At 72.4% G+C, this 53,204-nt stretch carries 49 protein-coding genes and 1 tRNA gene; 35 read left to right on the top strand and 15 right to left on the bottom strand.

All coding sequences use genetic code 11. The annotated features are described in order from the left end of the window. Positions 1-122: 122 nt before the first annotated feature. The gene (locus tag ACERUN_RS17755; protein WP_370291409.1) at positions 123-887 is read right to left on the bottom strand and encodes a hypothetical protein; all 765 of its coding nucleotides are present in this window, start codon (positions 885-887) and stop codon (positions 123-125) included. Positions 888-1,182: 295 nt separating this feature from the next. Next, positions 1,183-1,584 carry a superoxide dismutase, Ni gene (sodN, locus tag ACERUN_RS17750; protein WP_370291415.1) on the bottom strand — a complete coding sequence of 134 codons (402 nt, stop codon included), beginning with the start codon at positions 1,582-1,584 and terminating at the stop codon, positions 1,183-1,185. An 84-nt stretch (positions 1,585-1,668) separates the two neighbouring features. Here sodN and ACERUN_RS17745 point away from each other — a divergent pair, with 84 nt between their 5' ends. The 4 genes from ACERUN_RS17745 to ACERUN_RS17730 all read left to right on the top strand — a co-directional run bounded on the left by ACERUN_RS17745 (position 1,669) and on the right by ACERUN_RS17730 (position 6,118). Then, positions 1,669-2,061, top strand: a complete 393-nt coding sequence (locus tag ACERUN_RS17745) for a S24/S26 family peptidase (protein WP_370291408.1) — start codon at positions 1,669-1,671, stop codon at positions 2,059-2,061. 64 nt (positions 2,062-2,125) lie between these two features. Next, positions 2,126-3,316 carry an NADP-dependent malic enzyme gene (locus ACERUN_RS17740; protein ID WP_370291414.1) on the top strand — a complete coding sequence of 397 codons (1,191 nt, stop codon included), beginning with the start codon at positions 2,126-2,128 and terminating at the stop codon, positions 3,314-3,316. 90 nt (positions 3,317-3,406) lie between these two features. After that, positions 3,407-4,381 (top strand): zinc-binding dehydrogenase, encoded by a 975-nt coding sequence (locus tag ACERUN_RS17735; RefSeq protein ID WP_370291407.1) that lies wholly within the window; start codon positions 3,407-3,409, stop codon positions 4,379-4,381. Positions 4,382-4,582: 201 nt separating this feature from the next. Beyond that, positions 4,583-6,118, top strand: a complete 1,536-nt coding sequence (locus ACERUN_RS17730) for an MDR family MFS transporter (protein WP_370291405.1) — start codon at positions 4,583-4,585, stop codon at positions 6,116-6,118. A gap of 84 nt (positions 6,119-6,202) precedes the next feature. On the opposite strand, the gene ACERUN_RS17725 is transcribed toward ACERUN_RS17730, so the two are convergent. From ACERUN_RS17725 to ACERUN_RS17715, 3 genes are all read right to left on the bottom strand, one after another. After that, positions 6,203-6,772 (bottom strand): hypothetical protein, encoded by a 570-nt coding sequence (locus ACERUN_RS17725; protein WP_370291404.1) that lies wholly within the window; start codon positions 6,770-6,772, stop codon positions 6,203-6,205. A 50-nt stretch (positions 6,773-6,822) separates the two neighbouring features. Continuing rightward, entirely contained in the window at positions 6,823-7,977 is a 1,155-nt protein-coding gene (locus ACERUN_RS17720; protein ID WP_370291403.1) for an alpha/beta hydrolase, read from the bottom strand. A gap of 89 nt (positions 7,978-8,066) precedes the next feature. Then, entirely contained in the window at positions 8,067-8,690 is a 624-nt protein-coding gene (locus ACERUN_RS17715; protein ID WP_370291402.1) for a TetR family transcriptional regulator, read from the bottom strand. Between the two features lie 148 nt (positions 8,691-8,838). Between ACERUN_RS17715 and ACERUN_RS17710 the strand changes: the two genes are divergently transcribed. From ACERUN_RS17710 to ACERUN_RS17700, 3 genes are all read left to right on the top strand, one after another. Continuing rightward, positions 8,839-9,999 (top strand): ferredoxin reductase, encoded by a 1,161-nt coding sequence (locus ACERUN_RS17710; protein WP_370291401.1) that lies wholly within the window; start codon positions 8,839-8,841, stop codon positions 9,997-9,999. Between the two features lie 61 nt (positions 10,000-10,060). Beyond that, the gene (locus ACERUN_RS17705; protein ID WP_370291400.1) at positions 10,061-11,209 is read left to right on the top strand and encodes a fatty acid desaturase; all 1,149 of its coding nucleotides are present in this window, start codon (positions 10,061-10,063) and stop codon (positions 11,207-11,209) included. A 24-nt stretch (positions 11,210-11,233) separates the two neighbouring features. Further along, positions 11,234-11,479, top strand: a complete 246-nt coding sequence (locus ACERUN_RS17700; RefSeq protein ID WP_370291399.1) for a hypothetical protein — start codon at positions 11,234-11,236, stop codon at positions 11,477-11,479. A 21-nt stretch (positions 11,480-11,500) separates the two neighbouring features. On the opposite strand, the gene ACERUN_RS17695 is transcribed toward ACERUN_RS17700, so the two are convergent. Next, a complete protein-coding gene (locus ACERUN_RS17695; RefSeq protein WP_370291398.1) occupies positions 11,501-13,207 on the bottom strand; it encodes a putative PEP-binding protein in 1,707 nt (568 codons plus the stop codon). A gap of 90 nt (positions 13,208-13,297) precedes the next feature. Between ACERUN_RS17695 and ACERUN_RS17690 the strand changes: the two genes are divergently transcribed. Genes ACERUN_RS17690 through ACERUN_RS17675 form a run of 4 tightly spaced genes read left to right on the top strand, consistent with a single transcriptional unit; the run spans position 13,298 to position 17,352 of the window. Further along, the gene (locus tag ACERUN_RS17690) at positions 13,298-14,065 is read left to right on the top strand and encodes a DeoR/GlpR family DNA-binding transcription regulator (RefSeq protein WP_370291397.1); all 768 of its coding nucleotides are present in this window, start codon (positions 13,298-13,300) and stop codon (positions 14,063-14,065) included. Further along, a complete protein-coding gene (locus tag ACERUN_RS17685; protein ID WP_370291396.1) occupies positions 14,062-15,054 on the top strand; it encodes a 1-phosphofructokinase family hexose kinase in 993 nt (330 codons plus the stop codon). Before ACERUN_RS17690 ends, ACERUN_RS17685 begins: the two co-directional genes overlap by 4 nt. Next, positions 15,042-17,138, top strand: a complete 2,097-nt coding sequence (locus tag ACERUN_RS17680; protein WP_370291395.1) for a fructose-specific PTS transporter subunit EIIC — start codon at positions 15,042-15,044, stop codon at positions 17,136-17,138. Before ACERUN_RS17685 ends, ACERUN_RS17680 begins: the two co-directional genes overlap by 13 nt. A 31-nt stretch (positions 17,139-17,169) precedes the next feature. Continuing rightward, positions 17,170-17,352 (top strand): HPr family phosphocarrier protein, encoded by a 183-nt coding sequence (locus ACERUN_RS17675; RefSeq protein WP_370291394.1) that lies wholly within the window; start codon positions 17,170-17,172, stop codon positions 17,350-17,352. 197 nt (positions 17,353-17,549) lie between these two features. Here ACERUN_RS17675 and ACERUN_RS17670 read toward each other — a convergent pair whose 3' ends face one another. From ACERUN_RS17670 to ACERUN_RS17640, 7 genes are all read right to left on the bottom strand, one after another. Continuing rightward, the gene (locus tag ACERUN_RS17670) at positions 17,550-18,239 is read right to left on the bottom strand and encodes a hypothetical protein (protein ID WP_370291393.1); all 690 of its coding nucleotides are present in this window, start codon (positions 18,237-18,239) and stop codon (positions 17,550-17,552) included. 12 nt (positions 18,240-18,251) lie between these two features. Continuing rightward, positions 18,252-18,428 (bottom strand): DUF6104 family protein, encoded by a 177-nt coding sequence (locus tag ACERUN_RS17665; RefSeq protein WP_370291392.1) that lies wholly within the window; start codon positions 18,426-18,428, stop codon positions 18,252-18,254. Further along, a complete protein-coding gene (locus ACERUN_RS17660) occupies positions 18,428-22,111 on the bottom strand; it encodes a multifunctional oxoglutarate decarboxylase/oxoglutarate dehydrogenase thiamine pyrophosphate-binding subunit/dihydrolipoyllysine-residue succinyltransferase subunit (RefSeq protein WP_370291412.1) in 3,684 nt (1,227 codons plus the stop codon). Before ACERUN_RS17660 ends, ACERUN_RS17665 begins: the two co-directional genes overlap by 1 nt. A gap of 458 nt (positions 22,112-22,569) precedes the next feature. Continuing rightward, complete coding sequence (rnhA, locus tag ACERUN_RS17655; RefSeq protein ID WP_370291391.1) at positions 22,570-23,028, bottom strand: ribonuclease HI; 459 nt, start codon at positions 23,026-23,028, stop codon at positions 22,570-22,572. After that, a complete protein-coding gene (gene purT / locus ACERUN_RS17650) occupies positions 23,025-24,233 on the bottom strand; it encodes a formate-dependent phosphoribosylglycinamide formyltransferase (protein ID WP_370291390.1) in 1,209 nt (402 codons plus the stop codon). The genes rnhA and purT overlap by 4 nt, the downstream gene beginning before the upstream one ends. 43 nt (positions 24,234-24,276) lie before the next feature. Then, positions 24,277-24,930, bottom strand: a complete 654-nt coding sequence (locus tag ACERUN_RS17645; protein ID WP_370291389.1) for a hypothetical protein — start codon at positions 24,928-24,930, stop codon at positions 24,277-24,279. A gap of 53 nt (positions 24,931-24,983) precedes the next feature. Continuing rightward, positions 24,984-25,056, bottom strand: a tRNA-Arg gene (locus ACERUN_RS17640). 92 nt (positions 25,057-25,148) lie between these two features. Here ACERUN_RS17640 and argS point away from each other — a divergent pair. The 22 genes from argS to ACERUN_RS17530 all read left to right on the top strand — a co-directional run bounded on the left by argS (position 25,149) and on the right by ACERUN_RS17530 (position 46,565). Continuing rightward, positions 25,149-26,819, top strand: coding sequence for an arginine--tRNA ligase (gene argS / locus ACERUN_RS17635; RefSeq protein WP_370291388.1), 1,671 nt, complete (start codon positions 25,149-25,151; stop codon positions 26,817-26,819). A 13-nt stretch (positions 26,820-26,832) separates the two neighbouring features. Beyond that, positions 26,833-28,227 carry a diaminopimelate decarboxylase gene (gene lysA / locus ACERUN_RS17630; RefSeq protein ID WP_370291387.1) on the top strand — a complete coding sequence of 465 codons (1,395 nt, stop codon included), beginning with the start codon at positions 26,833-26,835 and terminating at the stop codon, positions 28,225-28,227. A 68-nt stretch (positions 28,228-28,295) separates the two neighbouring features. Continuing rightward, positions 28,296-29,612 carry a homoserine dehydrogenase gene (locus ACERUN_RS17625; protein ID WP_370291385.1) on the top strand — a complete coding sequence of 439 codons (1,317 nt, stop codon included), beginning with the start codon at positions 28,296-28,298 and terminating at the stop codon, positions 29,610-29,612. A 2-nt stretch (positions 29,613-29,614) separates the two neighbouring features. Then, positions 29,615-30,694 carry a threonine synthase gene (gene thrC / locus ACERUN_RS17620; protein WP_370291384.1) on the top strand — a complete coding sequence of 360 codons (1,080 nt, stop codon included), beginning with the start codon at positions 29,615-29,617 and terminating at the stop codon, positions 30,692-30,694. A gap of 11 nt (positions 30,695-30,705) precedes the next feature. Further along, complete coding sequence (thrB, locus tag ACERUN_RS17615) at positions 30,706-31,629, top strand: homoserine kinase (RefSeq protein WP_370291382.1); 924 nt, start codon at positions 30,706-30,708, stop codon at positions 31,627-31,629. A 145-nt stretch (positions 31,630-31,774) separates the two neighbouring features. Further along, on the top strand, positions 31,775-33,733 hold the full coding sequence (rho, locus tag ACERUN_RS17610) for a transcription termination factor Rho (protein ID WP_370291380.1): 1,959 nt from the start codon (positions 31,775-31,777) through the stop codon (positions 33,731-33,733). Between the two features lie 70 nt (positions 33,734-33,803). Beyond that, positions 33,804-34,019 (top strand): 50S ribosomal protein L31, encoded by a 216-nt coding sequence (gene rpmE / locus ACERUN_RS17605; protein WP_370291379.1) that lies wholly within the window; start codon positions 33,804-33,806, stop codon positions 34,017-34,019. Positions 34,020-34,157: 138 nt separating this feature from the next. Beyond that, positions 34,158-35,231: a peptide chain release factor 1 gene (prfA, locus tag ACERUN_RS17600; RefSeq protein WP_370291378.1), complete on the top strand. Its 1,074-nt coding sequence runs from the start codon at positions 34,158-34,160 to the stop codon at positions 35,229-35,231. Between the two features lie 4 nt (positions 35,232-35,235). Further along, entirely contained in the window at positions 35,236-36,159 is a 924-nt protein-coding gene (prmC, locus tag ACERUN_RS17595; RefSeq protein WP_370291377.1) for a peptide chain release factor N(5)-glutamine methyltransferase, read from the top strand. A 7-nt stretch (positions 36,160-36,166) separates the two neighbouring features. Further along, the gene (locus ACERUN_RS17590) at positions 36,167-36,940 is read left to right on the top strand and encodes an L-threonylcarbamoyladenylate synthase (RefSeq protein WP_370291376.1); all 774 of its coding nucleotides are present in this window, start codon (positions 36,167-36,169) and stop codon (positions 36,938-36,940) included. Continuing rightward, positions 36,933-38,159, top strand: a complete 1,227-nt coding sequence (locus ACERUN_RS17585) for a glycosyltransferase family 4 protein (protein ID WP_370291375.1) — start codon at positions 36,933-36,935, stop codon at positions 38,157-38,159. Before ACERUN_RS17590 ends, ACERUN_RS17585 begins: the two co-directional genes overlap by 8 nt. Before the next feature lie 68 nt (positions 38,160-38,227). Beyond that, positions 38,228-38,698: a hypothetical protein gene (locus tag ACERUN_RS17580; protein WP_370291373.1), complete on the top strand. Its 471-nt coding sequence runs from the start codon at positions 38,228-38,230 to the stop codon at positions 38,696-38,698. Positions 38,699-38,728: 30 nt separating this feature from the next. After that, entirely contained in the window at positions 38,729-38,995 is a 267-nt protein-coding gene (locus tag ACERUN_RS17575) for a hypothetical protein (protein ID WP_370291370.1), read from the top strand. A gap of 16 nt (positions 38,996-39,011) precedes the next feature. Further along, positions 39,012-39,809 (top strand): F0F1 ATP synthase subunit A, encoded by a 798-nt coding sequence (gene atpB / locus ACERUN_RS17570; RefSeq protein WP_370291369.1) that lies wholly within the window; start codon positions 39,012-39,014, stop codon positions 39,807-39,809. A gap of 150 nt (positions 39,810-39,959) precedes the next feature. After that, positions 39,960-40,172 (top strand): ATP synthase F0 subunit C, encoded by a 213-nt coding sequence (atpE, locus tag ACERUN_RS17565; RefSeq protein ID WP_370291410.1) that lies wholly within the window; start codon positions 39,960-39,962, stop codon positions 40,170-40,172. A 57-nt stretch (positions 40,173-40,229) separates the two neighbouring features. After that, positions 40,230-40,787 carry a F0F1 ATP synthase subunit B gene (locus ACERUN_RS17560; protein WP_370291367.1) on the top strand — a complete coding sequence of 186 codons (558 nt, stop codon included), beginning with the start codon at positions 40,230-40,232 and terminating at the stop codon, positions 40,785-40,787. Further along, positions 40,787-41,593, top strand: a complete 807-nt coding sequence (locus tag ACERUN_RS17555) for a F0F1 ATP synthase subunit delta (protein ID WP_370291365.1) — start codon at positions 40,787-40,789, stop codon at positions 41,591-41,593. The genes ACERUN_RS17560 and ACERUN_RS17555 overlap by 1 nt, the downstream gene beginning before the upstream one ends. Positions 41,594-41,672: 79 nt before the next feature. Continuing rightward, positions 41,673-43,310 (top strand): F0F1 ATP synthase subunit alpha, encoded by a 1,638-nt coding sequence (gene atpA / locus ACERUN_RS17550; RefSeq protein WP_370291364.1) that lies wholly within the window; start codon positions 41,673-41,675, stop codon positions 43,308-43,310. 6 nt (positions 43,311-43,316) lie between these two features. Further along, positions 43,317-44,231, top strand: coding sequence for a F0F1 ATP synthase subunit gamma (locus ACERUN_RS17545; protein ID WP_370291362.1), 915 nt, complete (start codon positions 43,317-43,319; stop codon positions 44,229-44,231). Positions 44,232-44,261: 30 nt separating this feature from the next. Beyond that, positions 44,262-45,710, top strand: a complete 1,449-nt coding sequence (gene atpD, locus ACERUN_RS17540) for a F0F1 ATP synthase subunit beta (protein WP_370291361.1) — start codon at positions 44,262-44,264, stop codon at positions 45,708-45,710. A 2-nt stretch (positions 45,711-45,712) separates the two neighbouring features. Continuing rightward, complete coding sequence (locus ACERUN_RS17535) at positions 45,713-46,117, top strand: F0F1 ATP synthase subunit epsilon (protein ID WP_370291360.1); 405 nt, start codon at positions 45,713-45,715, stop codon at positions 46,115-46,117. A 7-nt stretch (positions 46,118-46,124) separates the two neighbouring features. Further along, positions 46,125-46,565 carry a DUF2550 domain-containing protein gene (locus tag ACERUN_RS17530; RefSeq protein WP_370291359.1) on the top strand — a complete coding sequence of 147 codons (441 nt, stop codon included), beginning with the start codon at positions 46,125-46,127 and terminating at the stop codon, positions 46,563-46,565. Between the two features lie 25 nt (positions 46,566-46,590). Here the strand turns inward: ACERUN_RS17530 and ACERUN_RS17525 are convergent, their stop codons facing one another. Continuing rightward, entirely contained in the window at positions 46,591-49,830 is a 3,240-nt protein-coding gene (locus tag ACERUN_RS17525) for an SNF2-related protein (RefSeq protein WP_370291358.1), read from the bottom strand. An 88-nt stretch (positions 49,831-49,918) separates the two neighbouring features. Beyond that, positions 49,919-50,494 carry a cob(I)yrinic acid a,c-diamide adenosyltransferase gene (locus ACERUN_RS17520; RefSeq protein WP_370291356.1) on the bottom strand — a complete coding sequence of 192 codons (576 nt, stop codon included), beginning with the start codon at positions 50,492-50,494 and terminating at the stop codon, positions 49,919-49,921. A gap of 140 nt (positions 50,495-50,634) precedes the next feature. On the opposite strand from ACERUN_RS17520, the gene ACERUN_RS17515 reads away from it, so the two are divergent. Next, positions 50,635-51,027 (top strand): STAS domain-containing protein, encoded by a 393-nt coding sequence (locus ACERUN_RS17515; RefSeq protein ID WP_370291354.1) that lies wholly within the window; start codon positions 50,635-50,637, stop codon positions 51,025-51,027. Between the two features lie 90 nt (positions 51,028-51,117). Continuing rightward, positions 51,118-53,076, top strand: coding sequence for a protein meaA (locus tag ACERUN_RS17510; RefSeq protein ID WP_370291353.1), 1,959 nt, complete (start codon positions 51,118-51,120; stop codon positions 53,074-53,076). The last annotated feature ends 128 nt before the right edge of the window (positions 53,077-53,204 follow it).

The following is a 53,204-nucleotide window of genomic DNA, read 5'->3' as shown; positions in this document are numbered from 1 at the left end:
GGGGGGTCGCCCCCCGGGGACGACGCAGGCCGGCGGTGCCCGGGTGGGCAGGGCCGTCGCGTCAGGTGGTGCAGGTGTTGGCTCGAGCTCGAGCCGGACACCGGTGGTGTGTCCGGTGGTGATCAGCCGATCGCCGGGGTGATGCCGAGCTGGTTGAGCAGCGCGTTGAGCTGGTTGGTGCTGACCGAGCCACCGAGGCCGTTGAGCTGCAGCAGGTCGAACACCGGCTGCAGGAGGCCGCTGCTGGGGTCGGGCAGCACGTCGATGATCTGGTCGAGCAGCGTCACCAGCAGAGCCGGGTCGAGGGTGGAGTTGTTGTCGAGCAGGGTGCACAGCTGGGCGCCCTGCGGGAACGCGGTGCAGAACTGGGCGATGGTGCTCGTGACGTTGCCGCTGGGGATGACGACGACGAGCTGGTCGCACACGATCTGCGGGATGCCGGCGTCGCACAGCACCTGGATGGGGCTGGCCGACGGGGCCGGGGCGGGCTGCGGCTGGTTGGCGGCCACGCACTTGTCGTAGGCGCGGCGGGCGGCCACGGCGCGCTTCTTGGCGACGTCGGAGCGCTTGGCGTTCGACACGTACTTCTTGCGGGCCTTGACGGTCTTGGCGTGGGCGCGCTTCTTGGCCTTCTTGCCGACGGTCTTCTTCTCGACGCGCTGGGCCTTCTTGTAGGCGGCGCGCGACTTCTTGGTGACCTTCACCCAGTTGGCGTAGACGGCGCGGGCGTTGCTGAGCTTCTTCTGCTCGGCCGAGCAGCTCGCGGCGCGCGGGGCGACGCTGCTCTCGGCGGCGGCCGGGGCGGCGCTCGAGGTGCCGCCGGTCGCGTAGGTGAGGCCGGTGGCCAGGGCCAAGGCGACGACGATCTTGATCAGGGCGCGATACATCGCGTGGTGTCTCCCTCCGGTTACCGGTCGCGGCGGAGCGTTCCGCCCTGTCCGGGGATCGAGCCGAACCCCGAGAGTGGGGGCGGCGTGAGCATCACGGGCGAGGCGGTCCAGTGCTCCGCCCGATCTGGGGGGACCTTCGGCCCCCTCGGGGCGGACCTCAGCAACCGGTGGGGATTCGTGACCTAGGTCCCGGACCGGGTCGGGCGCGGGCCGGAACGACGACGCCGCCGTCGTCCTCCTTCGAGGACGGCGGCGGCGTCGCGGTGTCGAGAGCTCCCTGGGGAGCGGGGCCTCAGGCCTTCTTGGTCTCCCAGAAGATCTCGGCGATCTCGTCGATCTTGGCCAGCAGCTGGTCGGCCACGTCGGCGTCGAGGGTGCCCTTGGTGCCGGCGGCACCGGCGAGCTTGGTGGCCTCGTTGACGAGGGTGTGCAGCTGCGGGTACTTCTCGAAGTGCGGGGGCTTGAAGTAGTCGGTCCACAGCACCCAGAGGTGGTGCTTGACCAGCTCGGAGCGCTGCTCCTTGATGAGCACCGCGCGGGTGCGGAAGTCGGGGTCGTCGTTGTCGTTGACCTTGGCGATGACGGCCTTGATCGACTCGGCCTCGATGCGGGCCTGGGCGGGGTCGTAGACGCCGCAGGGCAGGTCGCAGTGGGCGGAGACCTCGACGGTGGGGGCGAGAAGCGCGGAGCGCAGACGCGAGAACATGGGGGTCCTCTCCTTGATCGTGTGATCGAACGGTTCGACGGGAACGAACGTGCTCCTGCGACACTACTCGGCGTGGGGGAGAGCACAACGGGAGGCCGCGGCGGCCCCCTCCGCGATCCGTCGCGACGGCCCCGGACCCCTCGCTGGGGCGTCGCCGTCGTGCGGGGCGACTCGATGCTGCCGACCCTCACGTCCGGCGATCGGCTGCTCGTGCGCTATCGCGCCGCTCCCCGTCGCGGTGCCGTCGTCGTGGCGCGATTCCCCGACGGCGCGCTCGTGGTGAAGCGGGCGGTCGAGCGTCGGGACGGCGGGTGGTGGCTGCTGGGCGACAACCCGGCCGGCGTCGACTCCCGGCACCGCGGCGTGATCGCGGACGACGACGTGCTCGCCGTCGCCGTGCTGCGCTGGCGTCCGCGCCCGCGGCTGCTCGGCCGCCTCGGCGGGCCGGGTCGCCGGCCGCGCTGAGCCCCGCGGGTGCTGGCATCCGGACACCGCCCGCCGGCGCTGGGGGCATGTGGGAGGATCGACCATCGTGGCCAACGACGTCCCTTCCTCCCACCCGCGCGCGGGTGAGCCGGTCTTCGACCTGCACCACGGCGGCAAGCTCGCCACCGTCTCGACCGCGGAGGTCGCCTCCAAGGAGCAGCTCTCGCTGGCCTACACGCCCGGCGTGGCTGAGGTCTGCGAGGCGATCGCTGCCGACCCCGCGCTCACGCGGCACTACACGTGGGTGCCGAACACGGTGGCCATCGTCACCGACGGCACCGCGGTGCTCGGCCTGGGCGACATCGGCCCGGCCGCCGCGATGCCCGTGATGGAGGGCAAGGCGGTGCTCTTCAAGCAGTTCGGCGGCGTCGACGGCGTGCCGATCTGCCTGGCCACCACCGACGTCGAGGAGATCATCGAGACCGTCGTGCGGCTCGCGCCGAGCTTCGGCGGTGTCAACCTCGAGGACATCTCGGCCCCGCGCTGCTTCGAGATCGAGGACCGGCTCAAGGCCGAGCTCGACATCCCCGTCTTCCACGACGACCAGCACGGCACCGCGGTGGTCACCCTGGCCGCCCTGCGCAACGCGCTGAAGCTCACCGGGCGCAGCGTCGAGTCCACCCGGGTGGTCATCTCCGGGGCCGGCGCCGCGGGCGTGGCGATCGCCAAGATCCTGCTCCAGGCGGGCATCACCGACATCGCCGTCACCGACCGTCGCGGCGTGGTGAGCTCCGACCGCCACGACCTGACCCCGCAGAAGATCGCGCTGGCCGAGCTCACCGCCGACAAGTCCGGGCGCCGCGGCACGCTCGCGGAGGCCTTCGACGGCGCCGACGTCTACATCGGCGTCTCCGGCGGCACCGTGCCCGAGGAGGTCGTCGCGACGATGGCCGACGACGCGATCATCTTCGCCATGGCCAACCCCGTTCCGGAGGTCCACCCGGACGTCGCCCACCGCCACGCCCGCATCGTGGCCACCGGTCGCTCCGACTTCCCCAACCAGATCAACAACGTGCTGGCGTTCCCGGGCATCTTCCGCGGCGCCTTCGACGTGCACGCCAGCGCGATCACCGAGGGCATGAAGGTCGCCGCGGCCGACGCCCTGGCCGACCTCGTCGGCGACGACCTCGCCGAGGACCTCATCATCCCCTCGCCGTTCGACCCCCGCGTGGGCCCGGCCGTGGCGGCAGCGGTGGCCGAGGCCGCCCGTCGCGACGGCGTCGCGCGCCTCTGAGCGCGGGCGGGCCGCGCACCACGGGGCGACGCCGAGCCGCCACCCGGACGCGGCGTCGTCCTCGACGGGCACGCGGCTAGGCTCGCCGACGTGTTCGCCGTCTACGCCGATTCGTTCGCCAGTTCCGCCGACGACCCGCTGAGCGGCCTCGTGCTCGGGGAGCGCCCCGACCCGGTGGCTCCCGAGGGGTGGACGACGGTCACGGTCAAGGCCGCCTCGCTCAACCACCACGACCTGTGGTCGCTGCGCGGGGTGGGGCTGAAGGCGGAGGCGCTGCCGATGATCCTGGGCTGCGACGCCGCCGGCTACGACGAGGACGGCAACGAGGTCGTCGTCCACTCGGTGATCTCCGACCCCGACTGGAGCGGCGACGAGACCTTCGACCCGAAGCGCTCGCTGCTCTCCGAGCGGCACCAGGGCACGCTGGCCGACCAGGTGATCGTGCCGCGACGCAACGTGGTGCCCAAGCCCGCCTCGATGTCGTTCGAGGAGGCCGCGTGCCTGCCCACCGCCTGGCTCACCGCCTACCGGATGCTCTTCACCCAGGGCGGCCTCAAGGCCGGCGACACCGTGCTCGTGCAGGGCGCCGGCGGCGGCGTCGCCACCGCCCTGATCGCCCTGGCGCGGGCGGGCGGCCTGCGGGTGCTGGCCACCAGCCGCGACGAGGCCAAGCGGACCAAGGCGCTCGAGCTCGGCGCCCACGAGGTCTTCGAGTCCGGCGCCCGCCTGCCCGTGAAGGTCGACGCCGTCATGGAGACCGTCGGCCGCGCCACCTGGTCGCACTCGATCCGCTCGCTGCGCCCCGGCGGCAAGATCGTCATCTCCGGCACGACCTCGGGCCCGAACCTCGACGACGCTGAGCTCACCCGGATCTTCTTCCTCCAGCTGAGCGTCATCGGCTCCACCATGGGCACCCGCGACGAGCTCGCGAGCCTGGTGACGATGCTCGACGCCACGGGCGTGCGGCCCGTGCTCGACCGCGTGATCGCGATGACCGAGGCGCGCGACGGCTTCGCGGCGCTCGCTGCCGGCGAGGTGTTCGGCAAGATCGTCCTCACCCGCTGAGGCAGCCCCGCTGAGGCAGCCCCGCCGTCCCCGTCGTGGAAGGCTGGCGGGGAATCACCAAAACAGTTGGCGTGTTGCGGTGTGCGTGGTCCACGATGGACCACGCCCGATCCCGGACGCCTCCCGGCTCGACCGCGGATCGTCTCGCAGCCGTCGGCGACACGACCGGCGCCTGAGCACCCCCATGACGTGAGGACCTCCATGACCGCGCCCACCGGCTCCGCTCCCGAGCCCACCCTGGCGAAGGCCGCACCTGCGGCCGACCCGCTCATCCCCGCGGCGACGCCGCCCGCTGGGGCCGGTGCCGCCTCGGACGCGCTGATCCCGGCGTCGGGGCGCACGCCGCTCGTGATCAAGCTGCTCGTCGCGGCGACGTTCGTGGTGATCCTCAACGAGACGATCATGGTCAACGCCGTGCCGCGCCTCATGGTCGACTTCTCGATCGGGTCCACGACCGCCCAGTGGGCGCTCACCGTCTTCATGCTCACCATGGCGGCGGTCATCCCCGTCACCGGCTGGTTCCTGCAGCGGGTCAGCACCCGGCGCGCCTACGCGGTGGCGATGACCACCTTCGCCCTCGGCACGCTGATCGCAGCGATCGCCCCCTCGTTCGCGGTGCTGCTCGGCGGCCGCGTCGTCCAGGCGGCCGGCACGGCGGTCATGATGCCGCTGCTCATGACCACGCTGATGACGGTGGTCGCCGCGGAGGACCGGGGTCGCGTGATGGGGCAGGTCACCCTGGCCATGTCGTGCGCGCCCGCCCTCGGCCCCGCCGTCTCCGGGGTGCTGCTCGAGCTGGGCTCGTGGCGCCTGATCTTCGTGGCCGTGCTGCCGGTCGCGGTGCTGGTGGGGTTCTTCGGCCACCGCGCGATGGTGGACGTCGGGGAGACCAACCAGGCGCCGGTGCACTGGCCGAGCGTCGTGCTGGCCGGCAGCGGCTTCGCCATCTTCGTCTTCGGGCTCAGCCGGGTCGGGGAGGCGGCCGCGGCGGAGGCGATCGGCCTGATCGTCACCGGTCTCGCCCTGGTCGCGGCGTTCGTCGCGCTGCAGCTGCGCCTGCAACGCGAGGACCGTCCGCTGCTCGACCTGCGCACCCTGACCCACCGCAGTTACGCCATCTCGCTGGCGCTGATGTCGGCGGGCTTCATGGCCTTCCTCGGCTCCATGATCCTGCTGCCGCTCTACCTGCAGCAGCTGCGCGGCCTCACGGAGCTGCAGACGGGGCTGCTCGTGATGCCCGGCGGACTCGCGATGGGCCTGCTCGGTCCCCAGGTCGGCAAGGCCTACGACCGCATCGGCTCGCGACCGCTGGTCATCCCGGGCGCGGTCGGCATGGTGGCGCTGCTGTTCGCACTGAGCCGCCTCGGCGCCGACACCCCGTACCTGCTGATCCTCCTGGTGCACGTGGCGCTGATGGCCAGCCTCGCGCTGATCTTCACGCCCGTCTTCACGATCGGCCTCGGCGCGCTGCCGCCCCATCTCTACTCGCACGGCAGCTCGCTGCTGGGCACCCTGCAGCAGGTCGCCGGCGCCATCGGCACGGCCGTGCTCGTCGTGATCCTGAGCAACCGTTCCGAGAGCCTGGCGAGCGACGGTGCCGCACCGGCGGCCGCGATGCTCGGCGGACTGCAGTGGGCCTTCGCCGCCGGTGCGGTGATCGGCCTCGTCGTGGTCGCGACGGCCCTCATGCTCCCCGCGCGGGTCGAGGCGCCCGAGAGCGCTCCGCACGGGCACTGACCGGCGCACCCGGCACCGCGCGCGAGAGGCCGGCGCGGACGACGTCCTCGCCGGCCTCTCGTCGTCGGGTGAGGAGGACTCGGCTCAGCGCTGCATGAGCGCGTCGAGTCCGACGGCCACCGCCGCGGCGACCCGGAAGTCGACGGCCTGCTCGGGCACCCGCACCGTGTAGCGGTCGCGCACGCTGCCCTGACGCTCCACCTGCAGCAGGGGAGCGCCCTGCGGCGAGACGAAGTCGAAGTGGATCGGCAGGAAGGGGATGTCGGTGAAGCGCCGGATCAGCGCGACGGCCGTCGAGCGCTCCTGGCCGACGCCCTGGTAGCCGGGGCCCTCCAGGTGGAAGGTCGAGCGCAGGAGCGACTTGCCGAAGTCCTTGCGGAAGAAGCCCAGCGGCTGGCCGGACTCGTCGCGCACGTCGTAGCCGGCGTTGAGGTCGACGCGCTGGCGGGCCTTGAAGCTGAAGACCGCGCGCGAGCGCGACTCGTCGGTGTAGAAGGTCACCTCCTCCTTGAACGCCAGCCGCTTCTGCTGGGCCACGGCCAGCACGGCGCCGGGGGAGCCGTCGGGCGCCGCCGCCACGATCTCGTAGCGGTTGGTGGTCATGGCGAACTTCTGCCGCACGAAGAAGGCGGGGTAGTACATCGCTGCCGTCATGGCCCGACGGTACCGAGTCGGGCGTGGTGAGCGGAGGCCCGGGCGGCGGCTCAGTCCTCGGCGAGGAAGGCGTCCATGGCCGGCCAGCTGACCTGGGCGGCCCGGGGGCCGGCGACCAGGCCGAGGTGGCTCAGCCCGTCGGCGGCGGCGTAGCGAGCGCCGGGGACGACGCGGGTGCCGGCCTCGACGGCCGGCCCGTCGGCGATGTTGTCGCTCGAGCTGCCGACGAAGAGCACGCGGGCGCGGATCTCGCCCAGGTCGACCGAGCGCCCGCGACCGAGGTGCACGGTGCCGGCGGCCAGCTCGTTGCGCACCATGAGCCGGGTGTGGATCTGGTGGTAGGCGCGACCGGGGTAGCCCGGCATCTCGGCGATGAAGGAGTCGATCGCCGTGGTGCGGGCCAGGGCCTCGGTGTCGAGCAGGTTCTTGGCCAGGTGGACCGCCTTGGTGAGCTCGCGCTTGGGAGCCATGGCCCGGTAGCTGGCGCGCACGAGGTGGCGCGGCACGCCGCCGAGCGCGGCCGTCGGCGCCGTCACCGCGCGGGAACCGAGGAGGCGGTCGGCGGCGATCAGGGGGCGCACGGAGCCGATGCGGTGGTAGTCGATCGGGGTGCCGAAGGCGGTGAGCGAGTGCACCGGCAGGTCGGGGTGGGCGGCCAGGGTGAGCAGGCTGATCGTGCCGCCCAGGGACCAGCCGACGAGATCGACGCCGGCGCTCGTCGCGCCGTCGTGGCGGTGGTCGTCCAGCACGGCGGCGATCGCCGACGGCACGATGTCGTCCATCCAGGCCTCGAAGCCCATCCGGCGGTCGGCGAAGGTGATGTCGCCGTAGTCGAGCAGGTAGGTGGCGCGGCCGCTGTCGCGCAGGTGGGCGGCCAGGCTCTGCCCCGGCCGCAGGTCGAAGCACCGGGTGGAGACCGCCAGGGGCGGCACCAGCAGCACGGGTCGGGCGGTCGTGGCGGGGCTGGTGCGGTCGAAGCGCACGAGGCGCCGGTGGGGGCCGTCGGCGACGACGGTGGCCGGGAGACCCTCGTAGCGCTCGACGCCCGTCCCGGCGGGGGAGAGGGCCCACGCGTTGCGGGCCGCGGTGCCGAGCAGTCCCAGCACGCTCAGACCGGCGGATGCGGGCGCGCCAGCGGACTGCTCCGCGGGGGCGCCCGACGAGGGACGCGTCGGTGACGTGGGGGCAGCCAGGGTGTTCGACACCGCGCCATCGTGGGACATCGCGCGGGCGTCGTCCACCGAACGTGACGAAGGCCGCGCAGCGGCGGCGGGCGCCGGAAGGACGCGGCGGATCAGGGCTCGGAGCGCCAGTGGAGGGCGCCGATCACGAGCATGCGCAGCTGGGTGCGGGCGGTGACCGCGATGCGCTGCTCGTCGGCGGAGCCCGGCGATGCGGCGACCAGCTGCTCGGCGGTGCTGACCATGGCGCCGACGATGAGGCTCGAGAGCACCTGCAGGTCGCCGGGCGACCAGGTGTCGGTGCCCGGCAGGTGGGCGAGGTCGACGGCCAGCTCGCGCTCGGCGAGGCCGATGCCGTCGGCGATCGCCTGGCGCACGGGCGTGGGGCCGGCGAAGCGCTCGCGGGCGATGAACCCGTAGTGGTCGTGGTTGCGCCTCACCTGGTCGACGAGCACGTCCACCGAGCCGTCGATGATCGTGCGGAAGTCGGTTCCGGCCGTGCGGCGCAGCTCGCGCAGGAGCCCGCGCAGCGTGTCGAGGCTCTCCTCGACGAGGGCGAGCCCGAGCTCCTCGATGGAGTCGAAGTGGCGGTAGAAGGCGGTGGGGACGACGCCCACCTCCTTGGCCACCTGGCGCAGCGACAGGGCGACCAGGGTGCTCTCGGCCGAGAGGGAGAGGGCGGCGTCAAGGATGGCGCGGCGGGTGCGCTCCTTGCGCTCGACTCTGGTCTCGGTCACGCCTCGATCCTACTCAGGGTGAACGTGTGTCCACTGTCACCAGCCGTCGATGTTGACCTCTCCAGGGGAACGGGGGAGAGTTTGGGTGTACAGACGTACACCGAATGTCGCGGGACGCCGCAGCGCGACCCGCAGTCAGGAGCACGACATGACCACCCTCGCACCCGCCCCGGCCGTGAGCCCGGCCGGCCGCGTGGTCGGCCGTCTGCTGCGGTCCCGCCTCGTCGACGCGCTCGCCGCGCCGCACGGCATCGACCGCTACCTCGAGCGCTTCAACCCGATGTGGGCCGCCCACGACGTCCGCGCCCGGATCGTCTCGATCCACCGCGAGACCGAGGGCGCCGACACGGCACCGGTCGCCACCATCACCCTCCAGCCCACCGAGAGCTGGCGCGGTCACCGGGCCGGCCAGCACGTGCTGGTGGGTGTCGAACTGCCCAGCTCCTCGCGCCGCCTCACCCGGGCCTTCTCGATCAGCTCCGCGGCCTCGGGGCGCGGGGAGCAGATCACGCTGACCATCCGCGCCAACGACGAGGGCCAGGTGTCGTCCTACCTCGTCCGGGAGGCCAAGCCGGGCGAGATCCTCCACCTCAGCCAGGCGCGCGGCGAGTTCGTCCTCAACGAGAGCCCCGCCACGCCCACCATCAGCCACCTCGTCTTCATCACCGGCGGCTCAGGCATCACGCCCGCGATGTCGATGGTGCGCACGCTGCTCCGCGACGGCTACGACGGCCACGCCGGGCGCAAGGTGACCTTCCTGCACTACGCCCGCGGACCGCAGGACCAGATCTTCGCCGACGAGCTCGCCGAGATCGCTGCAGCCGACAACGGCGTGGACGTCCACCTGCGCTACGGCGACCAGCTCTTCACCGAGTTCGAGCTGCGCCGCCTCGTGCCCGACCACCGCCGGACCGACACGTGGCTCTGCGGCCCCGCCGGACTGGTCGAGCTGGTCAAGGACGCCTACACCGACGCCGACGGCGAGTTGTCGCCGCGTCTGCGCATGGAATTCTTCAAGCCCGTCGTCGCCCGCGCCGCCCAGCCCGGCGAGGAGGTGGACGGCGAGATCACGTTCTCCCGCTCCGGCACCACGGTCGCCGCCTCCGGAGACACGATCCTCGAGCAGGCCGAGGCCGCCGGCCTCAGCCCGGAGTTCGGGTGCCGCATGGGCATCTGCTTCTCCTGCACGCGCACCAAGACCGCCGGCACCGTGCGCAACGTGCTCACCGGCGAGACCTCCGCGCTGCCGGACGAGGAGATCCGCATCTGCGTGAGCGCCGCCGCTGGCGACTGCCACATCGATCTCTGATCCCCACCGGGATCCCCATCCGTTCCAGCCACCGCACACCCACCCACACGAGGAGTGTCCGATGACCACCACGCAGGACCCGGTCGAGACCACCGCGACCGATGACAAGTACCACGGCCTGACCGCCGCCGAGATCGAGCGCCTCGGTGCCGAGCTCGACGCCATCCGCCAGCGGGTGCTCGACGACCTCGGCGAGGCCGACGCCGAGTACCTCCGCAAGGTCGTGAAGGCCCAGCGGAGCTTCGAGGTCGCCGGTCGCGCCCTCTTCTACCTCCCCCCGGCCTGGCCGCTGGCCGTCGCCGCGCTGAGCGTGTCGAAGATCCTCGACAACATGGAGATCGGGCACAACGTGATGCACGGCCAGTACGACTGGCTCGGCGACCCCGCCTTCAACTCGCGCATGTTCGACTGGGACAACGTGTGCCCGAGCGACCAGTGGAAGTACTCGCACAACTACATCCACCACACGTTCACGAACATCGTCGGCAAGGACCGCGACGTGGGCTACGGGATCCTGCGCATGGACCCCGACCAGAAGTGGCACCCGTACTACCTGGGCAACCCGGTGTACGCCTTCCTGCTCATGATCTTCTTCGAGTGGGGCGTGGCGATGCACGACCTCGAGGTCGAGAACATCGTCTCGGGCAAGCGCAGCATCGAGGAGAACAAGGCGCTCTATCCGGGGCTGTTCCGCAAGATGCGGCGCCAGGCGCTCAAGGACTACCTGCTGTTCCCGGCGCTGACGGGTCCGCTGTTCCCGCTTACCTTCGCCGGCAACGCCACGGCGAACCTGGTGCGCAACATCTGGGCCTTCAACATCATCTTCTGCGGGCACTTCCCGGCCGGCGTCGCGTCGTTCTCCGAGGAGGAGACCGCGAACGAGACGCGTGGCCACTGGTACCTGCGCCAGATGCTGGGCTCGGCCAACATCACCGGCGGCAAGCTCATGCACGTCATGAGCGGCAACCTGTCGCACCAGATCGAGCACCACCTGTTCCCCGACCTCCCGGCGCGTCGCTACCCGGAGATCGCCGAGGAGGTGCGCGACATCTGCGAGCGCTACGGGCTGCCCTACAACACCGGCTCGCTGCACAAGCAGCTGTTCAGCGTGTTCAAGAAGATCGTGCGACTCTCGCTGCCCGGCGGCAAGAGCACCGCCGCGCCGGTGAAGGGCACCTCGCCCGTGACCGACGACTCGTTGGCCGCGTGAGGTCCTGACGGCGAGAATGTCGTCATGACCGGACGCGACAACCTGAGCAAGGCCGAGATCACCAAGGACGCGTTGCAGGCGGGGGCTGAGGCGGCCGCCCAGACCGTCGGCGAGGTCGCCTCCATCGTCACCCGCGCGGTCGGCGACGTGGCGGCTGCCGTCGGCGGCTTCGCCACCGAGGTGTTCGAGATCCGCGACGCCTCGCGGCGAGCGCTGGCCGAGCACGGCGATCGCGGCGGCCACGCCGAGATCGAGGCGGACGACGACTGAGGCCCGACCCTCACGGGGCGATCACGCCATGAGCGGCCCGGATCCTGCATCGAGCAGGGTCCGGGCCGCTTCGCGTGCTGCGGCCGGGTCCGCGGCATCGAGGGCGGCGGCAGCCGCCTCGCGGCACTGCTGCAGGGTGACGGCCTCCAGCCGGGCGCCGACGGCGCGCACCGCTGCGGGCGCCATCGACAGCGACGTCGCGCCGAGACCGACGAGGACGCAGGCGAGCAGCGGGTCGGCCGCGGCCTCGCCGCACACGCCCACCGACTTCGACGCGCGGGTGCCGGCCCGGGCGGTCAGCGCGACGAGGTGCAGGACGGCCGGCTGCCAGGGATCGGTGAGGTGCGCGAGGTCGCTGGCCATCCGGTCGGCCGCCATCGTGTACTGGGTGAGGTCGTTGGTGCCGAGGGACAGGAAGTCGACCTCGGCCAGGATGCGATCGGCCAGCAGCGCCGCGCTGGGCACCTCCACCATCACCCCAGCCCTCAGCCCGCGCGAGCGCACGCTCGCCGCGAACGAGCGCGCCTCGTCGACGGTGGCCACCATGGGCGCCATCACCCAGGTCGTCGTGCCGGTGCGCTCGGCCGCGGCCGCGATGGCGTCGAGCTGGCGCTCGAGCAGTGCCGGGTCGGTGAACGACAGCCGCAACCCGCGCACGCCCAGGGCCGGGTTCTCCTCGTCGGGGTGGGTGGCGAAGGCGATCGGCTTGTCCGAGCCCGCATCCAGTGTGCGGACGACGACGTGGCGGCCCTGGCCCGCGAAGGGAGCGAGCGCGGCCGCGTAGACGTCCGTCTGCGCCGCGACGCTGGGCTCGGTGCTGCGGTCGAGGAAGGCGAGCTCGGTGCGGAACAGGCCGACGCCGGCGACCGGCGCGGCGGCGGCGCTCGCAGCGGATGCGGCGTCCGCGATGTTCGCGAGCAGCGACACGGCATGGCCGTCGGCGGTGCGACCGGGCCCCGACCAGCCGGCCAGCGCCTCGCGCTCGGCGGCAGCAGCCCGGACCCGGACGGTGGCCGCGGCGGGATCAGGGTCGATCTCGACGGTGCCGGTGGCGCCGTCCACGAGGAGGTGACGGTGCGCGGCGGCCGCGACGATCCCGCCCACCCCGACCACGCAGGGGATGCCGAGCTGGCGGGCGATGATCGCGGTGTGGCTGGTGGGTCCGCCCCGTTCGGTGACCAGGGCGAGCACCCGGGCGGGGTCGAGGCCGGAGGTGTCGGCGGGGGCGAGGTCGCCCGCGATGAGCACCACCGGCTCGTCGGGCAGGCTCACGCCCGGTTCGGGAGCTCCGACCAGGCGGGCGAGGATGCGCAGGCGGATGTCGCGCAGGTCGGTGACGCGCTCGGCCATGAGGCCGCCCATGCCGGTGAACACCGTGACGAACTGCTCGACCGCGTGGTCGATCGCCGTGAGCAGGGGCTCGCCGGCTCGCAGCTCCTTGCGCACCGCCGAGCGCAGGCCGCGGTCGGTCGCCAGGCCCGCGCTGGCGGTGAGCACGCCGGCGCTGGCGCCGTCGGCGTGCGCGGCCCGCGTGCGGAAGCCGTCGGCGACGGCTGCTGCGGCCGCGTCGTAGACGGCGAGGGCGTCGTTCTCGTCCGCGGGGGCGGTCTCGCCGTAGGCGCGCAGGGCCTCGGCGGGGATCTCGCTGACGACCACGTGGGCGCGACCGTGGGCGAGCCCGGGCACGACGGGGGTGCCGTGGAGGAGGACCTCGGATGCGGTGACCATGCTCACACGGTAGACGCGCTGGCCCTTGACAAGCAACAGAAACGGGCATAAAACAACATAAACACAGATCCACGTGAGAGGGGTCACAGCGTGTACGCCGAGGAGCGTCAGCAGAGCATCGCCCGTGAGGTGGCGTCCGAGGGACGGCTCTCGGTTGCCGAGATCGCCGAGCGCTACGACGTGACCACCGAGACCGTCCGCCGCGACCTCACCGCCCTCGAGCAGCTCGGCCTCGTGCGTCGGGTGCACGGAGGGGCGGTGCCGGCCGCGGCCCTCACCACCCTCGAGACGGCCGTGGGGGAGCGCGACGTCGCGAACACCGCCGCCAAGGAACGGATCGTGCGGGCCGCGCTCGCCGAGCTGCCGCCGGCCGGGGCGTCGGTCCTCCTCGACGCGGGCACGACGACCGCGCGGCTCGCGGCCATGCTGCCGACCAACCACCGCCTCGTCGTCTACACGCACGCGGTGCCGGTGGCCGCCCGGCTCGCCACGAACCCCGCGGTCGAGCTCCACCTCCTCCCGGGGCGCGTGCGCACCGCCACCCAGGCCGCGGTGGGGGCGGCCACGGTCGGCGCGGTCGGACTCCTGCGGGTCGACGTGGCCTTCATGGGGGCCAACGGCATCTCGCTGGGTCACGGACTCTCCACCCCCGATGCCGAGGAGGCCGCCACCAAGCGGGCCTTCGTGCTCGCGGCCGAGCGGGTCGTCGTCCTCGCCGACGCGAGCAAGGTCGGGGTCGAGGCCGCCGTGCGGTTCGCCGAGCTCGACCAGGTCGACCTCATCGTCACCGACGACGCCGTCGACGCCGAGGAGCGCTCCGCCCTGGAGGCGGCCGGACCCGAGGTCGTGATCGCGTGATCGTCACCGTCACCCCGAACCCGAGCATCGACCGCACGATCGCGCTGCCGGGGCGCCTCGAGCGGGGCGAGGTCCACCGCGTCGCTGAGGTCTCCGAGCAGCCGGGCGGCAAGGGGATCAACATCTCCCGCGCCTGCGTGGGCGCCGGCGTCGCCACCGTGGCTGTGTTCCCGGCGGAGGTCGAGAGCCCCTTCGCGCGCTCGCTCGCCGACGCGGGGGTGCCGACGGCGCCCGTGCCGCCCGCCGGGCCGATGCGCGTCAACCTCGCCGTCACCGAGCCCGACGGCACGACCACCAAGCTCAACGCCGCCGGAGCCCGGGTGACACCGGCCGACCTCGAGGCGGTCGCCCTCGCCGCGCTCGCCGTCCCCGCCGAGTGGGCGGTGCTCGCGGGCTCCCTGCCGCCCGGGGCCGACCCCGGGTGGTACGCCGGGCTCGCGGCACGGTTGCGGGCCGGCGGACGACGTGTGGCCGTCGACACCAGCGACGCCGCCCTCGCCGCCCTCGTCGCCCGCCTCGAGCACGACACCGCGCCGGCGCTGCTCAAGCCGAACGCCGAGGAGCTGGCCGACATCGTCGGGGTGCCGGCGCGCATGCTCGAGGGCGACCCCGAGCGCGTTGCGCTCGCGGCTGCCGGCCTGGTGGAGCGCGGCGTCGCCGCCGTGCTGGCGACCCTGGGCGGCGCGGGCGCCGTGCTCGCCACGAGCGCCGGGGCCTGGCACGCGACGCCGCCGGCCATCCGGGTGGTCAGCACCGTCGGCGCCGGCGACAGCAGCCTGCTCGGCTACCTGCTCGCCGACCTCGCCGGCGCCGCCCCCGCCGACCGGCTGGTCTCGGCGGTCGCCTGGGGTGCGGCGGCCGCCTCCCTCCCGGGCACCACGGTGCCCACCCCCTCCCAGCTCCGGACCGATGAGGTCCGGGTCCGTCGGCTCGGCACACCCACGCCGAGCCGCCTCTCCAACGAAGGAGTGCCGACATGGCAGAACTGATCGACGTGGGGCTCATCCGCCTCGACACGGACCTCGGACCCACCAAGGACGACGTCCTCGCCGCTCTCGCGGCCGACATCGTCGCCGCCGGGCGCGCCGACGACGCCGCGACCCTGGTGGCCGACCTGCAGGCCCGCGAGGCCAAGGCGGCCACGGGCATGAAGGGCGGCATCGCGATCCCGCACGCGCGCTCAGCCGCCGTCAACCGTCCGACGCTCGCCTTCGCCCGGCTGCGCCCCGGCGTCGAGTTCGGGGCCAAGGACGGCGCCGCCGACCTCGTGTTCCTCATCGCCGTGCCCGAGGGCGGCGGCAACGAGCACCTCGCCATCCTGGCCAACCTCGCGCGCGGCATCACCCGCGCCGAGGTCACCGCCGCGCTGCGCGAGGCGCCCGACGCGGAAGCGGCGCTGGCCGTCGTCTGCGGGGTGCTGGAGCCGGCCGCGCCAGCGGCGAAGGCCCCGGCGCCCGCACCCGCCGCAGCCGGCACGCCGGTGCGACTCGTCGCGGTCACCTCCTGCCCCACCGGCATCGCCCACACCTACATGGCGGCGGAGGCGCTGCAGGCCGCGGCCGCGCGCGCCGGCGTCGAGATCGCCGTGGAGACGCAGGGCTCCTCGGGCGCGACGCCGCTGCCGGCCTCGACCATCGCGGCCGCCGACGCGGTCGTCTTCGCCACCGACGTGGGCGTGCGCGACCGCGCCCGCTTCGCCGGGCTCCCGGTGCTGAGCACGGGCGTCAAGCGGCCCATCGACGACGGCGACGCCGTCATCGCCGAGGCCGTGCGCATCGCCAGCGACCCGCACGCGGCACGGGTGAGCGGCGAGGGTCGCGGCGCGGAGCCGTCGTCCGCCGCGGGAGGCGAGGAGTCGTGGGGCGGCCGTACCCGTCGCGTGCTGATGACGGGCGTGTCGTACATGATCCCGTTCGTCGCCGCGGGCGGCCTGCTCATCGCGCTCGGGTTCCTCCTCGGCGGCTACGACAGCGCCAACGTCGCCGGCGACATCCTCGTCAAGCACACGCTGTTCGACCCGCCGTCGCCCTCGGCCTACAACCTCGACCACGCGCTGTTCGGCTCGGGCACCGCCCTCTACCTCGGCGTGCTCCTCTTCGTGATCGGCAAGGCCGCCTTCGCCCTGTTCGTGCCCGCGCTCGCGGGCTACATCGCCTACGCGATCGCCGACCGCCCGGGCCTGGCGCCCGGCTTCGTGATGGGTGCGCTCGCCACCAACCTCTCCGGCTTCGCGGTGATCGACGGGTCGCAGAGCGCGCCGCAGACCGGCTTCATCGGAGCGATCGTCGGCGGCACCATCGCCGGCCTGATCGCACTGTGGATCACCCGCTGGTCGGTGCCCACGTGGGCGCGCGGCCTCATGCCGGTGCTGGTGGTGCCGCTGCTCACCAGCCTCCTCGCCGGTCTCGTCATGCTCCTGCTGCTGGGTCGTCCGATCACGTGGCTGATGGACCGGCTCACCGACGGGCTCAACAGCCTCGACGGCTCCAACGCGATCATCCTCGGCATCGTGCTCGGCGCGATGATGGCCTTCGACATGGGCGGCCCGCTCAACAAGGTCGCCTACAGCTTCGCGGTGATCGGCATCGGCGACGCCGCCCTCAGCCCCGACGCGCCCGAGCTGAAGATCATGGCCGCGGTCATGATCGGCGGCATGGTCCCGCCGCTGGCGATGGGCCTGGCCACCGCGATCAGCCCGCGCCTGTTCAACCGCGCCGAGCGCGAGAACGGCAAGGCCGCCTGGCTGCTGGGAGCATCCTTCATCTCCGAGGGCGCGATCCCCTTCGCCGCAGCCGACCCGCTGCGTGTCATCCCGTCAGTCGTGGCGGGCAGCGCGGTGGCCGGCGGGCTCTCCGAGCTGTTCGGCGTCACGCTGAGGGCTCCGCACGGCGGCATCTTCGTGCTCTTCGCCGTCGACGGCGTGCTGTGGTTCTTCGTCTCGCTCGCTGCCGGGACCGTCGTCGCAGCGGCCATGGTGGTGGCGCTGAAGTCTTTCGGCCGCGGCCCGGTCGCCGACGAGATCACCGTCGCCGACGAGGACACCGCCGCCCCGACCCCCGCCCTCGTCGGCTGAGTCCGACACCACCCTCGAAGAAGGTCCCTCCATGCACACCGTCACCGTCACCGTCGGCTCGGCCGTCGGCCTGCACGCCCGTCCCGCCGGCATCATCGCCGAGGCGGCCGAGGAGCTCGGCTCGGAGGTGCTCATCGCACTGCCGGGGGAGGAGGGCGTGGACGCCGCCTCCGCGCTCATGATCATGACCCTCGGTGCCGGCAACGGCGCCTAGGTGCAGGTCTCCGGCGAGGTCGAGGACGACGTGGCGGCGAGCGCCGCCCTCGTCGCCCGCGACCTCGACGCGGACTGACAGCCGGGACGGCCGCGCCGGCGACCCCGGCGCGGCCGTCCCCCTGCCGGAACAGACGGGCCCCCGCGCACCCGCGGGGGCCCGTCGTCGTCCTCGGGCGCGAGCGCGCCGGGTCGGGATCAGTCGGGGGGAGCGGGGGCGCTGGCGGCGTCCTGCGCGAGCTCGCCCAGGCCCTGGAGGTCCGCCTCGGCCATGGCCGCAGGGAGGTCCGAGGCCACCGCCTCGGCCACCGGGCTCGGGCCGCCGGCGGTGAGGGCCCCCGCAGCCCGATCGACCGCCCCGGCCACGTCGATGACGGTGGCCGCCCTGACGGCCGGCCCCTCGAGCTCACGCGCCACGTAGCGGGCGACGAAGCGGCGCAGCTCGCCCTCGACGTCCGCGGCACGGTTGGTCAGGGACGCGCGACGGCTGCGGGCGCGCAGGTGCACGGCGACGTCGTCGGTGGCAGGCGGCGCCACCTCGAGGACGACGGCCAGGTCGGCTCGCGCCCGCGCGGTGATGAGCAGCGGCACCTCGATCTCGGCATCGAAGCGCTGGCGGTCGACACCCAGGCCGAGGACGAAGGTCAGCGACACCGGCAGCCGTACGTCGTAGCGCAGCGGTTCCCCGGTGATGCGGTGGCCGGTGGCGGTGCCGATGCGACCGCTCGCGCGCACCTTCACCAGGCGCCCGGGGCCCACGCCGAGGGGGCCGACGTCGATCGGCCGGTCGGCCATCACGTTGACGCCGGCCACGACCCGCTCGGTGGTCACCACCGTGGTGAAGAACGTCCGGCCCCACGCGCCGTAGTCGATCAGCTGCTCGGCCACCGGTGCACGATCTCAGTCCTCGGGGTCGTCGAGGCGCGCCAGCCACGTGGCGAAGCGCTCGACCGGGACCTCGAACTCGGGGTGTACGTCGACGAATTCGATGAGCCGCTCGGCCAGCCACGCCACGGTGACCTCCTCGTCACCGCGACGCTGCTGGAGCTCCTCGATCCCACGATCGGTGAAGTACATCAGCTGAAGGCTTCACCGATCAGCGCCTTGGCCTCCTCCTGGTGACGCTTGGCGGTGCCGACGGCGGTGGTGGAGGAGGCGGGACGGGTGACCGGGACGATCTCGCGGTCGAGCTGCGGCACCACGTTGAGGTGGTACGACGGCCACGGGCCCTGGTTGAACGGCTCGTCCTGCACCCACTTCACGCGAGCGCCGGGGTACTTCGCCAGCTCGGCCTGCAGCGACTCGACGGGCCACGGGTAGAGCTGCTCGACGCGCACGATGGCGACGTCCTCGCGGTTGCTCTTCGTGCGCTCGACGACGAGGTCCCAGGTGAGGCGGCCCGAGACCAGCAGCACGGTGGTGACCTTGGCGGGGTCGACCGTGTCGTCGCCGATCACCGGGCGGAAGGTGCCGTCGGTGAAGTCGGAGGGCTGGGAGGCGGCCTCCTTGCGCTTGAGCATCGACTTCGGGGTGAAGACGATCAGCGGGCGGTGCTGCTCGCTGTGGGCGTGGCGGCGCAGCAGGTGGAAGTGCGAGGCGGGCGTGGAGGGCTGGGCCACCACCATCGCCTCGTCGGCGCACAGGGTGAGGAAGCGCTCGATGCGCGCCGAGGAGTGGTCGGCTCCCTGGCCCTCGTAGCCGTGGGGGAGCAGGAGCACCACGCCGGAGTCCTGGCCCCACTTGGTCTTGCCGGCCGAGATGTACTCGTCGATCACCGACTGTGCGCCGTTGACGAAGTCGCCGAACTGGGCCTCCCAGAGCACGAGGGCCTCCGGTCGGGCCACCGAGTAGCCGTACTCGAAGCCGAGGGCGGCGTACTCGCTGAGCAGTGAGTCGTAGATGAAGAACTTGGCCTGGTCCTCGGTGAGGTTGGCCAGCGGCGTCCACTCATCGGCGTTGGCGCGGTCGATGAGCGTCGCGAAGCGCTGCACGAACGTGCCGCGGCGCGAGTCCTGACCGGCCAGGCGCACCGGGCGCCCCTCCATGAGCAGCGAGCCGAAGGCCAGGATCTCGCCCGTGCCCCAGTCGATGGGGCCGTCGGCGATGGCGGCGGCGCGGCGCTGCAGCTGGGGCATCACCTTGGGGTGCACGGTGAAGCCCTCGGGCGGGGTGACGTAGGCGTCGGCGATGCGCTTGAGGACCTCCGGGGCCACCGCCGTGGCGGCCTCGCCGGCCGGCTTGTCGGGGTAGTCGGGCACCGTCGTCCACGCGTCGGGCTTGGTGTCGGCCTCGCGCACCTCGGTGAAGACGCGCTCCAGCTGCTGCTGGTAGTCGCGCAGCACCTGCTCGGCCTCCTCGATCGTGATGTCGCCACGGCCGATGAGGGACTCGGTGTAGAGCTTGCGCACCGAGCGCTTCTGCTCGATGAGGTCGTACATGAGCGGCTGGGTGTACGACGGGTCGTCGCCCTCGTTGTGACCGCGCCGGCGGTAGCAGACGAGATCGATGACGACGTCGCTGTGGAAGGCCTGGCGGTACTCGAAGGCGAGGCGGGCCACGCGGATGCAGGCCTCGGGGTCGTCGCCGTTGACGTGGAAGATCGGTGCCTGCACCATCCGCGCCACGTCGGTGGCGTAGAGCGAGGAGCGCGACGACCCGGGGGAGGTGGTGAAGCCGACCTGGTTGTTGATGACGACGTGGATCGTGCCGCCGGTTCGGTAGCCGCGCAGCTGCGAGAGGTTGAGGGTCTCGGCCACCACGCCCTGGCCGGCGAACGCGGCGTCGCCGTGGATCAGCAGCGGCAGCACCTGGAACTCGGTGCCGCGGTCGAGGACGTCCTGCTTGGCGCGGGCGATGCCCTCCAGCACGGGGTCGACGGTCTCGAGGTGCGAGGGGTTCGCCGCCACCGAGACCTTGATGGTCTCGCCGGTGCCGGCGACGAACTCGCCCTCGGCGCCGAGGTGGTACTTCACGTCGCCGGACCCCTGCACCGTGCGGGGGTCGATGTTGCCCTCGAACTCGCGGAAGATCTGGTTGTAGGACTTGCCGACGATGTTGGCGAGGACGTTGAGTCGGCCGCGGTGGGCCATGCCGATGCACACCTCGTCGAGGCCCGCCTGCGCGGCGGCCTCGGCGATCTCGTCGACCACGGGCACGGTGGTCTCGCCGCCCTCGAGGCTGAAGCGCTTCTGGCCCACGAACTTGGTCTGCAGGAAGGTCTCGAAGGCCTCGGCCTGGTTGAGCTTCAGCAGGATCCGCAGCTGCTCCTCGCGCGGCGGCTTGCTGTGCGGCTGTTCGACGCGCTCCTGGATCCACCGGCGCTGCTCGGGGTCCATGATGTGCATGTACTCGATGCCGGTGGTGCGGCAGTAGGAGTCGCGCAGGATGCCGAGGATGTGGCGCAGCTTCATGAAGCGACGCTCGGCACCGCCGAAGGAGCCGGTGGGGAACTCGCGGTCGAGGTCCCACAGCGTGAGGCCGTGCGACTCGATGCGCAGGTCGGGGTGGCTGCGCTGCTTGTACTCGAGCGGGTCGGTGTCGGCCATGAGGTGGCCGCGCACGCGGTAGGCGTGGATGAGCTCGAGGATGCGCGCCTGCTTGTCGATCTGGTCGTCGTGCGAGGTCGCGATGTCGGCGTTCCACCGGATCGGCTCGTAGGGGATGCGCAGCGCGCGGAAGATCTCGTCGTAGAAGCCCTCCTGTCCGAGGAGGTAGCGGTGCACGAGACCGAGGAACTCACCCGACTGCGCGCCCTGGATCACGCGGTGGTCGTAGGTGGAGGTCATCGTCATGATCCGCGAGATCGCGTTGCGGCTGATGGTGTCCTCGGACGCGCCCTGGAACTCGGGCGGGTAGTCCATCGAGCCGACGCCGATGATCGCCGCCTGGCCCTGCATCAGGCGCGGCACCGAGTTGTTGGTGCCGAGGCCGCCGACGTTGGTGAGGCTGACAGTCGTGCCGGAGTAGTCCTCCATCGTCAGCTTGTTGTCCTTGGCCTTGCGGACGATGTCCTCGTAGGCCACCCAGAACTGCGCGAAGTCCATCGACTCGCACGCCTTGATCGAGGGCGCGACGAGCTGGCGGCTGCCGTCGGCCTTCTGCTGGTCGATCGCGAGCCCGAGGTTGATGTGGGCCGGCGTCACCATGGTCGGCTTGCCGTCGACCTCGGCGTAGGTGTTGTTCATCGCGGGGAGGGTCTTGATCGCCTTCACGATCGCGTACCCGATCAGGTGGGTGAAGGAGACCTTGCCGCCGCGCGCGCGCTTGAGGTGGCTGTTGATGACGATGCGGTTGTCCCACAGCAGCTTGACCGGGATGTTGCGCACCGAGGTGGCGGTGGGGACCGCCAGCGAGATGTCCATGTTCTTGGCCGTCGCGGCGGGGATGCCTCGCAGCACGGTGAGCGTGGGCTCGTCGTTGGCGGCCACCGGCGCCGGCTTCGGCGCGTCCTTCGGGGTGGGCTTCGGGGCGTCGGCCGTCGGCGGCGTGGGCGTGGTGCTGGAGGCGGGGCTGACCTGCGGCGCGGGCTTCGCCGTGGGCTTGGGGGCGGTGGGCGCCGCGGCCGGGGCGGCCGCCGTCGCGGCGGGTGCGGCCGGAGCCTTCGCCGGCGCGGGCGCAGCGCCGTTGGCGGCGCCGTTCGCGGGCCCGTTCGTGGCGCTCTTCGCCGTCGTGGACGACGAGCCGTTGGTGCCGTCGCCGGAGAAGTAGGCGGCCCACGCCGGGTCAACGCTGCCCGGGTCGGTCTCGAACCGCTCCTTCATCTCCTCCACGAGCCACTCGTTGGCCCCGAAACCTGCGGGGGCTGGAGATCCGGTGGACTGGTCTGACGACTGCGTCACGACGTGCTTCGCCTCTTCCGATGAGCTGTGGCCGCCCCGCCGCCGATAGCGGGCGGTTCCGTCGGCCTAGGCTAGTCCCCCCGAGAAGCCTTTGGGGCACCCCGGTCACCCTCAGGGACGAGGTGTTACGCAACCGACACTCCGGGGCCACATGCCGTGCGGCGAGCGTGGCCCGCGCGGGGCGTCGTCGCGACGTGCGGTGCAGGCGCCCCCGGCCGCGGCGTGCGGGCGGGCACGACCGGGGGCGCCCCCTGTCGGCGACCGGGACACCGGCTCAGGGCACAAGGACCGGACGCCGCCGACGTGGGGTGTTCGTCGCCGCCGCCGGTGCGGATGGGTGCCCTTCGAGGGGTGCAGCAGGCTCCGGGGCGGCGGGGTCGTCAGCCGCCGTCGCGGGCCTCGCGCGCGCCGCGGCCGGCCAGCTCGTCGGCCCGCTCGTTGCCCGGGTCGCCCGCGTGGCCCTTCACCCAGTGCCACGTGACCTCGTGGCGGGCTGCCGCTTCCTCGAGCCGACGCCAGAGGTCGTCGTTCTTGACCGGCTGCTTCGCGGAGGTGCGCCAGCCGTTGGCCTTCCACTTGGCCACCCAGGAGGTGATGCCGTTGCGCACGTAGCTGGAGTCGGTGTGGAGGTCGACGACGGCGGGCCGGGTCAGCTTCTCCAGCGCGGCGATCGCGGCCATGAGCTCCATACGGTTGTTGGTCGTGGCCGGGTCGCCGCCGTACAGCTCGAGCTCGTGGTCGCCGTAGCGCAGGAGCGCGCCCCATCCGCCCGGGCCCGGGTTGCCCAGGCAGGCGCCGTCGGTGTGGATGGTGACGCGGGCGTCGTCGGCCTCGCTCACGCCGACACCTCCAGGGCGGCCGCGGCACGACGGGCGGTGGCGCGGGCGGCGTCCACGTCGTCGCCGAGCGCGAGGGTGACGGCCATGCGGCGCTTGCCGCCGACCTCCGGCTTGCCGAAGATCCGGAGCGCGGTGTCGGGCTCGGCGAGCGCGGCGGCGACGCCGAAGAAGCGGGGGGCGACGAGGTCGCCCTCGACGACCAGCGCGCACGAGGCGCCGGCGCCGCGGGTCCGGATGGCGGGGATGGGCAGGCCGAGCACCGCGCGGGCGTGCAGGGCGAACTCGGAGAGGTCCTGCGTGGCGAGGGTGACCAGGCCGGTGTCGTGCGGGCGGGGGCTCAGCTCGCTGAAGATGACGTCGTCACCGCGCACGAAGAGCTCGACGCCGAAGAGGCCGCGACCGCGCTCGCCGCACAGCTCGGCGACGATCGCGGCGGAGACCTCCTGCGCCCTCGCGAGCACCGCGTCGTCCATGGCCTGCGGCTGCCACGACTCGCGGTAGTCGCCGTCGACCTGGATGTGCCCGATGGGCGGGCAGAACGAGATGGTGTCGGCGCTGCCGTCGTTGGAGGCGTGGCGGATCGTCAGCAGCGTGATCTCGTAGTCGAAGTCGACGAAGCCCTCCACGATCACGCGACCCGCGCCGGCCCGGCCGCCGGCCTGGGCGTACTCCCACGAGGTGCGCACGTCGTCGGCGGAGCGCACGACCGATTGGCCCTTGCCGGACGACGACATCACCGGCTTGACGACGCAGGGGATGCCGACGGCCTCGACCGCGGCCTCGAACTCCTCGAGGGTGTCGGCGAAGCGGTACGGCGAGGTCGGCAGGGCCAGCTGCTCGGCCGCGAGGCGGCGGATGCCCTCGCGGTCCATGGTCAGTCGCGTCGCGCGGGCCGTGGGCACGATGGTGACGCCCTCGGCCTCCAGCTCGAGCAGGGTGGGGGTGTGGATCGCCTCGATCTCCGGGATGACCCAGTGCGGCTGCTCGGCCTCGATCACCGAGCGCACCGCCGCGGGGTCGAGCATGTCGATGACGTGGCTGCGGTGCGCCACCTGCATGGCGGGGGCGTTGGCGTAGCGGTCGACGGCGATGGTCTCGACTCCGAGGCGCTGCAACTCGATCGCGACCTCCTTGCCGAGCTCGCCCGAGCCGAGCAGGAGCACGCGGGTCGCGGTGTCGGACAGGGGAGTCCCGATGGTCGTCACGGGAAAGAACTGTAGGCCGTGACGTCGAGCGGGCCCGCCCGCCTCAGTCCGTGCCGCTCGCCTCGGCCGCGGCGTCCCACGTGGCCCACAGGGCGAGCATCCGGTCGAAGACGGCGTCCGGGCCGAGTGCGGTGATCGCCTCGACAGCAGCGGTGTCCTGCGAGCGGGCCGCCTCAAGGAGGGCCCGGGCTCCGGTGTCCGCGACCTGCTCCGGCTCGACCTGCTCGCCGATCCCGGCGGCGACGTCGACCAGCACGTCGGTGGCCGTGGACGGTGTCCGGCCGGGCGCGGCCGGCGCGGCGCTCAGGACCTCGTCGGCCGCTCGCACGAGGGCGAGACCCTCCTCCCGGCTGATCTCGCCGGTCGCGACGCGGAGGATCGCGTCGACGATGCCGACCGTGGCCTCGGAGTCGGCGCCGGCGTCGCGGGCGCCCACCACCTCGAAGCTTGTGGTCGTGGTGGTGCGCGTGACGGCGGCGGTGCGCCAGGACGGGGAGGCGGGGTCGTCGCGCGGAGCAGCCTCGCCGTCGAGCAGGGCGTCGTCGGACGACGGGTGGGCGCCGCCGCTGGGGGCGGACAGCCCCGCCGGACCGGGTGCGCCGTCGGCGAGTCGACGCGACTCGCGCAGCCGTGCCGCCAGGGCGATCACGACCCCGACGGCGAGGACGACGACCAGGACGACTCCGAGCTCGCGCATGGCACCAGTGTGCCGGTCACGGGGGTCACGCCCGTCGTGCCGCGGGTGAGGGGCGCCTCCGGCAGGATTCGAACCTGCGACACCTGGTACCGGAAACCAGTGCTCTATCCCCTGAGCTACGGAGGCAACACGCCCCGGAGTCAGGCTCCGACGCGGCCCGAACACTACCCGTCGATACTCCCGCGCTGCCAACCGGAGTGCGCCGATACCCTTGCCCGGTGACTCCGGCCCAGCTCTCCGACGCCCTCGTCGACGTCCTCACCGCGCTCGTCGACGACGGTCAGATCACCCTTCCCGACGGTGTTCCGGCCGAGGTGACGATCGAGCGACCCCGGCAGAAGGGCCACGGCGACTACGCCACCAACGTCGCGCTGCAGCTGGCCAAGAAGGCGGGCACCAACCCGCGCGCGTTCGGTGAGCTGCTGGCGACGCGGCTGGAGGCGGTCGACGGGGTGGCCGCCGTCGAGATCGCCGGACCGGGGTTCTTGAACATCAGCGTCGAGGCCGGCGCGCAGGGCCGGGTCGCCGCCGACGTCGTCGCGGCAGGTGCGGCCTACGGGCGCAGCGACGTGCTCGCGGGGGAGCGGATCAACGTCGAGTTCATCTCGGCCAACCCCACCGGCCCGCTCCACCTCGGCCACACCCGCTGGGCCGTGCTGGGCGATGCGATCGCGCGGGTGCTCGCCGCCGCCGGCGCCGAGGTGACGCGCGAGTTCTACATCAACGACCGCGGCGTGCAGGTGAACCACTTCGCCGACTCGATCATCGCCTCCGCCCTCGGGCTCGCGAAGCCGGACGACGGCTACGCCGGCGGCTACATCGACGACCTCGCCACCTCGGTCGGAGAGGCGCAGCCCGGCATCTTCGACCTGCCCGAGGACGAGCGGCGGGCCGCCGTCCGCGAGGTCGGCTACGGCATCCAGCTGCGCGAGCAGCAGACCACGCTCGAGCGCTTCAACACGCACTTCGACATCTGGTTCTCCGAGCTGTCGCTGCACGAGTCCGGTTCGGTGCCCGACACCCTGGCGCGACTCAAGGAGCTCGGCCACGTCTACGAGGAGGGTGGCGCGCTGTGGATGCGCACCACCGACTTCGGCGACGACAAGGACCGGGTGCTCATCAAGTCCGACGGCGAGCTCACCTACTTCGCCTCCGACACCGCCTACTACCTCAACAAGCGCGAGCGGGGCTACGGCAACTGCCTCTACCTGCTGGGGGCCGACCACCACGGCTACGTGGGCCGCCTGCGGGCGATGGCCGCGTGCGTGGGCGACGACCCCGACGTCACCCTCGACGTGATGATCGGTCAGCTGGTGAAGATCCTGCGCGACGGCGCCGAGCTGAAGCTGTCGAAGCGCGCGGGCACGATCGTCACCCTCAACGAGCTCGCCGACGAGATCGGCGTCGACGCGCTGCGGTACTCGCTGGCCCGCTACCCGGCCGACTCGCCGCTGACGCTCGACGTCGCCGAGATCACCAAGGCCTCCAACGACAACCCGGTCTACTACGTGCAGTACGCCCACGCCCGCACGTGCCGGATGATCGCCAACGCCACGGACCTCGGCATGCAGCTGCCGGGCGAGGCGTTCGACCCGTCGCTGCTCGCCCACGAGCGCGACGGCGAGCTGCTGCGTGCGCTCGCCGAGTACCCGCGCGTGGTCGCCAGCGCCGCCGAGCTGCGCGAGCCGCACCGGGTCGCCCGCTTCCTCGAGGACACCGCGTCGGTGTTCAACAAGTGGTACGACACCAAGGAGTGCCGCATGCTGCCGCAGGGCGACGAGCCCGTCGCGCCGGCCAACCTCGCCCGCCTGGTGCTCGTGCACGCCACGCGCACGGTGCTCGCCAACGGGCTCGACCTGCTCGGGGTCACCGCCCCCGAGCGCATGTGAGCGGAGGAGCGCGATGACCCACGAGGCCGGATGGGCCCACGCTCCCGGTGCCCTGCGGGGCCCGGCCTGGTTGCGCGAGCCCGCCGACGTCAACGCCCTGGTGCCGCAGCTGTGGTCGTCCTCGGCGCACAAGACCGAGGCGGGCGACCTGGTCGTCGGCGGTCTGCCGGTGGCCGACCTCGTGGCCGAGCACAACACGCCGGCCTACGTGCTCGACGAGGACGACTTCCGCTCCCGGGCGCGGGCCTTCCGCGACGCCTTCGCCGGCGTCGACGTCTACTACGCCGGCAAGGCGTTCCTGTGCACCGCGGTGGCGCGCTGGGTGGCCGAGGAGGGTCTCTTCCTCGACGTCTGCTCGCCCGGGGAGCTCAGCGTCGCGCTGCGGGCCGGCGTCGACCCGGCGCGCATCGGCTACCACGGCAACAACAAGACAGTGGCCGAGCTGCGCCGCGCCGTCGCCCTGGGCGTCGGTCGGGTGATCGTCGACTCCTTCGACGAGATCGAGCGTATCGCGATGGTCGCCGCCGACACCGGCACCACCGCTCGCGTGATGGTGCGGGTCACCGCGGGCGTCGAGGCCCACACCCACGAGTACATCGCCACCGCCCACGAGGACCAGAAGTTCGGCTTCTCGATCGCCGCGGGCGATGCCTTCGAGGCGGCGCGTCGCATCGCGGCGGCCCCCGGTGTCGAGCTGCTCGGCCTGCACTCCCACATCGGCAGCCAGATCTTCGACACCGCCGGGTTCGAGGTCGCCGCGCGCCGACTGCTGGCGCTGCACGCGCGCATCGGCGCCGAGCTGGGCGTCGTCCTCCCCGAGATGGACCTCGGCGGCGGGTTCGGCATCGCCTACACGACGCAGGACGACCCGAAGGCGCCCGCGCTGCTGGCCGAGCAGATCGTCGCGATCGTCGACCACGAGTGCCGGGCGCTGGGCATCGAGCGCCCGCACCTGTCCATCGAGCCCGGTCGTGCGATCGTCGGGCCGTCCATGTGCACCGTCTACACCGTGGGCACCGTCAAGCAGGTCACCCTCGATGCGGGCGCGGTCCGCACCTACGTCAGCGTCGACGGCGGGATGAGCGACAACATCCGCACCGCCCTGTACGACGCCGACTACTCCGCCACCCTTGCCGGCCGCCGATCCGATGCGCCGCCGATCCTCACCCGCGTGGTCGGCAAGCACTGCGAGGCGGGCGACATCGTGGTGCGCGACGAGTTCCTGCCGGCCGACATCGCGCCGGGCGACCTCGTGGCCGTGCCGGGCACCGGCGCGTACTGCCGGTCGATGGCGTCGAACTACAACCACGCGCTGCGCCCGCCCGTCATCGCGGTGAAGGACGGCGAGGCGCGCGTGCTGGTGCGTCGCGAGACCGAGGACGACCTCTTCGCCACCGACCTCGGCTGAGGTCGCGGGCCTGTCCGCGTTCGACCGATCGGTTCGGGCGAGAGCGCGCTCGCCGATACGCTTGGTCGGTGAGCACTCCCCTCAAGGTCGCCGTCCTCGGTTGCGGCTCCGTCGGCTCGCAGGTCGTGCGCCTGCTGGGCGAGCAGGCCGCCGACCTGGCCGCTCGGGTCGGTGCGCCGGTCGAGCTGGTCGGCGTCGCCGTGCGCCGCCTCGACGCGACGCGCGAGATCGACGTCCCCGCCGACCTGCTCACCACCGACGCTATCGGGCTGGTCAGCCGCGACGACGTCGACGTGGTCGTCGAGGTGATCGGCGGGATCGAGCCCGCCCGCTCGCTCATCCTCGCCGCGCTCGAGAACGGCGCCTCCGTGGTCACCGCCAACAAGGCGCTGCTCGCCGAGGACGGCGCCACGCTGTTCGAGGCCGCCGAGAAGGCCGGTCGCGACCTCTACTACGAGGCGGCCGTCGCCGGCGCCATCCCGATCCTGCGCCCGCTGCGCGAGTCGCTGGCCGGCGACCGCGTCACCCGTGTGCTCGGCATCGTCAACGGCACCACGAACTTCATCCTCGACAAGATGGACAGCCAGGGCAGCGGCTTCTCCGACGCGCTCGAGGAGGCCCAGGCCCTCGGCTACGCCGAGGCCGACCCGACGGCCGACGTCGAGGGCTTCGACGCCGCGGCGAAGGCCGCGATCCTCGCCAGCCTGGCCTTCCACTCGCGCGTCACGGCCGCCGACGTCCACCGCGAGGGCATCACCGAGGTCACCGCCGGCGACGTCCGCTCGGCGCGAGAGATGGACAGCGTCGTCAAGCTGCTCGCGATCGCCGAGCTGCTGCCCACCGGCGACGGCGAGGCGGGCGAGGACGCCGTGAGCGTGCGCGTCCACCCGGCGATGATCCCTCGCTCGCACCCGCTCGCCAGCGTGCGCGAGGCCTACAACGCGGTGTTCGTCGAGTCCGAGGCCGCCGGGCAGCTCATGTTCTACGGCCCGGGCGCCGGCGGCGCTCCCACCGCCAGCGCGGTGCTCGGCGACCTCGTCACGGTGGCCCGCAACCACCGCCAGGGCGCCCGCGGCGTCGGCGAGTCGGCCTACGCCGACCGGGCCGTGCTGCCGATGGGCGAGGTGCGCACCCGCTACCACGTGGCCATCGACGTGGACGACCGCGCCGGCGTGCTCGCCGCGGTGGCGCAGGCCTTCGCCGAGCACGGCGTGTCGATCCAGACCGTGCGCCAGGAGGGCCGCGGGCGCGACGCCCAGCTCGTCGTCGTCTCCCACGAGGCGACCGACGCCGCGCTGTCGGCCACGGTCGAGCGGTTGCGCGAGATGGACATCGTGCGCGAGGTCACCTCGGTGATGCGCGTGGAAGGAACCGAGGAGCAGTGAGCGTGAGCAGCAGTCCGACCGTGGCCCACGGGCAGTGGCGCGGCGTCATCGAGGAGTACCGCTCGCTCCTCGACATCCCGGAGGGGACGCCCGCCGTGACCCTCCGCGAGGGCGGCACCCCCCTCGTGCACTCGGAGTGGCTCTCGGGCCTGACCGGCGCCCAGGTGTGGCTGAAGGTCGAGGGCAACAACCCCACCGGTTCCTTCAAGGACCGCGGCATGACCACCGCGCTGTCGGTGGCGGTGCACGAGGGAGCGAAGGCCGTGGTGTGCGCCTCCACCGGCAACACATCGGCCTCGATGGCCGCCTACGCGGCGAAGGCGCAGATCACGCCGATCGTGCTGGTGCCCGCCGGCAAGATCGCCGCGGGCAAGATGGCGCAGGCCGTCGTCCACGGGTCGCAGGTCATCCAGGTGCGCGGCAACTTCGACGACTGCCTGCGCATGGCCAAGGAGCTCGCCTGGCACTACCCGGTGGCGCTGGTGAACTCCGTCAACCCGGTGCGTCTCGAGGGGCAGAAGACCGCCGCCTTCGAAATCGTCGACTTCCTCGGCGACGCCCCCGACTTCCACCTGCTGCCGGTCGGCAACGCCGGCAACATCTCGGCCTACTGGCTCGGCTACACGCAGTACGCCGCGCTGGGCCGCTCCACCAAGCGCCCGACCATCCGCGGCTTCCAGGCCGAGGGAGCCGCCCCGCTGGTCACCGGCGAGCCCTTCCCCGACCCGGAGACGAAGGCCACGGCGATCCGCATCGGCAACCCCGCGTCGTGGAAGCTCGCCGAGGCGGCCCGCGACGAGTCGGGCGGTCGTTTCGCGGCCGTCTCGGACGCCCAGATCCTCGCCGCCCAGAAGCAGCTCGCCGCCAACGACGGCGTCTTCGTCGAGCCGGCCTCGGCGGCCGGTGTCGCGGGTCTGCTCGCGGAGCTGGCGGCAGGGGAGTCCTACGCGGGCAGCACGGTCGCGATCACCGTGACCGGCCACGGCCTGAAGGACATCGCCACCGCGCTCGAGGGTGTGGAGCTGCCCGAGGTCGTCGTCGACGCCGACGTCGACGCGGCCGCCCGGGCAGCCGGTCTCTGAGGGCGTCGGCCGTGACCTTCGTGCAGGGCCCCGTGCACGTCAGCGTGCCCGCCACCTCCGCCAACCTCGGCCCCGGCTTCGACACCCTCGGCCTCGCCCTGGGGCTGCGCGACGAGCTCACCGCGGAGGTCACCGACGCCGGCGTCGTCGTCGAGGTCAGCGGCCACGGGGCGGGGGAGGTGCCGCTCGACGAGCGCCACCTCGTCGTCCGCGCGATGCAGGCGGCCTTCGACCGCATCGGTACCCGCCCGCCGGGTCTGCGGCTGGTCTGTCGCAACGTCATCCCGCACGCCCGCGGCCTCGGCTCCTCCTCGGCCGCGATCGTCGCGGGGGTGTGGCTCGCCCGCGAGCTGGTGGCCGGGGGTCGGCTGCTGCTCGAGGACGACGCGCTGCTCGACCTCGCCGCCGAGCTGGAGGGCCACCCCGACAACGTGGCTCCCGCGCTGCTCGGCGGTTTCGTCATCGCCGGTCAGGACGACGACGGCTCCTTCTGGGCGGTCCCGGGCTCGGTCGATCCGCGTGTCAGCGCCGTGGTGTTCGTGCCGCCGTCGCCGCTGTCCACCGAGGCGGCGCGCGGCCTCCTGCCCGCCGAGGTGCCCCACGCGGACGCCGCCGCCAACGCCGGGCGGGCGGCGCTGCTCGTGGCGGCTCTCTCGGTGCGTCCGGAGGAGTTGCTCCGCGCCACCGAGGACCGCCTCCACCAGCAGTACCGGCGCCCGGCGATGCCGGAGAGCCTGGCCCTGGTCGAGGCGCTGCGCGCCGACGGCGTCGCGGCCGTGGTGTCCGGTGCCGGCCCCACGGTGCTCGCCTTCGCCGACGGCGTGGACTCCGCGCAGACGGCCGACCTGCTCCGACGCTGCCCCACCGGGTGGGAGGCGCATGCCCTCGCGGTCAGCGAGGCGGGCGTCCAGGCCTCTCCGCCGGTGATACATTGACCGCGCGCCGCTCGGCGGCGCCCGTGCGGAGTTCATCCGCATCTTCTCCGGGATCGACTCCGCACTCGCGGGTCACCCGGCCCGATCCAGTCCGACCCCCGGCCCTCGTGGCCCGGGCGGACGCGACGACGTGGGAAGGACTCACGTGAGCGACACCCCCGACAGCCCTGCCGCGCCGCAGCGCAAGCGCGCCGGCGGGCTGAACGCCATGCTCCTGGCCGACCTCAAGGCGATGGCCGCGGGCATGGGCATCAGTGGCGCTGGCAGCCTCAAGAAGGCCGACCTCATCGAGGCCATCAAGGCTGCCCAATCCACCCAGACGGGGCAGCCGGCGGCCCCGGCCGCCCCGACCAGCAAGGCCGCCAAGGCTGGGGCCCCCGCCACCGACGGCGGCGGCTTCGCGGCCGCCGAGTCGGCGCCGGCCCCCCAGGTGCGCCAGCGCACCCGTTCGCAGCGCTCCGGCGGCGCGCCGGCCGCGCCCGAGGCCTCGCCGACCGACAGCGCCGCCGATGCCCCTGCCGAGAAGGCCTCCGACGCCGCCGGGCGGAAGTCCGCCGACAAGCCCGCCGACAACTCCGCTGGGAAGACCGCCCCGACGTCGGACCAGCGCGAGGGCGACGCGGCGCAGGACGGCTCGGGCCGCCGGCAGGAGCGCCAGCGCGGCAACCAGCAGGGCAACCAGCAGGCCAACCAGCAGGGCAACCAGCAGGGCAAGACCGAGCGCCAGCAGGGCAAGAACGGCAACCAGAACAACCAGGGGCCGAAGGACGAGCGTCCGGACCGCCAGCAGGACAAGCAGGCCGACAAGCAGGCCGACAAGCAGGGCCAGCACGAGCCCGACCACGACGACGAGGACGGCGACGGCGAGGGCGGCGGTCGTCGCAACCGGCGTCGCCGCGGCCGTGACCGCGACCGCACCGCCCGCGCGGGCCGCGAGCCCGACACCGAGGTGCGCGAGGACGACGTCCTGGTGCCGGCGGCCGGCATCCTCGACGTCCTCGACAACTACGCCTTCGTGCGCACCAGCGGATACCTGGCCGGGGCGGACGACGTGTACCTGTCGCTGTCGATGGTGCGTCGCTACGGCCTGCGTCGCGGCGATGCCGTCACCGGTCAGGTGCGTCAGCCCCGCGACGGCGAGCGCCGCGAGAAGTTCAACCCGATGGTGCGCATCGACACCGTCAACGGGGTCGAGCCCGACCAGGCCCGCAACCGCGTCGACTTCGACACGCTCACGCCGGTGTCGCCGACCGAGCGCCTGCGTCTCGAGAACGTCAGCGGCGAGGGCGCCGGCGACACCGGCCTGGTGGGGCGCGTGCTCGATCTGGTGGCGCCCGTCGGCAAGGGCCAGCGCGGCCTGATCCTCTCGCCGGCCGGCGCCGGCAAGACGACGCTCCTCAAGGCCGTGGCGGCCGCCGTCACGGCCAACAGCCCGGAGACCCACCTCATGGTGGTGCTGCTCGACGAGCGTCCCGAGGAGGTCACCGAGTACCGCCGCGCGGTCAAGGGCGAGGTGATCGCCAGCACCTTCGACCGCCCGGCGACCGACCACACCACGATGGCTGAGCTCGCGATCGAGCGGGCCAAGCGGCTGGTCGAGCTGGGCCACGACGTCGTCGTGCTGCTCGACGGGCTCACCGGCCTGGGGCGCGCCTACAACCTCACCGCCCCCGCCAGCGGGCGCGTCCTCCCGGGCGGTGTGGACGCCGCGGCGCTCTACCCGCCGAAGCGCTTCTTCGGGGCGGCGCGCAACATCGAGAACGGCGGCTCGCTGACCATCCTGGCCACCGCCACGGTCGAGTCCGGCTCGAAGCTCGACGAGGCGATCCTCGAGGAGTTCACCGGCACGGCGAACCTGCACGTGCGACTGCGTCGCGAGCTCGCCGAGCACGGGGTCTTCCCGGCGGTCGACGTCCTCGCCTCCCGCACGCGTCGCGAGGACCTCCTGCTCCCCGAGCAGGAGCTGGCGGTGCTCGAGCAGCTGCGCCGTCGCCTGCTCGAGCAGGCGGGGGAATCGGGACGTGCACCGGTCGAGGTGCTGCTCGACCAGCTGCGCCGCACGCAGTCCAACGTCGAATTCCTGATGTCGGCGCGCACGGCGTAGACTTATCTGCTGGCCCGGTTCACGTCCGCATCCGCGAACGACCCGGTCCCATCTCCTGAGAGGACACCCCATGAAGAAGGACATCCACCCCGACTACGTCGTCACCCAGGTCACCTGCACCTGTGGCGCGTCGTTCACCACGCACAGCACTGCGTCGTCCGGCACGATCCACGCCGACGTCTGCTCGCAGTGCCACCCGTTCTACACCGGCAAGCAGAAGATCCTCGACACCGGCGGCCGCGTGGCCCGCTTCGAGGCCCGCTACGCCAAGGCCGCCAAGAAGTAGCGGCGTCCGGAGCGCCGGTCCATCCCAGCAGGGGCGGACCGGCGCTTCGCATTTGCGTCCCTCTCTGTGCGCTCTCGCGCACCGCAGCCCACCGCCGGCGCCGTCCGACCGCCGGCGCACCACCGCAGGAGACCACCCGTGTTCGAGGCCGTCGAAGGCATGCTCAGCGAGCACGCCGACCTCGAGGAGCGCCTGGCGCTGCCCGAGACCCACGCCGACGCCCGCCTCGCGCGCACCCTCAACCGCCGCTACAGCGAGCTGAACGCCATCATCGCGACCTGGCGCGACTGGCAGCAGGCGGGCGACGACGCCGAGGCCGCGCGCGAGCTCGCGGCCGACGACGACTCCTTCGCCGCGGAGGTCGATGAGCAGCTGGCCCGACGCGAGCAGCTCGCCGAGCGGTTGCGCCGCCTGCTCGTGCCGCGCGACCCGGCCGACGACAAGGACGTCCTGCTCGAGGTGAAGTCGGGGGAGGGCGGCGAGGAGAGCGCGCTGTTCGCCGGCGACCTGCTCCGCATGTACAGCCGCTACGCCGAGCGTCGCGGGTGGAAGGTGGAGATGCTCGATGCGACCGTGTCCGATCTCGGCGGCTACAAGTCCGTGACCGTGGCGGTCAAGGCTCCCGGCAGCCCCGAGCCCGGGCAGGCGCCCTATGCCCTGCTGAAGTTCGAGGGCGGGGTGCACCGCGTGCAGCGGGTGCCCGTCACCGAGTCGCAGGGCCGCATCCACACCTCGGCGGCCGGCGTGCTCGTGACGCCGGAGGCCGAGCAGGTCGACGTCGAGGTCAACGACGCCGACCTGCGCATCGACGTCTTCCGCTCCTCGGGGCCCGGTGGGCAGAGCGTGAACACCACCGACTCCGCCGTGCGGATCACGCACGTGCCCACCGGCATCGTCGTCAGCTGCCAGAACGAGAAGTCCCAGCTGCAGAACAAGGAGCAGGCCCTGCGCATCCTGCGCTCGCGCCTGCTGCAGGCGGCGCAGGACGCCGCCGACGCCGAGGCCAGCGATGCGCGCCGCAGCCAGGTGCGCACGGTCGACCGCTCCGAGCGCATCCGCACCTACAACTTCCCGGAGAACCGGATCTCCGACCACCGCACCGGCTTCAAGGCCTACAACCTCGACCAGGTGCTCGACGGCGACATCCAGCCGCTGCTCGACTCGTGCGTCGAGGCCGACCTGGCCACCCGTCTCGCGGCCCTCGAGGACTGACGCCGTGGACGCCGCACCCGCCGCCTCGGCCCGCGCCCTCCTGGCGGGGGCGGGCCGCGTGCTCGCCGAGGCCGGCGTGGCCAGCCCCGAGCACGATGCCGGCGAGCTGCTCGCGCACGTGCTCGGCACCGATCGGGCCCGGCTCGGTCTGCACGGCGAGGTCGCGGGCGACGCGGTAGCCGCCTTCGAGCGGCTCCTCGCGCGCCGGGCGGCCCGCGAGCCGCTGCAGCACCTGCTCGGACGCGCGTGGTTCCGCCACGTGAGCGTGGGCGTCGGCCCGGGCGTGTTCGTGCCCCGCCCCGAGACCGAGCTCCTCGCGGGGTGGGCCGTCGAGGCCGCGCAGGCGATCTTCGACGCCGGCGGCCGCCCCGCGGTCGTCGACCTGTGCACCGGGTCCGGGGTGATCGCGCTCAGCGTGGCCACCGAGGTGCCGCAGGCCGTCGTCCACGCGGTGGAGCTGGACCCCGACGCCCACGCCTGGGCCGAGCGCAACCTCGCCGAGACGCCCGCGGGCGCGCGCGTCGACCTGCGCCACGGCGACCTCGGCGACGCCTTCGACGACCTGCTCGGCCGAGTCGACGTCGTGGTCAGCAACCCGCCCTACGTGCCGCTCGAGGCCTGGGAGTCCGTGGCCGCCGAGGCCCGCGACCACGACCCCCATCTCGCCCTCTTCTCCGGGGACGACGGCCTCGACGCCATCCGCGTCATCGAGCAGCGCGCGGCCCGGCTCCTGCGCCCCGGCGGCGTGGTCGGGGTCGAGCACGCCGACGTGCAGGGCGAGGCCGCTCCGGGGCTGTTCAGCGCCAGCGGGCGGTGGGAGCAGGTGCGCGATCACCGCGATCTGGCCGGACGCCCGCGCTTCCTCACGGCCCGCGCGGCCGGTGCTGCCCGCACGTCGCGCGTCGACGCCGCCACGGCGGTGGGATGATGACGCCGTGAGCGCCGAGCTGTTGCCGACCGAGTCCGACGAGGAGCGCGAGAACGCTCTCGACACCGCCACGCGAGCAGTGCGTCGCGGCCGCCTCGTGGTGATCCCCACCGACACCGTCTACGGCGTGGCCGCCGATGCCTTCGACCCCGAGGCCGTCAGCCGCCTCCTCACCGCCAAGGGCCGCGGGCGCGAGATGCCGCCCCCGGTGCTCGTGAGCACCGTCGGCACGTTGGACGCCCTGGCCAGCCGGGTGCCCGACTACGTCGGCACGCTCGTGCGCGAGTTCTGGCCCGGCGCCCTGACCGTGGTCTGCCACCAGCAGCCCTCGCTGCAGTGGGACCTCGGCGACACCCGGGGCACCGTCGCGGTGCGCATGCCCGACCACGAGCTCACCCGCGAGCTGCTGGATCGCACCGGACCGCTCGCGGTCAGCTCCGCCAACCTCACCGGGCAGCCGGCCGCCCTCGACGCCGAGGCGGCCGTGGAGATGCTCGGCGACGTGGTCGCCGCCGTCATCGACGCCGGAGCCTCGCCCGGCGGCGTGGCCTCCACCATCGTCGACGCCACGGGCGAGCGGCCGCGGCTGCTGCGCCTCGGTGCGATCCCCGTCGAGCGCCTCGACGCCGTGCTCGCCGCGCACGACCTCACCGTCGACACGGGTGAGGACGAGCCCGACCCGCCCGTCGAGGACGAGCCGGAGGTCGCGCGCCCGTCGCTGACGAAGACCACCGACCTGCCGCCGAGCGACACCGAGGAGCCCGGACCGCGCGATGCGTGAGTACCTCGTCGTCTTCCTCGTCGCCGCGGCCGTCACGTTCCTGCTGACGGTGGTCGCGCGGGAGATCGCGGTACGCACGGGCGCGGTCGCGAAGGTGCGCGACCGCGACGTCCACGCGGCCCCGATCCCGTACCTCGGGGGACTCGCCATGCTGGGCGGGCTGTGGGCGGCCTTCTTCCTGGCCCAGCGCCTGCCCTTCCTCGGTCAGGAGTCCACCTTCGTCTTCCACGACGCGAGGGCGGTGCTGCTGGCCGGCACGCTGGTGTGCGCGGTCGGCGTCATCGACGACATCCTCGACCTCGACGCCCTCACCAAGTTCGGTGGCCAGCTGCTGGCCGTCGGCGTGCTGGTCGTCTCCAACATCCAGTTCAGCTACTTCTACCTCTCACCCGACCAGGTGTTCTCGCTGGACTCCGGTCAGCGCGCCCTGCTCACCGCCTTCGTGGTCGTGGCCACCGTCAACGCGGTCAACTTCATCGACGGCCTCGACGGGCTGGCCGCCGGGGTCATCGGCATCAGCGCCTCGGCGTTCTTCCTGTTCTGCTACTCGCTGTCGTTCCTCAACGACGTCACGCGCGCCAGTACCGGCGCCCTGCTGTCGGCCGCGCTCGCCGGCGCCTGCGCCGGCTTCCTGGTGCACAACTTCCACCCGGCGCGACTGTTCATGGGCGACAGCGGGTCGATGCTCATCGGCCTCGTGCTGCCCGCCACCGCCATCGCGATCACCACGCAGTTCGCCCCCGGCGACCTCACCCGCGGCGTGGACGGCGCCCGCGCCAGCCTGCTCCCGGTGCTGCTGCCCGTGGCGCTGCCGATCCTCATCCTCATCGTCCCGCTCACCGACCTGGTGCTGGCCGTCGTGCGCCGCACGCGGGCGGGGCGCTCACCGTTCGCCCCCGATAAGCAGCACCTGCACCACCGGCTCCTCGAGATCGGCCACTCGCACCGGCGCGCGGTGGTGATCATGTGGCTGTGGGCCGGCCTCATCTCCTACGGCGTGGTCGTGGCGAGCATCTTCACCGGTCCGGCGGTGCTGATCGGCCTCGTGCTCAGCCTGGCGATCACGGTGGCGCTGACCTTCGCGCTGCCCGTCGTCCACAACCCGCACCCGGAGTTCGGGGTGGAGGAGGCCGGCGTGCCGGACGCCGGACCGACCTCGAAGGAGGGTCCCGGGCGCCGTCCCGGGACCCCCGATTCGGACCCCGCGAACCCCTTGTGATAACTTTCACGAACTGTTGAGGGTCCGCCCTCGCACCCCTGTTCGCGACACGAGAACGGCCGCCGCTGATGACGACCGAGTCCCGCCCCCACCGATCGCAGGTGGGCCGCGCCGCAGCCGTCGCTGCGGGCGTCGCCGGGGTCCTCGTGGCTCTCGCCGCCCTCGTGGACGACGCCTCGGCGGCGCGCGGAGCGGCAGTCGGGGGAGTGCTCGCGGTGGGCGTCTTCGCGCTCGGCGCGGGATCGGTGGACGTCGTCTCGCGCGTCGCTCCCGCCGCCTCGCTGATGTTCGCGCTCATCACCTACGCCTTCCAGGTCGTGGTGATGGCGCTGGCCTTCGTCGTGCTCAACCGCTCGGGCCTGCTGGGCGCCGAGCTCGACCGCACCTGGCTGGGCGCGGCGATCATCGTCGGGGCCCTGGTGTGGACCGCAACGCAGCTCCGGGTGGCCACCACGGCCAGGATCCCGGCCTTCGAGCCGACCCCGGCCCGCACGGGTGCGACCACCCTCCGGGACCGCTCCGAGGGTGGTGCGCGATGAGGTGGGGCGACTGCTATTGTCCGGGGCGCAATGAGTCAGCCCGAGGAGTCTCCGAAGGGCGATCCGTGGCATGCGTTCGGCTACGTCGTGGCCGGGGTCGCTTTCTACGGCGTCCTGGGGTGGCTCGCGGACAGATGGCTCGGGACCACCTTCCTGGTCGCCGTCGGGATCCTGATCGGTGCCGCGCTGGGGATCTACCTCACCGCCACCCGGTTCTCGACAGCCTCCGAGCCGGCGCCGCAGCCACGCGATCGGCCAGAACCACCCGCCAGCAGCACGACCACCGACGAGCAGTGAACGCAGAGGAGACCTGGTGATCCACGCAGCCAGCGCCACCATCGCAGCCGCAGGGAGCGGTGAGTCCTTCCAGGCGCCCGGCCCCGGAATCTTCGAGCTGGGCGGCATCGCCGGCAGCCCGGTCACGAAGCCGATGCTGCAGCTGGTCATCGCGGCCGTGCTGGTGTTCGGCTTCTTCTACCTGGCCTCGCGCCAGCGCGCGCTCGTGCCGAGCAAGCTCCAGTTCGCAGGTGAGGGCGCCTACAACTTCGTGCGCAACTCGGTGGCCCGCGACATCATCGGCGCCCACGACTTCGTGCGCTACGTGCCGTACCTGTTCGCGCTGTTCTTCTTCGTGCTGGTCAACAACATCTTCGCGACCATCCCCTTCTTCCAGTTCCCGACCTTCAGCCGCGCGGGCATGGCCTACGCGCTGGCCGGCCTGTCCTGGGTGATCTACAACGCCGTCGGCATCCGCAAGCACGGTCTGGTCGGCTACCTCAAGCTGCAGTGCGTGCCGCACGGCGTCAGCCCCGTGATGTACCCGCTCCTGGTGCCGCTGGAGTTCTTCTCCAACATCCTGGTGCGCCCCGTCACCCTCGCCCTGCGTCTGTTCGCGAACATGTTCGCCGGCCACATCCTGCTGGTCCTCTTCGCCACCGGCGGTCTGTACCTCATCGAGAACGGCGGCATCGGTTACGTCGCCGGCCCCGTGGCCTGGATCCTCGCGATCGCGATCAGCTTCCTCGAGCTCCTGGTGCAGTTCCTCCAGGCCTACGTCTTCGTCCTGCTGAACGCGATGTACATCCAGGGCGCGCTCGCCGACGAGCACTGATCCACGTCCCACCCGCTCCACCAGCATCACCGCACCACCCGGCACCACAGCGCGGCCCCCGGGCCCGCCGGTACCACCACCGACCACAGCTGCAAGTGAAAACAAACCGAAAGGAAAACGGCCGTGAACGCACTGGCTATCGAGGGACAGATGAGCGGCTCGCTCAACATGATCGGCTACGGCCTGGCCGCCGTCGGTCCGGGTATCGCCATCGGCCTGATCTTCGCCGCGTACATCAACGGCGTGGCTCGCCAGCCCGAGGCCCAGAGCCGCCTGCAGTCGATCGCGATCCTCGGCTTCGCGCTCGCCGAGGCGCTCGCCATCATCGGCATCGCCCTCGCGTTCGTCCTCACCGGCGCCTGAGCCGGACCGGTTCGTCCGCACCCACCGCTGCCCACGTAGATCGACAAGGTCAGGTCCATGAATTCACTGGTGATCCTCGCCGCGGGGGAGGGGGAAGAGCTCAACCCCCTCGTCCCGCACCTCGAGGAGATCGCGATCTCCCTCGTGGTGTTCGCGATCCTCTTCTTCGCCGTCAAGAAGTTCGTCGTCCCGAACTTCGAGAAGACGTTCGCCGAGCGCACGCAGGCGATCGAGGGCGGTATCGCCGCGGCCCAGACCAAGCAGGCCGAGGCCGACGCGAAGCTCGCCGAGCTCGAGCAGCAGCTCGCCGAGGCCCGTCACGAGGCCGCGCGCATCCGTGAGGAGGCGCGCGAGCAGGGTGCGGCAATCATCGCCGAGATGCGCGAGCAGGCCCAGGCCGAGGCCTCGCGCATCGTCGAGCACGGCAAGACCCAGATCGAGGCCGAGCGCCAGCAGGCGGTCACCTCGCTCCGGGCCGAGGTCGGCACCCTCGCGACCGGCCTCGCCGGCCGCATCGTGGGCGAGTCGCTCGAGGACGACGCGCGTTCCTCGCGCGTGGTCGAGCGCTTCCTCGCCGACCTCGAGACGGCTGACGCCGCGGGGAGGAACGCCTGATGGTGTCCTTCCGCGGCGCCTCCGCCGACGGCTACGCGGCCGTCGCCGACCGCGTGGGCGCTGTGCCGCAGGCCGAGGCCGCCGCTACGGCGGACGACCTCTTCGCTGCGGCGCAGACCCTGCGCGGCGAGGGCACCCTCCGGCGCTTCGCGACCGATCAGTCGGTCGCATCCGAGGCCCGGCAGGGCGTCGTCCGCGACGTCTTCTCGGGCAAGGTCGGCGCCGGAGCCCTCGACGTCCTCGGTGTGGCGGCGTCTCGACGCTGGACCCGCTCGCGCGACCTCGCGGACGCTCTCGAGCAGGCCGGCGTGATCGCCGCCGTGCGCAGTGCCGGCGAGGAGGTCGACCGCCTGGTCGACGAGCTCTTCGCGGTTCGTCGCACGGTTACCGAGCACTCCGACCTGCGCAACGCGCTGTCGGACCCGGTCCGGTCGAACGCCGACAAGTCGGCGCTCGTCTCGGGCCTGCTGTCCGGCAAGGCGCTCGACGCGACCGTGCAGCTCGTGCGCCAGGCGATCAGCGGCTCGCACCGCACGATCGTGGTCGCGCTCGAGGAGTACGAGTCGGTCGCCGCCGACGTGCGCGGCCAGGGCGTCGCCACGGTGCACGTGGCCGCCCCGCTCTCGGAGGCCGACGAGCAGCGCCTCGCATCCGCGCTGAGCAGCCAGTACGGCCGCCCGGTGCACCTCAACGTCGTCGTCGACCCCGCGGTCCTCGGCGGCATCCGGGTCGAGATCGGCGACGATGTGATCGACGGCACCGTCGCCAGCCGTCTCGACGACGCCCGCCGCAAGATCGCCGGCTGAGCAGCGCGCAGCAGCGTCGCCCTCGGTCACGCCCCACCCACGACTTCACAGCAGCAACGAAGAGAAGAGGCACCTTCAGATGACGGAACTCTCCATCCGTCCGGACGAGATCCGCGACGCCCTCGCCAAGTACGTCTCCGACTTCCAGCCCGCCGCGGCGAGCAAGGAGGAGGTCGGCACGGTGGCCTCCGCCGGCGACGGCATCGCCCGCGTGAGCGGCCTGCCCTCGGCCATGGCCAACGAGCTGCTCGAGTTCGAGGACGGCACCCTCGGTATCGCCCTCAACCTCGAGGAGCGCGAGATCGGTGTCGTCATCCTCGGTGACTTCGACAAGATCGAGGAGGGGCAGTCGGTGCGTCGCACCGGCGAGATCCTCTCGGTCCCCGTGGGCGAGGGCTACCTCGGCCGCGTGGTCGACCCGCTCGGTCGCCCCATCGACGGTCTGGGCGAGCTCGCCACCGACGGCCGCCGCGCCCTCGAGCTGCAGGCCCCCGGCGTGATGGCCCGCAAGTCGGTGCACGAGCCCCTGGCCACCGGCATCAAGGCGATCGACGCCATGACGCCCATCGGCCGCGGCCAGCGCCAGCTCATCATCGGCGACCGCGCCACCGGCAAGACCACGGTCGCGATCGACACGATCATCAACCAGAAGCAGAACTGGGAGTCGGGCGACCCCTCCAAGCAGGTGCGCTGCATCTACGTCGCGATCGGTCAGAAGGGCTCGACCATCGCCTCGGTGCGCGGCGCCCTCGAGGAGGCCGGTGCGCTGGAGTACACCACCATCGTCGCGGCGCCCGCCTCCGACAGCGCCGGCTTCAAGTACCTCGCCCCCTACACCGGCTCGGCCATCGGCCAGCACTGGATGTACGCCGGCAAGCACGTCCTCATCGTCTTCGACGACCTCACCAAGCAGGCCGAGGCCTACCGCGCGGTGTCGCTGCTGCTGCGTCGCCCGCCGGGCCGTGAGGCCTACCCGGGTGACGTCTTCTACCTGCACAGCCGCCTGCTCGAGCGCTGCGCGAAGCTCTCCGACGAGCTCGGCGCCGGCTCGATGACGGGTCTGCCGATCATCGAGACCAAGGCCAACGACGTCTCGGCGTTCATCCCGACCAACGTCATCTCGATCACCGACGGCCAGATCTTCCTCCAGTCCGACCTGTTCGCGGCCAACCAGCGCCCGGCCATCGACGTCGGCATCTCGGTCTCGCGCGTCGGCGGCGCGGCGATGACCAAGGCGATGAAGGCCGTCACCGGCTCGCTCAAGGTCGACCTCGCGCAGTACCGCGCGATGGAGGCGTTCGCCATGTTCGCCTCCGACCTCGACGCCGCCTCCAAGCAGCAGCTCGCCCGCGGCCAGCGCCTCATGGCCCTCCTCAAGCAGCCGGCCTACTCGCCGTACCCGCTCGAGGAGATGACCGTGTCGCTGTGGCTCGGCACCAGCGGTCGCCTCGACAAGGTCGACACCGGCGACGTGCTGCGCTTCGAGTCCGAGTTCCTCGACTACCTGCGCCGCTCGCACGCCGGACTGCTGTCGGCGATCCGCGAGAGCCAGAAGTTCGAGGACGAGGCCGGCCTGGTCGGCGCCTACGACTCCTTCCTGAACCAGTTCGAGACCTCCTCGGGGGGCAGCATCAAGCCGGGCCACGAGGCCGAGGCCGAGGCGCTGGCCGACGACGAGCTCGAGCAGGAGCAGATCGTCAAGCAGAAGCGGGGCTGATCCCACATGGCCGTATCGCTGCGTGAGTACCGCGCGCGGATCAAGTCGACGGAGTCGATGAAGAAGATCACGCGCGCCATGGAGCTCGTCGCTGCGTCCCGGATCGCCAAGGCGCAGCAGCGTGCTGCCGCCGCGGCGCCGTACGCACGGGAGCTCACCCGTGCGGTCTCCGCCGTGGCGACGTACTCCAACGTCGACCACCCGCTGACGCGCGAGGAGGAGAACCCGCGCCGGGCGGCGGTGCTGATCATCACCAGCGACCGCGGTCTGGCCGGCGCCTACTCCGCGAGCGTGCTGAAGGAGGCCGATCGTCTCGCCGAGCGTCTGCGCGACGAGGGCAAGGAGATCGACTACTACCTGACCGGCCGCAAGGCGGAGGCGTACTTCCGCTTCCGCGGGCGCTCGTACGTTCAGGCCTGGACGGGGTTCTCCGACCAGCCGACCTACGACGTCGCGGCCGAGATCGGCTCGACCCTCATCGCAAGCTTCCTCAAGCAGCAGGGTGAGGAGGGTGACGTCGACGAGGTGCACCTGGTCTACACCCGGTTCCGCTCGATGATCACCCAGGAGCCGACCGCCGTGCGGCTGCTGCCGCTCGAGGTCGTGGAGGGCGCCGAGGCGCCGTCCACCGACGAGCTGCTGCCGCTCTACGAGTTCGAGCCCTCGGCCGAGCAGGTGCTCGACGGGCTGCTGCCGCAGTACGTCCAGAGCCGGATCTTCTACTGCCTGCTGCAGTCGGCGGCCTCCGAGCTCGCCGCCCGCCAGCGGGCGATGAAGGCGGCCACGGACAACGCCGACGAGCTGATCAAGAAGCTCACCCGGATCGCCAACCAGGCGCGCCAGGCCGGCATCACCCAGGAGATCAGCGAGATCGTCGGTGGCGTCAACGCGCTGGCCGACGCTCAGGCCGCCAACGACTGACCCGAACCCATCGGACCAACGGAGTAAGAAATGACTGCCTTCGCAGAAGAGACTGCAACCCAGACGACGGTGGGTCGGATCGCGCGCGTCATCGGCCCGGTCGTCGACGTCGAGTTCCCCACCGACGCGATGCCCGAGATCTACAACAAGCTCGAGGCCGAGGTGACCCTCGAGGGTGAGAGCACCCTGCTCCCGCTCGAGGTCGCCCAGCACATCGGCGACGGCATGGTCCGCGCCATCTCGCTCAAGCCCACCGACGGCCTCGTGCGCGGTCAGAGCGTCACCGACACCGGCGGCCCGATCGCCGTGCCGGTCGGCGACGTCACGCTCGGCCGCGTCTTCAACGCCACCGGCGACTTCCTCAACCTCGAGGGTGGCGAGAGCGTCGAGGTCAACGAGCGCTGGGGAATCCATCGCAAGGCCCCGGCCTTCGACCAGCTCGAGTCCAAGACCCAGATGTTCGAGACGGGCATCAAGGTCATCGACCTCCTCACCCCCTACGTGACCGGTGGAAAGATCGGTCTGTTCGGTGGTGCCGGTGTGGGCAAGACCGTACTCATCCAGGAGATGATCGCCCGCGTGGCGAAGAACCACGGTGGTGTGTCGGTGTTCGCCGGTGTCGGCGAGCGCACCCGTGAGGGCAACGACCTCATCGAGGAGATGAAGGACGCCGGCGTGTTCGACAAGGTCGCGCTCGTGTTCGGTCAGATGGACGAGCCGCCGGGCACGCGTCTGCGGGTGGCCCTCTCGGCGCTGACGATGGCGGAGTACTTCCGCGACGTGCAGAACCAGGACGTGCTGCTCTTCATCGACAACATCTTCCGCTTCACCCAGGCGGGTTCCGAGGTCTCCACGCTGCTCGGCCGCATGCCGTCGGCCGTGGGTTACCAGCCCAACCTGGCTGACGAGATGGGTCTGCTCCAGGAGCGCATCACCTCGACCCGCGGTCGTTCGATCACCTCGATGCAGGCCATCTACGTGCCCGCGGACGACTACACCGACCCCGCGCCGGCCACGACCTTCGCGCACCTCGACGCCACCCCCGAGCTCTCGCGAGAGATCGCCTCGCTCGGCATCTACCCGGCGGTGGACCCCCTGACCTCGACCTCGCGGATCCTCGACCCGCAGTACATCGGCCAGGCCCACTACGACTGCGCGATCCGCGTCAAGCAGATCCTCCAGCGCAACAAGGAGCTCCAGGACATCATCGCGATCCTCGGTGTCGACGAGCTCCCCGAGGAGGACAAGGTGATCGTCTCGCGCGCTCGCCGCATCCAGCGCTTCCTGTCGCAGAACACCTACGTGGCCAAGCAGTTCACCGGCATCGAGGGTTCGACCGTCCCGGTGGCCGACACCATCGAGGCGTTCAACAAGATCGCGGACGGCGAGTACGACCACGTCGCCGAGCAGGCGTTCTTCATGTGCGGTGGCCTGGACGACGTCGAGCGCAACTGGGCCGACATCCAGAAGAGCCTCTGACCATGGCCGAGACGTCCGAGTACCTCCACGTCGAGCTGGTCGCCGCCGACCGCACGGTGTGGTCGGGCGAGGCCTCGATGGTCATCGCCCGCACGCTCGAGGGCGACCTCGGTGTGCTGCGCGGTCACGCTCCCACGCTGTCGCTGCTCTCGGCCTCCGTGGTCGAGATCCAGGTCGGGGGCCGCGACGAGGTGTTCGTCGCGGCCGTCGACGGCGGCTTCATCTCGGTGGCCGACGACCGGGTCTCGATCCTGGCCGAGCGCATCGAGCGGGCCGAGGACATCGAGCTCGACCAGGCGCGCATCGACCGCGAGGAGGCCGAGCGCCTGATCGACTCCGGCAACGGCGCCGAGCAGCGCCTGCGTCACGCCGAGGCTCGCATCCGCGCTGCGGAGAAGGTGGCCTGAACCGCGAATGGCATGGTGGGCATGGGTGCTCGACGCTGCCGGCGTCGCGCTGCTCCTGCTCGTGCTGTACGGCGCCGGACTCGTCGTCCGGCGCCGTCTGCTCTCCCGGCACGGAGGCACGTTCGAGCTGAGCCATCGGCTCCCCGGGCGTGCCTCCGACCGCGGGTGGGTGCTGGGGCTGGGGCGCTACTCGGGTGAGGACCTCGAGTGGTTCCGGGTGTTCTCCCTCTCCCCGCGGCCCAAGCGAGCGTGGTCGCGTGCCACGCTGGCCTTCGACGGGCGCCGCGACCCGGTCGGCGCCGAGCAGGCCTCGCTCTACCCCGACCACCTGGTCATCACCTGCACCTCGCCCGCCGGTCCGGTCGAGCTCGCGATGAGCGACTCCAGTCTCACCGGCTTCCAGGCCTGGCTCGAGGCGCAGCCGCCCGGCACCGACTGGAACCGCTGAGATCCACGCGGGCCCCGCGCGGGTCTCACTCCTCGAAGAGCGCCCTCAGGTCATCGGCGCTGATGGAGGAGGCCATGGCGCCGTCGCCGTCGACGACCTTGGCGAAGAGCTCGGCCTTGCGGGCCTTGAGCTGCATCACCTTCTGCTCGATCGTGTCGGTGGCGACGAGGCGGTACACGTGCACGCTGCGGGTCTGCCCGATGCGGTGGGCGCGGTCGACCGCCTGCGCCTCGGCCGCGGGGTTCCACCACGGGTCGAGCACGAAGACGTAGTCGGCCTCGGTGAGCGTGAGCCCGGTGCCACCCGCCTTGAGCGAGATCAGGAAGACGGGGGCGCCACCGGCGCGGAAGCTGTCGATGGCGCCGGCGCGGTCGCGCGTGGAGCCGTCGAGGTAGGCGGGCGTGATGCCCTCCTCGACCAGCCGGTCGCGCACCCGGGTGAGGAAGCGCGTGAACTGGCTGAAGACGAGCGCGCGGTGCCCCTCGGCGGCCAGCTCCACCAGCTGGTCGACGAGGACGTCGAGCTTGGCCGACCCGACGCCGTCGTGCTCGGCGTCAACCAGGGCGGGGTCGAGCGCGAGCTGGCGCAGCGTCGTCAGCGCGCTGAGGACGGCGACCCGGTTGCGGTCGAGGTCGGCGACCAGACCGAGCAGGCGCTGGCGTTCGCGGGCGAGGTGGGCGTCGTAGATGCGTCGGTGCTTGGGCGACAGGACGACCTCGAGCACCTGCTCCTGCTTGGCGGGGAGGTCGGCGGCGACGAGCTCCTTGGTGCGGCGCAGCAGGAAGGGCCGCAGTCGGCGCCGGAACCGCTCCAGCACCACCGCGTCGCCCCGCTCGACCGGTCGGACCACCCGTTCCACGAAGTCCTTGGGCCGCGGGTAGAGGCCGGGCACGGTGATCGAGAGCAGTGACCACAGCTCGCCGAGCCTGTTCTCGAAGGGGGTGCCGGTGACCGCGAGGCGGAAGTCGGCGCGGACCGAGCGCGCGGCGACGTAGGTCTTGCTGCGGTGGTTCTTGACCTGCTGGGCCTCGTCGAGGACGAGACCCGACCAGTCGAGGTCGGTGTAGGCGCTCTGGGCGAGCCGGAGCAGGGTGTAGGTGGTGACCACGACGTCGTGCCCGGCGGCCAGTGCCGCGATGTCGTCGTCGCGGCGGGCGGCCACGGCGACGCGCAGGCCGGGCGCGTGGCGCCGCGCCTCGGCCGCCCAGGCGGTGACCACGCTGGTGGGGGCGACCACGAGGAACGGGGCGTCCGTGGGCCGCTCGCTCCGTGCGTGCGCGATGAGGGCGAGCACCTGGAGGGTCTTGCCGAGGCCCATGTCGTCGGCGAGGATCCCACCGAGTCCGTGCTGCCATAGGAAGGCGAGCCACCAGAAGCCGTCGCGCTGGTAGCTGCGCAGATCGGTGGCGAGGCCACGGGGTTCGGGGCGCGGCAGGTCGACGAGGTCGCGCAGTGCGATCGCGCGCTGCACCCACGTGGCGACCTGCTCGTCGACGACGCCGGCCTCCTGCAGCTGCGCCCACAGACCGAGGTCCTGGCGGCCCACCCCGATGCGGTCGCCGGTGCGCTCGTGGATCTCGGCCGCTGCGGCGACGACCTCGCGCAGGCGGTCGAGCTCGGGGCGGTCGGTACTCACGTAGAGACCGCTGGGCAGCACGAGGAAGTCGGCCCCGAGCGTGAGGGCGGCGAGCACGTCGGGCAGCCCGATGGGCTCGCCGTCGACGGTGATGGTGACCGCGAGGTCGAGCCAGTCGGTGGGCGCATCGCCCTCGGCCTCGACCAGCTCGAAGCTGATCTCCGGGGCGCCCTCGGCCTCGCGGAAGTCGGGCCGCTCGACCTCCTCGACCTCGACGTCGGCCAGGGTGCGCAGGTGCGGCAGGTCGTGGACGGCGAGGGTCAGCGCGTCGCCGTCGTCCACGGTGCGGGCGCGGAGGAGGGGTGCCGGGACGCGCGCGCGGATCTCCTGCTCGGCCGCGCCGTCGCGCACACCACCGAGGCGATCGCGCTCGTCGAGCTCGCAGCGCAGTGCGGGGTCGCGGGGCGCCGAGGTGGCGGGCCAAGCGGGATCGGCGTCGTCGTCGGACGGCGCCTCGACGTACTGCCAGTGCCAGGCGAGCGAGGCCCGCGTGGCACTGCGCCAGGTGACGGTGAGCACGAGCAGCGGGCGCAGGGGAGCGGGCAGCGCGACGCTGCTGTCGGAGGACTCCAGCACCAGGTGCTGCTGGAGTGGTCGCAGGAGGGCGCGGAGGTCGTCGACCTCGTCGGCAGGCACCTCGAGCTCCGGACCCGCCACGAGGTGCCGGACCGCCGTGGGCATCACCGCCTCGAGGTGGGCGAGCACGAGCGAGTCGCCGTCGCGCAGCGCCACGCTGTGGGCGGGGGAGCCGATCATCACGACGTCGTCGCCCGACCACGAGCGCTCGCCGAGCACCACCGTGGCCCGCACCCGGGTGGCCGCACCGCGCTCGGCGGCGTGCAGGTCGAGGTGCACCTGCGCGTCGGTGTCGTGCAGTGCCACCTCCTTGACGCCGGGCCCGGCCACGAGGGCGACGCCGGACTCGACCGCCTCCCGCAGGGCGGGCACCACGCGGTCGCCGAACTCCTCGATCGAGGGCGGCACTCCGGCGTAGGCGTAGGCGCGGTGGCGGGCCCAGAGCCGCTGGAGCACGCCGAGCGCCTCGCCCTGCTCGCGCGGATAGGAGGACGGCGGCGCAGCGCCGGCGAAGTCGCTCCACTCGACGCCGGAGCGGACCCATGGCTTGTTGGTGCCCTGGCGCAGAGGTCGCAGGTGCACGCTGGCGCCCAGGGAGCCGCGACCGGCGCGCGGCGCGGAGAGCGAGATCTCCAGCGCGAGGGGCACGCGCGGCCGCTCCTGGGGTCGCTGCTTCTCGAGCTCGCCCACCACCCGCTCGAGCGTGCGGCGCCAGCCGCTGCCCGCCGACGAGGTGCGCCCGCCGAAGGTGCGACCGAGGGTGAGGGCGAGTGCCGCCCCGTGCTTGCAGGAGGCGCCGACCGGGCAGGTGCACACCGAGAACAGCCAACCCGCGTACCCCTCGCTCGGGGCCTCGGCGTGCAGCTGCACCTGGTAGGGCTCGGGTCGCGTTCCTCGCACCTCGGCGGTGGCGGTGACGCTGGCGCTGGTGAGCGTGACGATCTCGGGGCGCCCGACGCAGCCGAGGTCCACGACCTCGCGCGCGCGCTGGAGCGTCCCGGCGTCGAAGTGGCGGGCCAGGAAGGAGTCGTCGAGATGGGAGAGGACGTTCACGGTCCGGCCATGGTGGCACGCGGGTCCGAGCCTGCGACGCGCCTGTCCCCAGGCCCGATCGGCGCCGCGCCCCGTCGCGGAGTCGGCGTCAGCCGCGCTCGCCGCCCGGCACCCAGAGCACGTCGCCCTTCTCGCGGTTCGCGTGCCGGGCGAGGATGAAGACGAGGTCGGAGAGTCGGTTGAGGTAGGTGATCGCGATCTTGTTCATCGACTCGTGGTGCACCTCCCACGCCGCCCAGGCCGAGCGCTCCGCGCGGCGCACGACGGTACGGGCCACGTGCAGGTGGGCGGCGCCGGCGGTGCCGCCGTTGATGATGAACGAGCGCAGGGCCGGCAGGTCGGCGTTGTAGGAGTCGCACCAGGCCTCGAGGCGGTCGACGTACTCCTGCTCGATGCGCAGCGGCGGGAACTCGGGGTTCTCCACCACCGGGGTGCAGAAGTCGGCGCCGACGTCGAACAGGTCGTTCTGCACGTGGGTGAGGACGGCGACCACGTCGTCGTCCAGGCCGCCGGTGGCCACCGCCACGCCGAGGTGGGCGTTGGCCTCGTCGACGTCGGCGTAGGCGCGCAGGCGCAGGTCGGTCTTGGTGGTGACGCTCATGTCGCCCAGGCGGGTCTCGCCGGCATCGCCGGTGCGGGTGTAGATGCGCGTCAGGTTGACCATGCGCCGAGGGTAGACGACGCCCCTCGCGAAGAATCTCGCGTCTCGATGCAACCGATCGGGGTACCGGCGCGTCTGAGTGGGTGAGGGGTGACCCGGGGTCGGCGTGGGCCGGCCGCACCCCGCTGCTCGGGAGGTCCCCCATGCTCCGTGTCGCACCGCAGCCCACCGTGCCCGCCGCTGCGCCCTCCGAAGCGTCCGCAGCCCAGCCTCGCGCAGCGCTCACCGTGCTGGTCGGCGACGCCGTGGTGGTGCTCGCCGGCGACCTCGACGTGCGCAGCACCGAGGCGGTGCGGGCCGTCGTCCACGAACTGGTGCGGCGTGCGGACGACGGCGGCGTGGTGCTCGTGGACCTCTCCGACGTCACGTCCGTCGACGCCACCGCGCTCAAGGTGTTGGCCGCGGCGACCCGCGCCGCCCGCGGGCGCGGCGTGCGCCTGGTGCTGCGGGCCTCGCCGCCGGCCGTGCGTCGCATGCTGCACCTCACCCGCCTCATCCGCGTGGTCGAGGTGGAGCGCGAGGCCCAGCCCGCGTGAGCCTCTCGTCGGTTGGCGAAGGGGTCGCTGTGGAGAACCACACATCGGACCCGGTTACCAACTGGTAGCCAGCGCTTTACGCTTCGCACTATGACGACCTCGCCTGACGCTGCCGCGCCGGAGAACACCCCGCGTGTGAAGGACCGCCCGTGGGTGATGCGCACCTACGCCGGCCACTCCACCGCCGAGGCGTCGAACGCGCTCTACCGCACCAACCTCGCGAAGGGCCAGACCGGCCTCTCGGTCGCCTTCGACCTGCCGACCCAGACGGGCTACGACCCCGACAGCCCGCTCTCGCGCGGCGAGGTCGGCAAGGTCGGCGTGCCGGTGCCGCACCTGGGGGAGATGCGCAAGCTCTTCAGTGAGATCCCGCTCACCGAGATGAACACCTCGATGACGATCAACGCCACCGCGATGTGGCTGCTCGCGCTCTACCAGGTGGCCGCCGAGGAGCAGAACCCCGACCTCGACCCCGCCGAGGTCGCCGCCCAGCTGGCCGGCACAACCCAGAACGACATCATCAAGGAGTACCTCTCGCGGGGCACCTACGTGTTCCCGCCCGAGCACTCCCTGCGGCTCATCGCCGACATGATCGCCTACACGGTCCACCAGATCCCGAAGTGGAACCCGATCAACATCTGCAGCTACCACCTGCAGGAGGCGGGCGCCACGCCGGTGCAGGAGATCGCCTACGCGATGTGCACGGCGATCGCGGTGCTCGACCAGGTCAAGGCCTCGGGCCAGGTCGGCGACGAGGACTTCGAGAAGGTCGTCGGCCGCATCTCCTTCTTCGTCAACGCCGGCGTGCGCTTCGTCGAGGAGATGTGCAAGATGCGCGCCTTCGTGGAGCTGTGGGACGAGATCACGCGCGAGCGCTACGGCGTGCAGGACCCCAAGATGCGCCGCTTCCGCTACGGCGTGCAGGTCAACAGCCTCGGTCTCACCGAGGCCCAGCCTGAGAACAACGTGCAGCGCATCGTGCTCGAGATGCTGGCCGTCACGCTCAGCAAGGGCGCCCGCGCCCGCGCCGTCCAGCTGCCGGCGTGGAACGAGGCCCTCGGCCTGCCGCGCCCGTGGGACCAGCAGTGGTCGCTGCGCCTGCAGCAGGTGCTCGCCTTCGAGTCCGACCTGCTCGAGTACGACGACATCTTCGACGGCTCGCCCGTCATCCAGGCCAAGGTCGACGAGCTCATCGCCGGTGCCAAGGCCGAGATCGACCGCGTGCAGGCGATGGGCGGCGCGATCGCTGCTGTCGACTCGGGCTACATGAAGCAGGAGCTCGTCTCCTCCCACGCCCGCCGCCGTGCGGCGATCGAGGACGGTCACGAGATCATCGTCGGCGTCAACAAGTTCGACACCACCGAGCCCAGCCCGCTCACCGCCGACCTCGACGGCGCGATCCAGGTGGCCGACCCGGCCGCCGAGCAGGCCGCGCTCGCCTCGGTCGAGGCGTGGAAGGCCCAGCGCGACCAGACGGCCGTGGACGCCGCACTGGCCCGCCTCGCCGAGGACGCCAAGACCGGCACCAACCTCATGCACGCCACCCTGGCCGCCGCCCGCGCCGGCGCCACGACCGGCGAGTGGGCCGGTGTGCTGCGCGAGGTGTTCGGCGAGTTCCGCGCCCCCACCGGCGTCGCCGGTGCGGTCGGCGTGGCCGAGGCCGGCGCCGAGCTCACCGCTGTGCGCGAGCAGGTCAAGGCCACCGGCGACGAGCTCGGCGGTCGCCTGCGCCTCCTCGTCGGCAAGCCAGGCCTCGACGGCCACTCCAACGGCGCCGAGCAGGTGGCCGTGCGCGCCCGCGACGCCGGCTTCGAGGTCATCTACCAGGGCATCCGCCTGACGCCCGAGCAGATCGTGGCCGCTGCGGTGTCGGAGGACGTCCACTGCGTCGGCCTGTCGATCCTCTCGGGCTCGCACATGGAGCTCGTGCCCGCCGTCCTCGAGGGGCTGAAGGCCGCCGGCATGGGTGACGTGCCGGTGATCGTCGGCGGCATCATCCCCGACTCCGACGGCAAGCGACTGACCGAGCTCGGCGTCGCCGCCGTCTAAACGCCCAAGGACTTCGGCCTCACCGAGATCATGGGCGGCATCGTCCAGGTGATCCGCAAGGCCAACGGGCTCGACTGACCCGGCGCCTCGCGAACGCCCCCCCCCCACAGGCGGGGCGGCGGTCGCCC

Source organism: Nocardioides sp., assembly GCF_964229035.1.
Classification (GTDB): Bacteria; Actinomycetota; Actinomycetes; order Propionibacteriales; family Nocardioidaceae; genus Nocardioides.
This window is presented reverse-complemented; position numbering and strand designations above follow the sequence as displayed.

Bases quoted from the DNA above. Each gene is read 5' to 3' on its own strand.
- ACERUN_RS17755 (WP_370291409.1), bottom strand. From the start codon at position 887: ATGTATCGCGCCCTGATCAAGATCGTCGTCGCCTTGGCCCTGGCCACC.
- ACERUN_RS17730 (WP_370291405.1), top strand. From the start codon at position 4,583: ATGACCGCGCCCACCGGCTCCGCTCCCGAGCCCACCCTGGCGAAGGCC.
- ACERUN_RS17725 (WP_370291404.1), bottom strand. From the start codon at position 6,772: ATGACGGCAGCGATGTACTACCCCGCCTTCTTCGTGCGGCAGAAGTTC.
- ACERUN_RS17710 (WP_370291401.1), top strand. From the start codon at position 8,839: ATGACCACCCTCGCACCCGCCCCGGCCGTGAGCCCGGCCGGCCGCGTG.
- ACERUN_RS17705 (WP_370291400.1), top strand. From the start codon at position 10,061: ATGACCACCACGCAGGACCCGGTCGAGACCACCGCGACCGATGACAAG.
- ACERUN_RS17700 (WP_370291399.1), top strand. From the start codon at position 11,234: ATGACCGGACGCGACAACCTGAGCAAGGCCGAGATCACCAAGGACGCG.
- ACERUN_RS17695 (WP_370291398.1), bottom strand. From the start codon at position 13,207: ATGGTCACCGCATCCGAGGTCCTCCTCCACGGCACCCCCGTCGTGCCC.
- ACERUN_RS17680 (WP_370291395.1), top strand. From the start codon at position 15,042: ATGGCAGAACTGATCGACGTGGGGCTCATCCGCCTCGACACGGACCTC.
- ACERUN_RS17675 (WP_370291394.1), top strand. From the start codon at position 17,170: ATGCACACCGTCACCGTCACCGTCGGCTCGGCCGTCGGCCTGCACGCC.
- ACERUN_RS17665 (WP_370291392.1), bottom strand. From the start codon at position 18,428: ATGTACTTCACCGATCGTGGGATCGAGGAGCTCCAGCAGCGTCGCGGT.
- ACERUN_RS17660 (WP_370291412.1), bottom strand. From the start codon at position 22,111: ATGAAGGAGCGGTTCGAGACCGACCCGGGCAGCGTTGACCCGGCGTGG.
- ACERUN_RS17645 (WP_370291389.1), bottom strand. From the start codon at position 24,930: ATGCGCGAGCTCGGAGTCGTCCTGGTCGTCGTCCTCGCCGTCGGGGTC.
- lysA (WP_370291387.1), top strand. From the start codon at position 26,833: ATGACCCACGAGGCCGGATGGGCCCACGCTCCCGGTGCCCTGCGGGGC.
- rpmE (WP_370291379.1), top strand. From the start codon at position 33,804: ATGAAGAAGGACATCCACCCCGACTACGTCGTCACCCAGGTCACCTGC.
- ACERUN_RS17585 (WP_370291375.1), top strand. From the start codon at position 36,933: ATGCGTGAGTACCTCGTCGTCTTCCTCGTCGCCGCGGCCGTCACGTTC.
- ACERUN_RS17580 (WP_370291373.1), top strand. From the start codon at position 38,228: ATGACGACCGAGTCCCGCCCCCACCGATCGCAGGTGGGCCGCGCCGCA.
- ACERUN_RS17575 (WP_370291370.1), top strand. From the start codon at position 38,729: ATGAGTCAGCCCGAGGAGTCTCCGAAGGGCGATCCGTGGCATGCGTTC.
- atpE (WP_370291410.1), top strand. From the start codon at position 39,960: ATGAGCGGCTCGCTCAACATGATCGGCTACGGCCTGGCCGCCGTCGGT.
- ACERUN_RS17560 (WP_370291367.1), top strand. From the start codon at position 40,230: ATGAATTCACTGGTGATCCTCGCCGCGGGGGAGGGGGAAGAGCTCAAC.
- ACERUN_RS17555 (WP_370291365.1), top strand. From the start codon at position 40,787: ATGGTGTCCTTCCGCGGCGCCTCCGCCGACGGCTACGCGGCCGTCGCC.
- atpA (WP_370291364.1), top strand. From the start codon at position 41,673: ATGACGGAACTCTCCATCCGTCCGGACGAGATCCGCGACGCCCTCGCC.
- ACERUN_RS17545 (WP_370291362.1), top strand. From the start codon at position 43,317: ATGGCCGTATCGCTGCGTGAGTACCGCGCGCGGATCAAGTCGACGGAG.
- atpD (WP_370291361.1), top strand. From the start codon at position 44,262: ATGACTGCCTTCGCAGAAGAGACTGCAACCCAGACGACGGTGGGTCGG.
- ACERUN_RS17535 (WP_370291360.1), top strand. From the start codon at position 45,713: ATGGCCGAGACGTCCGAGTACCTCCACGTCGAGCTGGTCGCCGCCGAC.
- ACERUN_RS17530 (WP_370291359.1), top strand. From the start codon at position 46,125: ATGGCATGGTGGGCATGGGTGCTCGACGCTGCCGGCGTCGCGCTGCTC.
- ACERUN_RS17520 (WP_370291356.1), bottom strand. From the start codon at position 50,494: ATGGTCAACCTGACGCGCATCTACACCCGCACCGGCGATGCCGGCGAG.
- ACERUN_RS17515 (WP_370291354.1), top strand. From the start codon at position 50,635: ATGCTCCGTGTCGCACCGCAGCCCACCGTGCCCGCCGCTGCGCCCTCC.
- ACERUN_RS17510 (WP_370291353.1), top strand. From the start codon at position 51,118: ATGACGACCTCGCCTGACGCTGCCGCGCCGGAGAACACCCCGCGTGTG.